We start from the raw sequence: 57,671 nt of genomic DNA, 5'->3' as shown, positions 1-57,671 counted from the left end.
GTAATCGCTGCAACTGTAGTGTTAATAGTTTATCCGTGGCTACGCTGCCTTTTTCAGGAGTGGCGGGAAGCTGCAGTTCATCCAGCAGGGGCGTATGATCGCCGCCGGATTGTGCGCCGTAGCCTATGCCGGCTTCCGCGTCGAGGGCGACACTGAGCGGCACTTCCTGTTCCTCGTAGCGGGCGGAGAAGGCGCTGGTGAATTGTTCCAGGTCGGGGCTGATACCGCTGCGGGCCAGCACGGCCAGGTCGTTGGTATGCGCAGCCAGTTCGCCCAAAATTTTTTCAGAGAGGTGATTGGTGGTGGTGTGGAGGTAGAGATCTGTTTGCAGCAGGTCTTTACTGCTGGTGTCGGGCAGCAGATTTTTCACGATGCGGTTTACTTCCTGATATGCTGCCATACCTGGCTGCTGCAGCAGTTGCACGATTTGTTGCAGCTGTGCGGTGATGTCCGCTGCTTCCGGAATGGTTTGTATGCGTGCGATGAGGGTGTGAAAAAATTCTGTTCCTGTCACCGTAGGTTCCAGCTCACTCACCAGCAGCTGGTTAGCGAGGAGTTCCTGCACAAATTCATCTGCATCATACCAGGTGATTTCATTTTCTTCGCTGATCAGGCATTGCCGTATTTGCTCCAGCGTGGCGCCGCTGGTGGCGGTGTGGAGTATCTGGCGCAGGTAGTCGGTATTATCTACTGCGGTGAGGTAGTAGTTACGGACTTTGTTGCGCAGCGTATAGGCCGCGTAGCGGAAGCGGCTGCCGGAAAGGTAGATGGAGTTGTTTGGAAAGTACAACAGCTGTTCACGTATAGCCGGCACCGTAGTAACAGCCGCGGTGAGTTCAGCTACATAGTTCATATCGAGGCGGCAGTATTTACGGTGCAGTTGATCCTCTCCCAAAAGTACCTGACTATGTATGTGACTACTGCCTGCTGTAATGCCGGCAAACAGTCCGTATGGTGTACAGCGGGTGCTCATACGCAGGAGGTAGCGATATAGGGAGAAGGTCAGTTTCTCCTCTTCTTTGGCTGCCAGTGGCTGGCCACTGCGCCATCGCTGCATTTCCTGGTAAAGGTCGATCGATGCTATATAAATGGCCTCCTGTAATCCCGGATCGGCAAATATTTCCCTGATAGCGGAAGGGAGCATTTGTAGGTCGAGGTGCTGCAGGCGTTGGAGGGTACTCACGGGCAGCATAGGTGTTCTCAAAGCAAAATAATTCTCAGCGGCAATCATGGTTATAATATCGTGTAGTCCATGAATTTAGAATGAATTGCGCTGACAGCCTATCCCGTAAAACCGGGATATTTCATGTTCCAACATCTACCCAAAAATCACGCTTTTCCGGGATTACGTTTATTGCAGTTTGTTCCTACTTTTAGGTAATGCCAATAAATTTTAAAGAAAACCTGTAATCAAAAAAAATCCTCAAAATAAAATCTCCTGTCAGCTATAATTTTTTTTTAACAACACAAATATTGGTTATGAGAAAAACATCAGAAAAAAAGCTCAGCCTGAGCAAAATCAAGGTTTCTAGTCTGAACGCTACTTCAAGAGAAAGAGATGCCAAAGCACCAACCTACACCGGTTGCAGCCTGTTTGCAAAATGTACGCCTCCTAGTACTAAAGCAACCTGCATCTAATTTTTCTTTTTAAAAAACAAAATCCTGTTTCATGAAAAAGACATCAGAAAAGAAATTGCAACTTGGCAAAATTAAGGTAGCAGACCTGGGAAAAAAAGCAGTTAACAACTCACCTGCTTTATTTTCCATCTCTGTAAAAATTACCTGCATCAGCCAAGGTGCTCCTATTTGCAGCGAGGATTCCTGCAGGTTCTGATTCCTGTAAATCCTAATCATCAAAATTGTTGATTATGAAAAAATCATCACAGAAAAAATTACATCTGGGTAAGATAAGGGTTTCTGTACTTCACAGTGCGTCTAATGCAGACGGCAATGCAGCTACGGGTACTACATGCCACGTACTGTGCTCTGCCAGGATCTGCGCTGTTAATACCAGCCAGGGCGCGCCTATTTGCAGTATTGATTCCTGCAGGTTCTAAACCTGCCAGTAGTACCGCTGCAGGGGCTGTGCTATTGTAATCCCTTTTCCCGCATACACCATCGTATGCACCCTTTGTATTCACAGGTACAACTGGCAAAACATGCAGCACATGCATGTTTTGCCTTTTTGACGTAATGAACTACCTATATGCCCGACAGAAAAGCAGCCACCTCCATACTGGAACAGATCAGTGCAGCATTAACCGAATTTGCTACGGAAGCCGAATACCCGGGACTCCTCGGCGGCTATACCGGCAGCGCGTTATTTTTCGCCTACTATTATCAGCTGACCGGTGACGAAAGTCACCTCGACAAAGCATACGCCGTCATCCAACGCAGTCTGGACGCAGTGGCCACCACCAGCGTCAACGGCTCCCATTGCAGCGGTCTCTCCGGCATTGCCTGGACCCTCCTGCATCTTTCCCAGATGGGCCTGATTGAAGAAGATGACCTCAACGAAACCTTCGAAGAAACGGACCAGCTCCTGGCCGAATGGATGGACCTGGAAACCGCACAGCATAGATTCGACTTCCTCCACCAGGGCCTCGGTGTAGCGCTCTATTTTCTCAACCGCCTCCCATCACCTGTGGCCAGAAAACAACTGGAAAAACTGGTAATGGAGCTGGACAGCCAGAAGTATAAGCTCGGCCAGGGCGTGGCCTGGAAAGACCTCTTCAGCTCACTCGGACTGGAAAAGGAAGACCGGCCCCTGTTTAACCTGGGCCTGGCCCATGGTAACCCCGCCATCATTTCCATACTGGCACGCATATACGAAAAAAACATTGCACAGGATATCGTAAGACCCATGGTACACCAGGCAGTTAACTGGCTGATCAGCACCCGTAAAACCAACCAGGAAGCCGGCAACAGCCTTTTCCCGGTACTGGTAGACGAGCATCATGTCATGACCGGTAGCATTCATAGCCGGCTGGGCTGGTGCTATGGCGACCTCGGTATCGCCTGCGCACTCTGGGATGCCGGCAGCCGCATGGATGTACCGGCCTGGAAAGAGTATGCCTTCGAAATATTTACGCATATCGCCACCTACCGCGATGCAGAGAACGGCACCGTACTGGACGCCTGCCTCTGCCACGGCAGCGCAGGCATTGCAGTAATCCTGCAGCAGGCAGGCATTAATGCCAACGACAGCATGCTGCTGCAAAATGCGGAGCATTGGTGGGAAACGGCCGTCACCCAAAATACCTTCGCCGACGGGCCGGCAGGATATAAATTTTATCATCATCCCCAATACGTTGACAGTCATAACATGCTGGAGGGCATCTGCGGCATCGGCCTGTCACTCATTACCTTTGTAGCCCCTGAAATCAAGCCTGCATGGGCCGAATCACTGCTGATCGTGTAATTTATTAAAATTATCTTGCAACGATTTTTTTGCTATCTTAGAGAACTACGAAATGAAAACTATATTCGAATAACCCGTCATGGCTATGCCAATAAACTGCAAGCCCAAGTACAGCAAATAAGAAAAACCATGGCCCGACTTTTTTTTGTGGACGATCATCCATTGATCCTGGAAGGACTGAGAGCATTATTTCACCTTGAACAAGATATAGATATAAAAGGCGAGGCAAGAACCGGAGCAGCATGCCTGCACCTGCTGGTAAACAACCCGGTGGACCTGCTACTGCTGGATACCGCATTACCGGATGTAAACTCAGCAGACCTCTGTACCACCATCCGCCAGCTTTATCCCGGCACCAGCATACTGGCACTGAGCTATAACCGCAATGATCCCAACATCCTACGTATGCTGGACAATGGCGCCAGCGGATGCCTGATAAAAAATGCCGACAAGCAGGAACTGATGACCGCCGTACATACCATACTCAGTGGTCACACCTTCCTCTCCCCTGCCCTGGAAGCCGATATCAGGGCAGTACGCCAACACCTGCACATCACCAAACGCGAAAAGGAAGTACTGTCGCTCATCGCCGACGGAAACACCAATCACGAGATTGCAGAAAAGCTGTTTATCAGCGCAGATACCGTGGATAGCCACCGGCGCAACCTCATGGGAAAGCTCAACGCCAGGAATACCGCCATGCTGATTAAATGCGCGTTCGCAAACCGGTTGCTCACCGATCTGACCTTTTAACGCGGTATTCCTCCAAACAGCCATTACATCTCCCTGAAAAAAAATAAAAAAACCGGCCCGCATAGCTGCAGGGCCGGTGGGTTGTAACAATGACAACCAGTTTATAAGGGACTATCTTTTATTTCATCCACCATACTTTCACGTTGGTAGAATTTCCTCCCATCGCATCCACCTGCGTTTTGAAATTCACGCTGTTATCGATGGACTCTTTTTCAGGATATTGCAGACGGTTGAAATCCTTGTACTGCACCGGATCACCATCACGAGGAGTACGGCCGGTACGGCGCCAGAGGTTATACGCCAGCCATGGCTGCCGGAAGTAGGACAACCATTCCTGGGCATAAATCTTATTCAGCAGCTGATCATCCGTGCCGGTAAATACCACCTTCGGATTGGCCAGGAAAGTATTCATTTCCCCAACAGTTGGCGAAGCCGGCGCTACTGCCGCCCAGTTGTCGTTCAGCACATTCGTATTGTGTGCAATCCTGAACCAGAAATTCACCGAAGCCCGGATACCTGCGTAGTAAGCCGCTTCCGCCAGTGCATTGTTCTTTGCCACACCCAGCCCCCTGGCATACGCTTCAGCCTTTAAGAACTGTACTTCTGCCGGTGTAATAAACAATTCCGGCTGATACCACACATCTCTCACCAAATAGAAATTGAAAGATGAGAACACGCTGTGATCTTTATTCAACGGATCTTTATCACGCTGATCGGAATATGGATTGGTGGCATCCGGCGCATTGGAACCTATCTGCAATGCCGCCCACTGGCCAGCCTGGTTAGTTTCGAAAAACAGGCGTGCACGCGGATCAAAGATGCCGGCTTCGCTGTTGGCATCCGCCATCAACTTCCAAACCGTTGAACTCAGGCGGAGGAATTTATGAGAAGAGAAGGACCAGTAACGGCTGTCTTTCAACTCCAGTCCACCCAGGTCCTTAGGCCACATACCCAGCTCCTCGCCTTCTTCCGGCAAGGGCACACCACTCAGGGCATATTGCAGGTAAGGCGTTGCTTTAGCAGCACTTTCTTCTACCATCTGCATAGCATGGCGCAGGATAAGGGCGTTGGCAAATTTCTGCCACTTGCTCATATCACCATGAAACAAGGTTTCGCTGGAACCCAGGGACTGATAAGGCCTGCCGGCAGCCGTAGTAGCATTGGCAGGTTTGATGTGCTCAGCAGCCCATTTCAGATCAGCGAGCAGGCTATCATAAATTCTTTCCTGGCTGTCGTATGCAGGACGGAACTCCCTGGAACTATTCGTATAGGCGAGACCGGCAGAGAAATAAGGAATATCTCCGAACTGGTCCGTCATGCGGAAAGTTTTGTAAGCCCGAAGAATGGAGGTGATCGCCTGCACATTGTTCATCTCCTCTTTATCCCCCTTGTAATTATCAATCTGGTCCTGCATCACGTTAAGGTTTTGCAGGGCATTGTAATAACTGGTCCATACATCGTTGGCGCCATTTTGCACGAGGTAGCCGGAGCTACCGCTTACCACCCCCAGTTGCGTTACGGGGTAATACCATTCATTGTGGATCGCCGCCTGCTCCTGGCCGCCCAGCAGCAGGGTTTTGATCACACCATTGGCCAGTGGGCCTATTTCAGCAGTAGTTGGTAATCCGGGTGTCTTATTTATTTCCTGGAAATCTTTAGTGCAGGCAGATAATAACATCGCAGCACCAGAAAAATATAACCAGACTTTATTTGAAATTTTCATGAGATCACATTTAAGAATGAACAACCGATGTTAGAATGAAACGCGTACCTGGAAACCGAGTGAGCGGAAACTAGGCAGTGACATATATTCCAGGCCCTGGGCATTGCCGGCACCATTTACCCCTTCCGGGTTGATGTTGAATGGCAGGTTGGTGTAGATATAGAACAAATCTCTACCTACGAGCGATAAATTAGCCGCCTGGAAGATGCGGGTACGTTTGATGATTCTTTCCGGTACCTGGTAGTTCACGGAAATTTCTCTCATTTTCACCCAGGTGTTTTCGAAGATGGAACCGCTGTTGATCCAGTCGCTGCCTTTGGTGGACTGACCAATATCCGTGCTGCTCCAAACCCCGTACTGCATGTATTTATAGTAATAGTGTACTACTTTATCATTCTCTTTACCATCGGCATACACCCCTGGTAAAATCACACCCCAGTTGGTTTGCGTACCATCAGGCGTAGTGTAAGGCAAGCCACCGCCATTTCTTTCCGTTAAGGTAGCAGGTGCCAGGCCACCCTGCATCATGGTGGCATAGGTACCGGACCAGATATCGCCGCCGATTTTGAAATCTACCAGTGTTCCGATAGACACACCGCCAGGCAGTGTGAAGGTATTGGTGATACCTCCGGTGAGCTTAGGAGTGGCGTTACCGATAGGTACGGGGCCGTCAGTAGCTTTGTACAGGGTGCCTTTCATATCGGCGCGACCAAAAGGAGCATCTGCCAGAATCGGGCGGCCCTGCGCATCACGCTGGTAATCGTAGCCATAGATGGTACCAAACTGGTCGCCTACTTTAGCGGAGATCATAGGTCCGTGCGCACCGTTATCATTCCAAACCGAGGCCATATCTACCCTTTCAGCACCTTCGGAGAGCGACAGCAGCTTGTTATTGCTATGTGCCAGGTTGAGGCCCAGGTCCCATTTAAAGTTTTTGTTGGTAACTACTTTCGCGTTCAGGATCATTTCGTAGCCGGAATTTTCCAGCACGCCGCTGTTAACCGTAATTTCCTTTACGCCGGAGCTCAGTGGCAGCGGGGAGTTCAGGATCTGGTTGCGGGATTTCCCTTTAAAGTAACGCAGGTCTACATTGATGCGGTTGTTGAGGAAACCCAGTACCACACCGATGTCGGTGGTATTATTGATCGCAGGTTTAAAGTTCATGGCAGGCAGGGAGTTAGGCAACATGAGTGCTGCCTGGCCTGCGAATGTTTCTGCGTTGTAGTTGTAGTTTACCTGGAAAGGCAGCGGATCTACGGCTGCCTGTGCCCAGGCTACACGCAGTTTACCAAAGCTCAGGATGGCAGGATCCGCATGCAGCAGGTCGGAGAACACAAAGCTACCAGCCACAGACGGGAAGAAGTAAGACCATTGGTTGGCAGGTAAAGCTGATGACCAGTCGTTACGGCCCGTTGCATCCAGGAACAGGTAATTTTTCCAGGAGAGGTTCACGAAACCATACACGGAGTTCATGCGTTTGCGCAACCAGCTTTCCTGTGTAGGTTTAGGATTACCGAGATAGGTACCGGAGTTGAGTGAATAGTTGAATGGGATAGCCCAGGTGTCGTTGTAGTTATAGGTACCATACATCTCGCGCTGGTAGAGGGTTCCACCAACAGAGAATTTACCGCTCAGGTTCCCGTTCATCATCTTTTCCTTATGAGCAGTGGCGATCAGTTCCAGGTTGCTGGCATTGTCGCGCTCCAGGCCATGGCCATAGTAGCCCAGCATACCGGCAGCATCCGTAGGAGGATTTTTAGTAGTAAGCTCGTTGGTATTATTATCCAAACCACCTCTGAAAACGATGTCGAGGAAGTCGGTAGCTTCATAGTTGAGCTGCACGCCGCCGAGGAGTTTTCGTTTATCCAGCGTCGATTTATTCTCCATGATATTCCAGATCACAAAGCCGCCGTTACCTCTCCATGGGAAACCTGCGTCTACGGTTTTGTTCTGGCTGCCGTCTTCATTTTTATACATGGCAATATCTTCTCCTTTATAGTTACGGCCGGTATTGTACACCAGTCGTTTCTGCCAGGAGGAGGCGTCGTTGTTACCCAGCTGCGGCGGGTTATCGTAGTTGTTGATGATATAGGAAGCGGTGATTTGCGCGGTCACGCGTTTGGTGAGGCGCATATTGGAACCGAGGTTGAAGTTGTTCCTGCCGTAGCCGCTGTTGGGCAGTACGGAGGTGTTATCCAGGTGGGAGAAGGAAGCGCGGATGGAGCCCCATTCGTTGCCACCAGAGAGTGATACGTTGTGGGTGGACTGCTGTCCGTTGCTGTACAGCAGTTTGATATTATCCGGCTGCGGGGTGTTAGCCTGCATGGTGCCGTCCCACCATTTGATCATGGTACCATCCATTTTTGGCCCCCAGGAAAGGCTGTTACCTGACCATCCTGCCTGCTGATAAATAGGGACACCGTAAGGGCCGGTACCATTTTTATCTACAAACAGGCCATTCCAGCTGTCCACCAGCATAGGGTTGCCATTTGCATCGCGTACATAGTCGGGCGCATTGAGCGACACCATACCGCCGGCGCCGTATTCGTTCTGCATTTTCAGGAAGCGGTAAGGGTCCACTGATTTGTAGCCATAGGAATAGTCTACGCCGAGGCCTGGTTTTTTCGCACCTTTTTTGGTGGTGATGAGGATAACTCCGTTAGCACCTTTACCACCGTACAATGCAGCTGCGGTGGGGCCTTTGAGCACGTTGATGGTCTCAATATCTTCCGGGTTGATCATGTTGATCGGGCTACCGAAATCTTTAGGAGAGCTGGCGCTGGAAGCATCTACGCTGGCGCCGGAGTACATAGCGCTACCGGTGGGCGATTTACGCGCATCATACCCGGTAGGGAGGTCGTTGGCCATGGGCATACCATCCACGATAATGAGCGGTTGGTTATCACCCTGGATGGTATTGTTACCACCAATTACGATGCGGGTGCTACCGCCATCTACCCCGTTGGGGGTGGTTACGTTTACGCCGGCCATTTTACCGGAGAGCGCGTTGATGACGTTAGGCGCATTAGAGCGGGCAATTTCAGCACCTTTCACTTCTTCCTGTGAGTAGCCGAGGGCACGTACACTTCTTTTGATACCCAGGGCAGTAACGGCAACACCATCGAGTGAGGTGGCCGAAGTGGCGAGGGTGATGGTGAGTGTGGTGCCAGCGCCAACGGTTACACGCTGTGTGGTAAAACCGATGGAGGTAAATACCAGTACATCGCCTTCGCTGGCATCCAGTTCAAAGTGGCCGTTGCCATCTGTTACCGCACCTTTGGTGGTACCGGCAATGACTACGTTTACACCTGGCAGCAGGCCACCATCTGTACCGTGTACTACCCCGCTGATTTTTTTCAGCTGCAGGTTGAAGTCGGACAGTTGTACGCCCATACCATTCTCCTTTTTGAGGACAATCTGCTCATTGATCACTTCATAGGAAATGTGCAATGGTGCCAGGATGCGCAGTAATACATCACCCAGCCGCTCCTCTTTCACGTTAACGGCTACACGTTGTTTGGCCGATAAGGTGGCATTGGAATAGGTGAAATTTACGGCAGTTTTTTCCGTGATTTTCTTCAGCACTCCTTTCAGTTCTGTCGGAGGCAAGTTGAGTGACAGCCGGGTATTCAGTATCTCCTGTGCGGTGGCGCCGTCGGCGAAAACGCAGGTGATAAAGCCCAACAGCAATGATATTTGTAACAAAGCAACCCTCATAAAAAATATGACATAGCGGTTGGAGTTTGCAAATTTGTGCATAACTTCAGAGTGGTTTTGTGGTGATTAATTAGCGTTAATGAAGCAAAACATATCCGTTGCAAAGTGGACGAGACTTTGCAGGGAACATTACTGGTGGCGGTGTTAGCGCACTGCCACCTTTTTCTTTTGTCGGAATTATCAGGTAAATGTCTGTGTCATCAGGTAAATCATTTTAGTTGATTTTGGTTAATTGTATAACGAGTAGCTGTTTATTGTCTGGTATTTCAGTTACAAGGCTTTCCGGTTATATATACTTGTCCGGCATGAATAGCATAACTGGCATTAATGGCTGCACAGATTATTTTCAGTTTGTCTTCCAGTGACTCCTTCAGGAGGTTTGTTGTAATGGTGCATCTGGCAAATATTTTTTCATCGGCGTGGATAGTGATACCGTATGTTTTACTGAGTATAGCGAAGATCTCGGTGACACGGGTATCTTCAAAAATAAATTGGGAATTATTATTAGCGGCAACGGGTGGCTGCTGGCCGGTGGCGGCAAGTTCGGCAACAAACCCGGTGGTAGCAGGGTCGTAGCTGAGCTGGTGGTTGGCTGATACGACGTAGCTGTTAGCTGTATCATTCTGACTGCACACGGCTACGCTACCCGAGTGTACGGTCACCACCAGGTTACCCTTTTTATTTTCACGGATAGAAAAGCTGGTGCCCAGTACTTTCACGGCCAGGTTGCCGGTATATACCAGGAATGGGTGATCCGCATCTTTTGCAACATCAAAGAAGGCTTCTCCTTTCAGGTACACTTCTCTCCTCGCAGCTTCCAGGAAGTTGCTGTGGCGGATGGAGGCGCCGGTGCCCAGTACTACCTTGGAACCATCGGTCAGGTAGGCCGTGGTGTTGTCAGGTGAATCGTTGGTGCGTGTAATCAGGTGTTGGGAAGATGCCTGTGCTGGCGTTGCGGCAGGGTCCTGCTTTTGGCGGAGTGCATACCAGGCAAGTGGTAGCGACAGTAGCAATATAGCTGCTGCAGCTGCCCTAAACGGAAATCTTCTTTTGTGGGAACGGAACATGGGGATGACAGGCCGTGTGTGACCGCTTTCAACAGATTGCGTGATTGCCGCGTGGAGGTCCTGTTCTATTTCAGGAGGCAGGGTCTGATGGTATTGGTGGTGCAAACTTTTCACAACGCCCACGGCCTCCAGCAGCTCCTGCTGTTGTTCCGGGTGTTCCTGCTGCCAGGCTTCCCAGTAGCGGCGACTGCTGTCATCCGGACAGATGACCCATTTAATAAAGCTGTCGTCCTGTATATACTTCCAGGTGGCGTCGTTAAAGTTCTTCATGCAACGTGAATTACAAACAGTGTATTACACCGTCTATATACCTAATGACAGCCACTGAATTTTTATACTCAGTTTTTTAAAACTTTTTTTGAAATATTTCTGAACTAGATAAAAAGATGGAAGGTTTCGAGGAGTCGCGCCGCAAAGCCGGTGGATTGCAGGGTATCTTTAATACGACTGAGGGAGCTGTAAAGCAGGTTGCTGACGGACTGATATTTCATTTGCATCAGATCCGCGATATCCGCATTAGAGAAGCCCATATAAAAGCGCAGCATAATGATTTCCTGCTGGCGCCGGGAGAGCTTACTGATAGCCTTTTGCAGCAGATCGGCCCGGGAGCCTGACATCTCCGCATCTATCAGTTTATCTTCTGCGGTCAGTTCAGTGCCGGCGTCCTGTAAGGTCTGGAGGTACTGATGTAGTTTACCTGCGGTATTTTTATAGTTATAATTGGCCCTGATGAGTTTATACTTAAGACTTTTAAACAGATACAAACGGATATTATCTGTTTCGGCAACGGTAGTGCGGCTATTCCATAGGTCGATAAACAGGTCGTGGATGATATCCTTGAGTTTCTCCCGATCCTCGCAGTAGCGGATACCATATTGCAGCAGTGGCGCAACAAAGCTGCGATAAATCTGCGTGAAGGCAGGTTTATCACCTGATTTGAATTTACTCCATAACTCCTGCTCATTATTAAATTCCACCATCATACCTGGCATGGCTTGCTTATGTTATAGGGAAATCGATCCTGGTTGCTTATTGGTCACTATACACTTCAAAGTAACATTAATTTTTTTTTAATGGCAAATAAAGCAAATGATTAAACATTGAATACCTGTAGAGCCGGGCTGCGCCCGGCTCTCAAAACATGATCTACGCGAGGAGCCGGGCGCAGCCCGGCTCTACAGGCGCTGGCTCGACTCCCTCACGATCAATTTCCCCGGCAGGGTCACCTGCTCCGGCTCAAATCTTTTCTTCTGTATATGCTTCAGCAATAATTCACAACTGCGCTTACCTATTTCAAAGGCAGGTTCGGCTATAGTGCTTAAAGCAGGCGAAACAATAGCTGATACAGGATCGTTCGTAAATCCGATCACACCAACGTCTTTGCCTATACGAATATTTTTGCGCTTCAATGCCAGGATAGCACCGATGGCCTTACGGTCGTTTACCGCAAAGATGGCATCAGGTCTCTCCCCACAAACCCATAGTTGCTCCAGATCCTGTTCCCCATGTTGCTGCGTAAAGCCGGAATGTACAATCCAGGATGGCTCCACCGGCAGCTTATGTTTGCGCAAGGCATCGAGGTAGCCATTGAGGCGGGCCTGGGTAAAGGTGAGTCCTTCCGGACCAGCGATATGTGCTATTTTGCGATAGCCATTTTTGATGAGATGAACAGTGGCTTCGAAGGCACCGTTGTAATCGTCCTGCATCACTTTCGAGGTATGAATATTTTCTGACACCCGGTCAAAAAACACGACGGGTACCCCATTATCAATCACCTCCTGAAAATGCTGATCAGAATCGGCCTGTGAAGATACCGATACCAGCAGCCCGTCCAGCCCACTAAGGGAGAGGTTTCGCACGATATCCACTTCCCGCTCCGCATCGTTGCCGGTTACAAATAACGTGAGATTAAAACCTGCTTTATAGGCTACATCCTGTATGCCGGTAAACAAAGTAGAAAAATAATAATTCGTGATTTCCGGCAGCAATATGCCCAGGTTGTGGGTACGGTTATGTACCAGTCCTATCGCGTTGAAGTTAGGTCTGTAATTAAGTTCTGTGGCTTTTTGCAGCACTGCCTGTCGCGTGCTGGCGTTCACATCGTAGGTATCTCTCAATGCCCGCGACACAGTTGACACAGAAATATTCAAAGCACTGGCTATATCTTTTATTGTGGCAAAACGGCGCATCCTCGGTACTCTTAGTTGGTAGGTACTCAATATAAGCAAAAACAGCCGTTCTGCCCAATTTCCGGTTGTTTTTTCGGTAACGTTCTCGGTGATTTATTTGATGAACGTTGCTGTTGATTGTACTTTGGAGAAGTAATGCAACCAAGAGTAGATCACCTGTAAACACAGCCTACGTATGAAAAGATGTATGAATCTAACCAGCTATTCCTTCTACCTTCTGATCTTTCTGATATGCTGCGGCAGCACCGCTTTTTCGCAACAGGCCGCTATAAAAGGTACCGTGCGCGATGCTGCAGCAAAATCACCACTTCCCGGCGTCACCATCAATGTAAAAGGCAGCAGCAGCGGCACCACCACTGATGCCAACGGACATTTCACGCTCAACGCAGCCAGTGATGCGGTGTTGATATTTTCGTTTATGGGATACGACAAACAGGAAATTCCCGTTGCCGGAAAAAGCACGCTGGACGTGGCTTTACAACAAACCACTGCCAACCTCGGAGAGGTAGTAGTAACGGCACTCGGCATTGAACGTAAAACCAGGTCACTCGGCTACGCCACGCAACAAATCAAAGGCGCCGACCTCTCCATGGTAAAAGACCCGAACGGTAACATCATGAACAGCCTCAGCGGAAAAGTGGCCGGCATCGTGACCACACCAGCGGCAACCGGCCCTGGTAGCGCCGTTCGCGTGGTGCTCAGGGGAAACCGCTCCCTCACCGGCAACAACAACGCGCTGGTAGTAGTGGATGGTGTGCCCATCGATAATACCATGTCCACCGAGGCTGGCGGCGGCGGCTCGGTAAACACCATCGCCACACAATCCAAAAGCACCGGCAGCAGCTACTCCGGCAGCGATGGCGCCAGCAGCATCAATCCGCAGGACATCGAATCCATCAACGTGCTCAAAGGCCCTGCCGCCGCTGCCCTCTACGGTAGCCGCGCTGCAAACGGCGCCCTGATCATCACCACAAAATCCGGTAAAGCAGGCAAAATGACGGTCAACTACAACGGCGGCATCGCCCTGGAACAACCGAACCTGCTCATGAAATTCCAGAATACTTATGGTCGCGGTAACGGCGGCACCTACAGCCCTGCCGCCGCTGAAAGCTGGGGAGCACCGCGCACCACCTACCCGGATAACGTGCGCAACTTCTACAACAACGGTACCTCTATCACCAATTCGGTAGACATCTCCGGAGGATCAGATAAACTCCGCGGGTATGCATCGTACACCAATAATTCCAATACAGGTATCATTGAAGGTAACTCTCTCCTCCGCCATACACTCAATCTGCGCCTCAATGCACAAATCACCTCCCGCCTCAGTGCAGATGTGAAAGTGACTTACCTGGACCAGAAAATAAAAAATAAACCACGCCTCGGCGATAACGGTGTTGCCAACGAAGCACTCATCATGCCACGTGATATGAGCTCCGACTCACTCAAAATCTACGAGCGCTACGATGCCACCGGCAAACCAATACCTGTATACTGGACCAATTCCTCCATCTATGTAAACCCATACTGGGATGTAAACAGGACTAGTCTCAACGAACAACGCAGCCGCGTTACCATCCTCGGTACCGCAAAATATAAACTGACCGACTGGCTCAATCTCCAGGGCCGCTACAGCCTGGACCGCTACGATGATAACATCGACGGCTCCTACTACGAAGGCACCCTGGCCATGACCGTGGCCCCCGGCGGCAGGTACCTGGAAGGCAATATCAGCGCCTGGGAGCGTAATATGGACCTGCTGTTGTCGGGTACCAATAAAATGGGCAGCGACTTCGGCGTGAGCTACAACATCGGCGCAGCACTCAATGACCGCCGCGGCAAAAACAAACAAACTATCGCCAACGGCCTCGTGGTGCCTAACCGCTTCCACCTCAACTTTGCCGCCACACCGCAGATAGCTGTACTGGATGCAGAAAGACAGATACAGTCGGTATACGGCAGCGCCTCGTTCGACTTCCGCCAATACCTCTACCTGGATGTAAGTGCGCGCAATGACTGGTCCTCCACCCTGCCGGCCCCACATAGCTATTTCTATCCTTCTGTAGCATTCTCCGCCATTATAACCGATATGGCTAAACTACCTTCCTGGATCAGCTATGGTAAGGTAAGAGCCACCTATTCCCAGGTGGGTAATGATGCAGACCCCTACCTGCTGCTGCAGGCCTATAGCTACACACAAGGCACCGGTAACGGTTTCATCTCCCGGGATAACCTGAAATATATTCCGAACCTGAAACCGGAGCAAACAAAGGCCTATGAGCTCGGGCTCGACTGGAAGTTCCTTAACGACCGCATCGGCATCGACCTCTCCCTGTATAAAACCAATACCATTAACCAGCTGATATTCGTAGGGGTGCCACAGGCCACCGGCTTTAACCAGCAGTATGTAAACATTGGCAATATCGAAAACCGCGGTATAGAAATTGTGCTGAACGGCAGCCCGGTAGTGGGTAAAAATTTCAACTGGAATTCCACCCTCAACTTTGCGCATAATAAAAACAAAGTGATTTCGCTTACAGATGATATACAGGAAACCAGCCTGTCGGCCTCGAATGTATTGGGCAGCTTGCTGATACGCCCTGGCGGCTCTTATGGCGACATCTACGACAAAGTATGGGCTACTGACGAAAAAACCGGGCAGCATATAGTAAACAGTGCGGGGCTGCCGGTAATGACTGCCGGCCTGCAAAAGATCGGCAACTTCAATCCGGACTTCACCCTGGGCTGGGGCAACCGCTTTTCCTACAAACAATTTGACCTGAATCTGCTGATTGATGGTCGTGTAGGCGGCATCCTGGTATCGGGTACCGATGCCTTCCTTGGCTACTATGGCATTGGCGATTACACAGCACAGTTCCGCGAAGGCGGCCTGGTACTGCCGGGTGTACACGAAGATGGCACTCCTAATACCACCGCTATCAACGCAGAAAAACTCTGGACGAACGTATCACAAAGTGGCCGTAACGGTTATGCACAGTTCTTTGCTTACAGCGCTACCAACTTCCGCCTGCGGGAGCTGGCTCTCAGCTACAACTTCCCGCTGCACAGCAGTGTGCTGAAACAGGCGCGGGTATCGCTCACCGGTCGTAATCTTTTCTTCCTGTATCGTGGTAAATCCATTTTGGATATACCGGGCATGGGTAAACGAAAACTGCCGGTTGATCCGGAATCTGCCATCGGTACCAGTAACTACCAGGGTATAGAATCCGGCCTGTTGCCCGCCACCCGCAGCTTTGGCGTGAATGTAAGTTTATCTTTCTAAGTCTATTAAAAAGATCTCCGTATGAAAAAGAATTTCCGATATATCGTGGTGCCCATGTTGCTTTCACTGGCAGCCTGCACAAAGAATTTTGAAGACATCAATACCAATCCCGGAAAAATCACTGATATCTCCTCCAGGGAGCTGCCTTACATGTTTTCGCGGGCACAGTCGGCCGCGCCTATGAACCAGTCGTACTATCAAACGGCGCAGAACCTCTATGCCGATTTATATGCGCAATACTTTGCGCTTACCACCACCAACTTCCAGACGGACCGTTATGTGATCAACGATGGCTGGCTGCCAAGGCCCGGTATAGTAGCCAATGTGCTCACGGCGCCGCAGCTGAAAACCATTCTGGAAAATACGGAACCTGCATCGGGTGAGTATTCGCTGGCCAGCATCCTATGGGTATATACGTTCCACCGGTTTACCGATTACTTTGGGCCGGTGCCTTACTTTAAAGTAGGTGAAGCACAGCTGAATATTCCATACGATGCGCAGGATAAAATTTATGACGATTTTTTCAAGCGCCTGGATACTTCCGTTACTAACTTAAAACAGTTAACGGCTACCAGCGTGTTCGGGTCTGCTGACCTGATGTATGGTGGCGATGTGCAGCAATGGATACGCTTTGCCAACACCCTGCGTTTGCGCCTGGCCATGCGTATTTCCATTGTAGATCCGGCGCGTGCAAAGCAGGAAGCCGAAGCGGCTATTGCCGGCGGCGTGATGACGGAAACCACGCATACTGCGTGGTTGAAAAGATCACTGCTAAACGATGGTAATGGTCTTTCCCAGATCGGCTCCTACAATGAGTTCAGCATGAGTTCTACCATGGCTTCCTACCTGAAAGGCTATAATGATCCCCGTCTGGCGGTATTCTTCCAGCCTTCGGTGGCGGGGAATGTTTACCGGGGCTTGCGTAACGGATCAAGCACCACGGCTATCAACCAGGCTATGAACAGGCCGGCGCAGACTTCCAACGTAGGCAAGCGCTGGGCCGTGTGGAACGGCGCTGCCTGGACGCCACAGCTGACTGCCTCGCAGGCAGTGATATACGCAGCAGAAGCCTACTTCCTCCGTGCGGAGGCGGCGCTCAACGGCTGGAATGCCGGCGGTACTGCACAGGAGCTGTATGAAAAAGGTATTGAAGTAAGTATGAAAGAATGGGGTATTGCAGATGCCACCGCTGTTGCCAATTATATTCAAGGTACCGCTACACCCGCAGCACCGGATGATGTAGAAAACTCACCGGCTGTAGCCAGCATTCCTGTTAAGTTCGGCGCATCTGCCGCTGTGCAGCGCCAGCAGATAGGCACGCAGAAGTGGCTGGCCATTTACCCGGATGGTATAGAAGCCTGGGCGGAGTTCCGCCGCAGCGGCTATCCGCAGATGTATCCGGTGGTGCAGTCGGACAATACCGACCTGCCGGCAGGTACATTTATTAACCGCCTCCCCTACCCGAGTACAGAGGCTACTACCAATGGTAAAGAACTGGAAAAAGGCCGCCAGCTATTGGGTGGGCCTGACAATGCCGCCACAAAACTCTGGTGGGATAAAAACTAAGTGAATGATCGTACGTGCTCTGATGATATCAATTTGTGTGATAAGTTCAACGGAAACCATGACTTACGCAAACGGCTATACGAAAGATACTGTGTTACCGAAAGTATACCAACAAACGCCGCCGGATGGTATTGACCAGCAGCTGAAAAGGGAAGCGGCGGCGGCATTTGCAGCGCACCAGCACACACAGCTGCCGGATAAGCAGGACATCCTCCGTAAATCAGGAGCGGTGATCAACCACGATCTGCCGCTGCTGATGAAGGAGACAGGCAAAACACAGCTGAAAGGGTACACGGTAAAAAATATTTACTTCCAGACGCGGCCCGGCGTGTTTGCCACCGCTAACCTGTACATACCGGATGGCAAGGGGCCCTTTCCTGCGGTAGTAAACAGTCATGGCCACTGGCCCGGCGCCCGTTGCAGCGATATGGTGCAGGACATGGCACATGAGCTGGCGCAGCAAGGATTTGTATGCCTCAACATCGACGCGTGGGGCTCCGGTGAAAGGACTACCACTCACGGAGAACTGGAGTACCACGGTGCCAACCTGGGGGCGGCACTGCTCAATACCGGCAATACATTGCTGGGCATGCAGCTCACAGACAACATCCGCGGGGTGGACCTGCTCTGCTCTCTTCCCATGGTGGATAAAAAACGTATAGCCGCCACCGGTGCCAGCGGCGGTGGTAACCAAACCATGTGGCTGGCCGCCATGGACGAGCGCATCAGTGCAGCCGCACCGGTAGTGAGCGTGGGCACTTTTGAATCCTACGTAATGCACAGCAACTGCGTGTGTGAACTGCTCCCGGATGGACTTACCCTTACCGAAGAAGCTGGCGTAGTGGGATTAATATCTCCCCGGTACCTGAAAATATGTAATGCCCTCCGTGATGCCAGTCCCACTTTCCAGCCGGCGGAAATGCTGCGTACCTGGGAAAAGCTGCAACCGATCTATGCCCATCACAAAGCCAGCTACCAGCTGTTTAACACCACGCATGGCTACTGGCCTGAAATCCGCACGGCGGTTATATCCTGGCTGCAACAGGTTTATCATACCACGCCACATAAGGCAGATAGTGCGCAACTGCTGACGGCGGAACAGCTGGCGGTATTCCCCAAAGGCAAACGGGATACGACCGTTATGACTACGGAAACTTTCTGCCGCCACACTGGCGCACAGCTGAAGCAGCAATATTTGTCTGCCCAAAAAATCAATAGCACACAAAAACGTACAGCGCTGGCCCAGCTGCTGCACATACCGCAAACGGCTGATTTTAGGGAGGTGCAGCAGGCAGGTACTTTAGGGAGATGGCAAAGGCTCCTGGTAAAAACCAGCGTGCATACCACCATTCCTGTACTGCTGCAAGCACCTGAAAAAAAGGAAAACGGATATGCGTTACTGTTAGACCCCCGCGGGAAAGACAGCATACCCGCCGCAGTAATTGCCCGCATCTTAGCCAGCGGCAAAGGTGTTATACTGGCGGACCTCTGGGGCACCGGCGAACATCGCTCCGATACTGCCGTAAAGGTGGACGGCAGCCTGCCCCCCTTCCATACCCTGTCGAGATCCGCTATGTGGCTGGGTCACACCGTGCAGGGACTATGGGTGCAGGAAATACAGGCACTGGCATCTCTCCTGAAAAAACAGGAACACAGCAGCTACATCAGCCTGTATGCCACCAGGGAAGCCAGTATTGCCGCACTCGCCTTTGCGGCACTCGACACAACTGTGAGCGAAATACAACTGGAAGAATGCCCGGTGAGCTATGTGTTTGATGACCGCAAAAACATTGATCATTACAACATGGCTATTCATATTCCCGGCATCCTGCAATGGGGCGATGTATCCCTGCTGGCAGCACTGAGCAGCACCAACGTCCGCATCGCAGCACCGGTAAGTATTTCAGGGCGGCCACTCACAAAAGCGGAGGCTATCAACGTTGAAAAAGAATTCCACGACATAGCTAAAAGAACAGGAACAAACGGGACCATCACCATCAACACTGAAAACATTGCATATGAAAAATAACCGCAGAGATTTTCTGAAACTCGCCAGCCTCGCAGGCCTGGGGCTTACAGGCACCACATTGCTGCCAGCCGGCACGCTGGCACAGGTAGCCCCCGCCGGCAGCAAAAACCGGCTGGAGCAAATTCGCCGGCAGTCGGCACGCAAGTACACCCAACGCTTTAACATGTGCGGCTATGCCGCTCCTAAGATAGATACGGTGCGCATTGGCTACATCGGCCTCGGTAACCGCGGCGGCGCCGCAGTAGAAAGAATTTCCTACCTCGACGGCATCGAAATCAAAGGCCTCTGCGATATCCGTCCGGAAAAAGCCAGCGAAGCAAAAGCACGCATCAAGCGCCCGGGCCATAACCCACAGCTATACTCCGGTACCACCGATGCATGGAAACAACTATGCGACCGTAAAGACATTGACCTCATCTACATCTGCACTCCCTGGAGCCTGCACACGCCCATGGCGCTGTATGCCATGAAGCAGGGTAAGCACGTGGCCATGGAAATTCCCGCCGCCACCACCGTAGAGGAATGCTGGCAACTGGTGGAAACATCTGAAACTACCCGTAAACACTGTGTAATGCTGGAAAACTGCTGCTACGATTTCTTTGAACTGCTCACGCTCAACATGGCGCGACAAGGGTTCTTCGGAGAAATTGTGCATGGAGAAGGCGCGTACATACACGATATCGGCGACAGCCTGTTTGATAAAACCAAACGCTATGACCTGTGGCGACTCAAAGAAAACGCTAAACGCAACGGGAACCTCTACCCTACGCATGGACTGGGGCCTATCTGCCAGGTGATGAACATCAACCGCGGCGATAGCATGGAATACCTGACTTCTGTATCCAGCAACGACTTTATGCTGGAGCAACTGGCGGAGGAAACCGCGGCTAAGGACCCATCGATGAAAGAATGGGTGGGCAAGCCTTTCCGGGGAAATATGAATACAACGACCATCCGTACACGAAAAGGTCGCACCATCATGGTGCAGCATGACGTAACCTCTCACCGCCCGTATTCACGCATACACCTCGTGAGTGGCACCAGGGCCGTGGCACAGAAATATCCGCTGGAACCACGCATTGCCGTGAGTCACGAAGGATGGGTAACACCAGAGGAGTTTAAAAAGCTCGAAGAAAAATATACTCCGCCTATCATTCACAAGCTGGGAGAAATGGCGAAGCAGATCGGCGGCCATGGTGGAATGGATTTCCTGATGGACTGGCGCCTGATCGATTGCCTCCGCAACGGTTTGCCGATGGACATGGACGTGTATGACGCCGCCAGCTGGACTTCCGTAGGCCTGCTGAGTGAGTGGTCCGTAGCCAACCGCTCCAATTCTATTGACATGCCGGATTTTACTGCCGGCGCCTGGAAAACCAATCAGCCGGTCGACATTTCACTTACCACCGGTGGTACCACCACCGCACGCAACGCATCGTAAACTTTAACCTTAGCATATAATCTTTTTGTCCAATGAAAGTAATCCGATCACAAGATCCGAAAGCACTGGGAGCCATTGCAGGAAAAGCGGCAGCTGATTTAATCAGGGACACCATCCGCGAAAAAGGTACCGCCAACATTATTCTGGCCACCGGTACCAGTCAGTTCGACACCATCAACCAGCTGATTCAGGAAGATATCGACTGGAGCAAAGTGAACATGTTCCACCTCGACGAATACATTGCGCTGCCGGAAACACATCCGGCCAGTTTCCGCAAATACCTGAAAGAACGGTTTTTAGAAAAAGTAGCGCCACTGAAAAATGCTTACCTTGTTAATGGCGAAACAGATCCTGAAACAGAGTGTAGCCGTTTGGGTAAGCTCATCCAGGACCACCCAATAGATGTAGCACTGGTGGGCATTGGCGAAAACGGCCACCTCGCCTTTAACGATCCTCCGGCTGATTTTGATACCACGCAACCATACCTGGTAGTAGCGTTGGATGCCGCCTGCAGGCGCCAGCAGATGAACGAGGGCTGGTTTGCTTCAGAGGAAGAAGTACCCGGGAAAGCCATCAGCATGAGCGTACACCAGATTATGCTGTCCAAACACATCATTTGTTCTGTACCCGGTATACGTAAGGCCACCGCCGTTAAAAACAGCCTGGAGCAACCGGTGAGTAACCTGTATCCGGCCAGCATATTGCAGCAGCATACCGACTGCGTATTTTATCTGGATGAGGAATCAGCGTCTGCGCTGTCCTGAAATTAATTTTACCAAACAACCTGTTAATGCAGCAAAAATCAGCGGTGTTAGATGCCAGCGCCTTTAGTAAAAAAGATACCACCATATCCCTCCTGATCATAGGTATGCTCTTTTTTGTATTCGGATTTGTATCGTGGGTAAATGCGATCCTGATCCCCTACTTCAAGGTGGCGTGTGAGCTGAATCATTTCCAGTCATACCTGGTGGCTTTTGCCTTTTACATTGCCTACTTTGTAATGTCGGTACCATCGGGGTACCTGTTGAAAGCAATTGGCTTTAAAAACGGCATCATGTGTGGTTTCCTGGTGATGGCATTGGGGGCATTTATTTTTATTCCGGCGGCACTCTTTCGCACATACGAAATTTTTCTGCTGGGGTTGTTTACCATAGGACTCGGATTGGCGGTACTGCAAACGGCCGCCAATCCATACATTACGATTTTGGGCCCTAAGGAAAGGGCGGCACAGCGCATTAGTGTAATGGGCATCTGCAACAAGGGAGCCGGCATCCTGGCGCCTTTGCTGCTGGCGGCAGTGATACTGAAAGCAACAGATAATGATTTGTTTGCCAGTCTGGATACGATGGGGCTGGAAGAAAAAAATGCCGCCCTGGATGCGCTGATCCGCCGGGTAATACTTCCCTATTCAGTACTGGGAACGGTGTTGGTGGGTCTGGGGCTTATCGTACGCCTGTCCCCGTTACCTGAAATCAATACCGAGCAGGAAACGGCGGAAGTGGCTACTGCCAATGCCGGCAGAACCAGCATCTTTCAGTTTCCCCACCTGATACTGGGCGCCCTGGCCATTTTCCTGCATGTGGGCACGCAGGTGATAGCGGTGGATACCATCATTGGCTATGCGCGTTCCAATGGCATGCCCTTGCTGGAAGCCAAAGTATTTCCTTCCTATACCCTCACCGCCACTATCTGCGGCTACCTGGGGGGCATAGTACTCATCCCTAAGTACATTACCCAGTTAAAAGCATTGCAGGCATGCACTATTTTAGGGGCTTGTCTCACTTTACTTATTATTTTTACTAAGGGAGATGTAAATCTTTTGGGGCATCATGCGGACGTATCTATCTGGTTCATCGTATTGCTGGGGCTGGCCAACTCCTTGGTATGGGCCGGCATCTGGCCGCTGGCACTGGATGGACTGGGGCGCTTTACCAAGCTGGGTGCTTCGGTGATGATTATGGGACTGTGTGGCAACGCGATTATGCCATTGCTGTATGGTTACTTTGCTGATCACTATCATGTACGTGAGGCTTACTGGGTATTGTTTCCCTGCTACCTATATCTTGTTTTTTATGCCTTCAGGGGTTACAAAGTAAGAGGATGGCTTTAATTTTAATGTAGTGTTATGACGCAGCTGACGAAAATTATCAATGGAAATATTATTACGCCGCAACGGGTGATCGCCAATGGAACAGTGATTCTGCGGGACGACAAGATTCTGGACGTAACAACAGGGAATCCTGAAACACCGGGTGCCACTGTGATTGACGCCGGTGGCAGGTATGTGTCGCCCGGCTTTATAGACCTGCATATCCACGGTGGCGGCGGTGCCGACTTCATGGATGCCACGCCGGAAGCCTTTCTGACGGTCGCTAATCTCCATGCCCGCTATGGTACCACTGCCATGGTACCTACCACCCTCACCGCCGAAAAAGCGGACCTGCTGCGTACGCTGGACAGCTATGCCGCCGCCTTGCCGTTAAATACCCGTGGTGCGGCATTCCTGGGCATTCATATGGAAGGCCCTTATTTTGCCATGAGTCAGCGCGGCGCGCAACATCCCAAATACATCCGGAACCCCGATGCCGCGGAATACCGCGAAATCCTCGATTACAGCCCACATATCGTCCGTTGGAGCATTGCCCCGGAATTGCCCGGCGCACCGGAAATGGGCCGCCATTTACGCAGCAAAGGCATATTACCGGCCATTGCCCATACCGATGCTATTTATGACGAAGTAGTGGAAGCTTATGAGAGTGGTTATACATTGGCTACGCATTTTTACTCGGCCATGTCAGGCGTTACCCGCCGCAACCTGTTTCGCCACGCCGGCGTGATTGAAAGCGTGTACCTGACGGATGAAATGGACGTGGAAATTATTGCAGATGGCGTACACCTGCCACCAGCACTGCTCAAACTGATTTACAAAATCAAAGGGCCCGACCGCATCGCCCTCATCACCGATGCCATGCGTGCCGCCGGTATGCCGCCAGGCCCCAGCATCCTGGGACCACTGAACGGAGGCCTGGACGTTATCATCGAAGATGATGTGGCCAAGCTACCCGACTACAGCGCCTTTGCAGGCAGCGTAGCCACCACTGACCGGCTGGTACGGAACATGATACAGCTGGCGGATATCCCGCTGCCAGAAGCCGTACGGATGATGAGTCTCACCCCGGCACGCATCATGGGTGTAGCCCCCCAAAAAGGTTCCTTATCGCCCGGCAAGGATGCAGATATCGTGATCATGGATGAAAACATCCGGGTTCATTGGACGATGGTAGACGGCCGCGTAGTTTTTGACGAATTGTAAGCCGCAATTTTTTCCGCCTGTTTAATATGGCGGAGGTTATGATAGATCACCACCCTTAACGTATCCCCCAGGCGCAATTTCAGCAATGGTGTAATACTGATGGCCGTACGGACTTTAGTGAGGTTGGTATGGCGGCAACGTTGCAGGATTTCCAGCAATTGCTGTTGCTGCTGCAAAAAGGTATCCAGCGTATCCTTCCCTAGCAAAGCATGCTGCGGATTCATTGCTTTGAACGTTTTCATGTTGTTGGGCTTTGCTTTAGGCAGCATCATCTCCGCGAAGTAATTACCTATCTTCCCACTTTTAAAAAGCAATGCAGGTGCGTGTGTTGACGCTTGTATGCGACGGTTAATTTCAGGAATATAAAAATTGCCATAACGGTTCAGGTGTTCTATGCATTCCAGCATTGTCCAGCCGCCATTTGTAGGACGTTGCTGCCACAGTGTTTCAGGTTGCTGCCGGATATGCTGCACAAAGCTTATATTTTGCTTCGTCATATTTTCCAGTTCGGAGAGCAGTTGTTCAACAGGGATCGTCATATCTTTCTTTTTTACAAAGGTCCCGGATAAACGAATGCCTGTTCTTGATTGAGATCAAGATTTTTTGAGGCGCGATAAGGTCTCCGGCGTCATGCGTAAATAGTTGGCGATGTACTTATGCGGAATTTCCTGGAATAGCTGCGGGCTTCGCTTTAGTACGCGCTCATATCGTTCCGCCGGTGCATTTACCAGCAGGTCTTTTTCCCGTTCTACCTGTTGCAGTACCAGATCTTCCAGGATGGTGACCCATAGTTGCAGACAATGCTCACTGCTACGGATAAACGCCATAAATTTTTCTTTGGGAATCACGCTGATGGTGGCCTTGCGGATCACCTGCATATAGAACTCAGAGGGTTTTCCGGAGAGAAAACTATCCAATGAAACAATGATATTTCCCTGGTAGCCGAAGCGGATGATCCGTTCTTCTTCTCCATCCACAATAAAAATTCTCACGCTGCCTTCTTCTATCAGGTAGATGTTGGTGTCGGCAGTACCGGCATGTTTCAGGTATTCATTGCGGCCGAGGGTGATGGTGCGGTCAAACAGGTGCTGGGCGCGAAAGGTTTGTAGGATTTCTCCGGCGGTCATATGGGTATATCAGTTGAAAGACTGCCGGAATTCCAAAGGAGAAACAGCAGTTTTTGCTTTAAACAATTTACTGAAGGTCTGCGGATAATCAAACCCCAGCTCATAGGCAATTTCACTTACCGACATATCCGTGGTACTCAGTTTTTCTTTAGCCACGGCAATCACTTTATCCTGTATATGTTGCAGTGTACTTTTGCCGGTAATGCTTTTCAGTACGCCGCTGAGGTAGTTAGGGGATACATGCAGCGCGGCCGATATTTCTTTTACAGAAGGCAGTCCTTTCTGTGCCATAAACCAGTTATTCAGTTGTTCCTCCAGGCGGGTAAGCAGCTGATGGCTACTTACTTTGCGGGTAACGAACTGGCGCTGGTAAAAGCGTTCTGCATAGGTAAGCAGGACTTCCAGCTGCGCCACAATGATATCCTGGCTGAAGCGGTCGATGGGGTTATTGTATTCCTGGGCAATATGTTCAATAATGCTCCCTATCGTTGCTTCCTCCTTTTCTGAGAGAAAAAGTGCTTCATTGACGGCATAATCAAAAAACTCATATTGCTTGATTTTATTGGCCAGGGGGGTGTTCCAAAGGAAGTCCGGATGGATATAGATCATCCATCCGGACTGCTTCATTTCCCCATTTTTGGGACCTATGCTAAACACCTGCCCCGGCGCCATAAACGCCATGATGCCTTCATCGAAATCATATACCTGCTGACCGTATTTCATTTTAGCCGTGAAGCCCCTTTTAAGGGCTATCAGGTAAAAGTCCTGCACAATAAGTTCCTCATCGGGGAAGTCGCCCGGAGGCATTTCCCCTACGTTGATCATGCTAAACAGTGGATGCGCGGGCTTAGGAAAGTTCCTGAACTCGTGAAAGGCGCTGATCGTTTTAAATCGGTGTACGGTGGGCATAATACAAGGTCGTTAATTTTCAGCATATGCCGCGGCAAATTCCCTGGCAAAATCTTTCAGCTTTACCTGTCCCAATTGTTTGGGTTTATGGAGATGGTAATCTTCCGCCAGCAAACCGCTGTGTAACGCGGCATACATTTCTACCAGTCCGGCCGCAATTTCCGGATTCATACCGATGCCGGTAAGTGCGGCTATAACCGCTTCGTCGGACACCAGCTCCCAGCGCAGGTCCGGCAGGCCAATAGCAGCGCCCAGCGTGGCGGCAGTATCATCACAGGTCACCTCTTCACTGGCCACATAGCGTATATCCCTGCCGCTGAACGGTTTTACCAGTTCTTCCGCAATGGCAGCGGCAATATCGTTTGGCGACACCCAGGGAACCAGGTCGGTACCGGCATAGTTGGCGGTGATCCGTCCGTCCCTTTTGATCATATGGATATAAGGAAACAGGTTATAGTAAAAAGAGGTAGGGCGCATGTGCGTAATCGCTACTTCTTTTGGTAGTGCATTCAGGAGCTGCTCTACATTGTTGGCTCCTACGAGGATACCATTACCTTTTTCCAGGTGAGCGCCTATGCTGCTGAGGTTCACCACCCGCTTAACGCCACTGGCAGCAATGGCGGCAGCATAATTACGCCCCAGCCGGCGGTAGTATTCCAGCAGATTCAGGCTGTGATCAAAATAATTGTTGGGAGGCACCATGGTGTACACGGCAGCTGCGCCACTGAATACTTTCGTGAGGAAATCAACGTCTTCCACCGATCCGATGACTGCTGTAGCGCCTAACTGTTCAATGGCCGCCTGGTTGTCAGGGTTGCGGGAAATAACGGTTACCTGGTGTCCGTCTGCGACCAGGGAGCCAACGAGGGGCTTGCTGATATGGCCCAGCGCGCCTGTAACTACGATCTTCATACTTTGTGAGTTTTGTAAAGCAAAGGTGAAAATTGTTACAAGCGCGTGTGTAATGAAATCTATGGTTGTTGTGTTGAAATCTAAGGGTGGGACTTTATCAGTTGTGAGGTACCATGGTTCCTAAAGGGCTAAAAATGCAGAAAGGCATACGATCGTGTATGCCTTTCCGTTATAATATGGTTGGTTAAGATTAGATTTCTACTACGAAGTCTGCTTTAGCTGTTCTTACTTTCTTCATGGGTGCCAGCCAGTCTTTTTCTTTATCACCGTAACCTACATACATGAGGGTAACGGATTTCAGTCCTTGCGCGCGCAGGTCTAAAACCTGGTCTACCACTTCGTTGCTGAAGCCTTCGGCAGGAGTGCTGTCGATACGCAGCTCTGCGGCCTGTGCCAGTGCGAGGCCCAGTGCAATGTACGTTTGGCGGGCAGTATGTTCAAAATGCTGTTCGGCGGTTTGGGCGCCGTACATTTGTTTGAGCTTATCGGTGTAAGCGTTGAATCTGCCGGCAGGCAGTCCCCTTTCTTCCGTCGTTTTGTCGTATACGTTATCGATGCGCTCCGGGGTGTATTCATCCCAGGCGGCAAATACCAGTACGTGGGAGCAATCGCGCATCACGTCAGGGTTGAGGGCGCCGGGCACCATTTTTTCCTTGATGGCCTGACTCTCTACCACAAATACTTTAAAGGGCTGTAACCCGGAAGATGTAGGGGCGAGCCTTGCTGCCTCTACTATCTTATCTATATTTTCTTTACTTACTTTTTTTGTCGGATCGTAGGCTTTTGTTGCGTGCCTCCACTGTAAATCTCCTAATAATGCCATGTTATTTCAATTTAGTTAATTGCTGATGCCAGCAACACTGCTATGAGTGCGAGTATTGCAGGTAACGCCTGTACGAAGAAAATCTTCTTTGAGGCGGTTAGTGCACCAAATATACCGGCCACGATCACGCAGGTCAGGAAGAAAATGCGCACATTTTCAGCCCACTGGGCATCACTGATCAGGAATGACCAGATGAGTCCTGCGGCCAGGAAACCGTTATACAGTCCCTGGTTGGCGGCTAGTCCTTTGGTAGGTTTGAAGAGTTCCGGCGGAAAGTTTTTAAATGTTTTCTTTCCGGCCGTTTCCCAGGCAAACATTTCCATCCAAAGGATGTACAGGTGCTCTATTGCAACGAGAGCAGTCAGAATTTGTGCAAGTATGAACATGGTAAATTGTATTTAACATTTGCTCTACACATAGAAAGGTGAATTGTTTGCTCATCCTTTCTGCTCCCGCGCGTTATATTGTAAGATCTTATGGGCAATGCTTTTCAGCGTTTCCATCTCTTCCAGACTAATCCCCAGCAGATCAAACATTTCTCTGGGGATGCAGCTGGCTTGCTCTTTTAGCTTTGCTCCTGCGACTGTCAGGGATATTTCTACTACCCTTTCATCCGCTTTGCTCCTGTTACGATTCACCAGTGCTTTCTGTTCCAGTCGTTTCAGCAGCGGGGTGAGTGTGCCGCTGTCGAGCAGCAGTTTATCTCCCAGCTGATTTACCGTTTGCTTGTCGTGCTGCCACAATACCATTAGTACGAGGTATTGCGGATAGGTGATGTCCAGCTGGTCAAGGAACTGCCGGTACAACTGGGTGATTTCCCGGGACAAGGCGTATATAGGAAAGCAGAATTGGCTATCGAGTTTCAGATAATGATCAGGAACCATAAAGCAAAGGTAATCAATTTCATGCAATTAAATTGTATACAATTTAATTGCAATCATCATAATGATATTAAACCATTTACATATTAACTATATTTTATACCGCTCTAGTAAACCTTCATCAAACCACACATCCTCATAACTATCATCAAATAAAAACCGCCAGCCTGCAGGCAGGCCAAGGTACTTTACTAATTTAGGGTGTATATCAGGGAGATGGTGAGCATGCATAGGTTTGAACCAATCGTCCGCGGTAGAAAACTCCGGTCCTGCCCATACGAACCAGCAAACTGTTTCCTCATTCGCTACTGGAATCCGGAGACCATTCACAGGCCAGTTGCCTGGTACAGAAAATGTATCCAGGGCTATTGCAATCAAGGTGGAAAATGGCGCAGGCTGAAAGGTGGCATTGTACTGGGTACATAGTTCTTGCTGGAGGAGAACAATACCCGATTCGGATAGCTTGGTCATAAAAAAAATAAGGTCCAAAGTTAGGCAGTTGAACCTTACCAATATCAATTATCTTTTGCCATACCTCAACCACACCACCTCCTGTTCCAGCTGCTCACAACTTCTTAATTGTAACAGCTGTGGCACATAGGTCACAAACGACTGATGCACATCGAAGGTAGTAGCGCGGTGCAGCCGGCCATCGGCCACTGGCACCAGGAGGAGACTAATTTCATCAATCAGGCCGGCATGCAGGAACGCTCCATTAATGGTACCGCCGCCTTCCAGCATAATGCTGTTGATACCAAAGACCGATTGTAGCTGTGACAATACTGCCGTTAAGTCTACCGTATCCTTACCAGCGAAAATATAAGATACCTTCCGTTGTTGCAGGTAGGCCAGGTAGCCATCGCTGACCTTTTCCGTCAGTACCTGTATGATATGATCGCCGCCGATTTCGTTGGTACTCCACCCGAGTTTACCATGTGCATCTATGGCAACTGCAAAGGAATCGGCGCTGGCATCTCCCTTAAAAAATACCCGCTCTATTTTTTCCTTTACCGGCGCCCACAAAGGTTCCTCCGCATTGTCAAATTCGGCCATGGTAACACGGCCACACAGCCAGGCATCACTGTCAAAAGTATTGTGGCATTGGTTGTAGATGTCGGAATATGCTTGTCGGGTGGCATCATTGCCCCAGCCGGACATGATAATCCTTCCGTCTATGGTCGACATCATATGACAAATTACTTTTGGCTTGCTCATATTTTTCTTTTTAACTTAATCATTACTTTCTAATTTTTGAGCGACTTCATATCAATCACAAAACGATAATGCACATCCCCTTTAAGCATACGTTCATATGCTTCATTAATCTGCTGAATATTGATCAGCTCAATATCTGCCGTAATGTTATGTTTGGCACAGAAATCCAGCATTTCCTGCGTTTCAGCAATGCTGCCGATAGTAGATCCGGAAAAACTGATACGCTGTGGAATGAGGCTGAAAGCCGCTACCGGCAATGGCAGTTCCGGCGCACCTACCAGCGCCAGGGTACCATCTACCCGTAAACATGCCAGGTAAGCATTAATATCATGTTGTGCAGATACTGCATCCACAATAAAATTCAGCTTTCTATGCTGCCTCGCCATCTGATCGGGATCTTTGGAAAGCACCACCTCGTCGGCACCAAGGCGTTTGGCATCATCAAATTTTGCAGTGGAAGTTGTAAACACGACCACATGCGCACCCAATGCCTTCGCGAGCTTAATAGCCATATGGCCTAGTCCGCCAATACCTACTACCCCTACCTTTGAACCGGGACCTACGTTCCAGTGCTTCAGCGGCGACCAGGTAGTAATGCCCGCACACAGCAAAGGAGCTGCCGCTGCGAGGTCCAGACCTTCCGGTACATGCAGCACATAATTCTCATCCACTACCACACTTTCTGAATAGCCGCCGTACGTAGGTGTCCCCAGGTATTTATCGGGAGAATTATAGGTCAGCGTATTACCAGGTTCGCAGTACTGCTCCAGCCCCTGTTTGCAATACTCGCATACCCGACAGGAATCTACCATGCAGCCCACTGCTGCCAGGTCCCCTACTTTAAACTGCTTTACATGATCGCCTACCTGCACTACCTTACCTACGATCTCATGGCCGGGCACTACGGGATATACCGTATTGTGCCACTCATTGCGGGCAGTGTGCAGGTCGGAGTGACAAACCCCGCAAAAGAGAATATCTATTTCCACATCATGCGGGCCAGGCACACGCCGGTTGATCTGTAATCCATCCAACGGGGCGGTAGCAGCAGCAGCGCCAAATGCTTTTACTGATTTCGTTTCCATAAGTGAGCTGATTAATAATTCAATACGGGCAGCAGCCCGGATCAACTACAACAGCTTGTCCGGAAAAAAGTTGCACACCCCTGCCCATCCCGGTATTGGATAGAATTATACGGAAGGAAATATCGATTTATTACTGTTTCTTTGCACTCCAAAACAATCAATACCAACAATCATATTATTAAAATAAATATCCAACCATTACCTGCTGTAACAGTCAGGGCAAACCATTTCAGAAGTGCCAATAACGGGCACAAAGCTTATTTCATATGGGAATTGAGAATTACTTTTTGTTTTTGATGACGGCATCCTTTTTCATCATGATGCCAGGGATTGATACGGTTTTTATCCTCAACAAAACAATTGGCGAAGGACGCAAGGCAGGCCTGTACTCAACGCTGGGCATTAACTCCGGTGTACTCGTACATACTACCTTCGCGGCACTGGGGTTGTCAGTGATCGTTGCTAAATCCGCACTGGCATTTTCCGTGATCAAATACCTGGGCGCCGGCTATCTGATTTACCTCGGCGTTATGAGCCTGATTCAAGGTAAAGGCCTCGACCTCAGCACACCTGACAATGAGGAAAAAAGCCCGCTAAAAAACTTTTCCACCGGACTGGTCACCAACATCCTCAACCCTAAGGTGGCACTGTTTTTCCTGTCGTTTTTCCCGCAGTTTATTGCCCGTGAAAACCTCACCAGTCCTACCCCGTTTATTTTATTGGGCGTGAGCTGTTGCCTGATCGGGATTATATGGTTTTCGATTGTAACATTGCTGGCGGCCACGTTTTCTGAAAAGCTAAGTGCCAATCCAAAGTTTGCCGGCAGAATGGGAAAGGTATCGGGAGTGGTGTATATTCTGATGGGATTGAAGATGGCTATGTCAAAGAAATAATTAAACCTTTATACTGCAAAAAGCGCCGTACATCAAGTGTACAGCGCTTTTTTTGTTAATGCTCAAGTGCCGGTTTACCCAGCCATTATCCAAATTTCACGGAGGTCATCGTCAGCGATCCAGCTACCGCTTTATCGTTAAAAAACGACACCGCATCTTTTTCTGACTTCAGGCCCAATGAATACATCAGCGGAAAATAGTGATCCGGCGTAGGTACTGCCAGCAGGGCTTCCTTCCCAAGCTGACTATAATTGATCAGCGCTTTATGATCTCCGCTAAGAATAAGTTCCTTGAATTTTTCATTGATGCTCAGTGCCCAGTCAAACCCATAATTCTCGTCGCTGAGCCGGTCCCAGGCCACCATACGGAGGTTATGCACCATATTACCACTACCGATGATCAGCACGCCTTTTTTGCGGAGTGCATATAATTCACGTGCCAGCTCATAGTGGTACTGTGCATCTTTGGTGAAGTCGATACTGAGTTGCAGCACCGGTATATCCGCTTTCGGATACATATGCCGGATGACCGTCCACGCACCATGATCCAGGCCCCAGTCGTGATCCAGCTCCGCGTGCACGGTTTGCAGCAGACCAGCCATTTCCCTCGCCAGTTCGGGCGATCCGGGTGCAGGATATTGTACATCAAACAGTTCCTGCGGAAAGCCGCCGAAATCGTGGATGGTACGCGGGAAATCCATGGCGGTAATTTTCGTACCACGGGTATACCAGTGAGCAGACACTACCAGCACTGCGCTGGGGCGTGGTATCTCCTCTCCCATTTTGGCCCACCTCCGGCTGAACTCCGTATCCTCGATACCGTTCATGGGCGAGCCATGGCCAATAAAGAGCACGGGCATCAGCTGGTCTGTTGCCTGCAGGTTATCTGTAAAATTTCTGAATGCTGAAAAAGTAGTCATACCTATAACTCCTGTAAATATTGTTCTGATAAAGTTTTTCCGTTCCATGATTATCGCCCGTCAGCTGTTATTGCTTAGAAAGGTTTCCGCCGCATGCCCATTTGTACTGGTCTGTAAGGGTCGCTGGTTGGCGTGCATGTTGCTAATATAAAAAATAAAAAGGACCCGCAGCATTGCTACAGGTCCCATCAGTATAAACAATGGATTTTATTTTAACTTTTGCCAGAGATCACCGTTACGTGTATGGAACTGCATTAGTCTGCCAGCTTGTTTCAACTGCTCCAGCGCTGCTTCTGCCTGCGCTATACTGGTTTCGCTCAGTTCTGCAAATTCGCGGGTGGTCAGTGTAGGAAACACGCCAAACAAGGCTTCCCAGGATTTATCGTAGCTCACTTTTGCTGCTTCCGGAAAAAGCTTGCCGATGGCTTTTGTATACACCTCATAGGGCTTTACGCCGTATACAAATTCAATCTGCCCGGATTTATCGGAAATAAAAATCGAAGGAAAGCCTCTCACGCCCATGCTTCGCGCCAGCTCGAGGTCTTTTTGGAACAGGGCTTCCGCTGTTTGTTCATAGTCTGCTTTCAGTCGGGCGGGATCAAGTCCTGCTGCCACTGCGGCATCAGAGAGATGTTCCCATCGGGTAATATTTTTCTTTTGCAGAAATAGCAGTTCCCTAGAGGTCCGCAGGAAAACGATTGCTTTCTGTTCATCCTGCAGTTGTGCTGCCTTGAAAGCAATAGAAGGCGGATAGGAAGAAGGCAATGGATCTTCCAGCCATACATCCCCTATAATGGGCATATTGTAATGCCTGCTCACCTCATCCCAGTGGTGTGCCACGTCCGATGGTTTGCTGATGCCGCCGCTGTTATAGCTCCAGTCGGGCAGCAAACCACCCATATGGTAATTAAACTTTATATAATTACCATATTCCAGCTTCAGCTTTCGGAGCTCTGGTTCAATCCCCCAGCAGGAAGAGCAGATAGGATCTGTGAAATACGTGATTGTCAGTGGTTTTGCTTCGGAACTTTGAATGTCTCCTCTTTGGGCGGGCTGCGTACCGGGCATTTCACATACTCCGGTCGTGGGATCACATATCAGCGGATTTTTATTACCTTCCATCTTAATTTGAGTTTGTGCTTCACATTAAAGATCGGCTGTGAGCGTAGTGCTGACAGCATAGAATAGATGGCTTAAAGCTGAAATATCTATTTGTGATCTGCACAAATGTCAGCAGTTCCATACATAAACACAATAAGTCAGATTTTTATGACTACTACCACAAATACTGAAAAGGAGTGTCCGGCCCAGGCCCTGTTGAAATTGCTGGCCGGCAAATGGAAGCCGGAACTCTTCAAGCTGGCAGTGGCTGGCCCTATGCGCTTTAACAGTCTGCTGCGCCAGATAAACGGCGCTAATAAGCAGTCCCTCTCCGTGGCATTAAAAGAGCTGGAAACGGCCGGATTACTGGATAAGATTACGGTTTCAGAAAAGCCGCTGCATATTGAGTACCACTTAAGTGAGAAAGGAAAGGCGCTGGTGCCTATCTTTCAGCAGCTGGAAGGCATGGCCTGATACAGGGCAGGCATAAAATTATTACCCGGTGGCTGGGAGGATCAGCCGCCGGGTTTGTTTTTTTTATTAATAAAGACTTTAGTAACGGATCACCAGCTTCCCAATAGATGTTCCAGATTCCAGCAATCGGTGTGCTTCTTTTAGGTTTTCAACGGTTAAGCCCTGCAGTGTGGTGTTTAAGGTAGACACCAGGGTACCCTCGTTCAGCAGGTCAGCCACCTTATTAAGAATGTGGTGCTGGGCAATCATATCCGGTGTTTTATACATCGGGCGGGTAAACATCAGCTCCCAATGAAAGCTCCCGCTTTTGCGCTTGAGTGGGCGCAGGTCTACCGGCTCTTTCGGATCACTGATGGAGCCGATCTGCCCCTGTGGTTTCAGTAGTTTTATGATGGTATCCCAGTATTGACTGAGATCTACAAAATCGAGTATAAAATCTATTTCCGTATAGCCGTTTGCGTTAAGCTCCTGCTCCAGCTGACGATGATTTACAACCAGGTCGGCTCCCAACTGTTGGCACCAGGCAATGGTATCCGGACGGGAAGCCGTGGCAATTACCTTAAGATTCAGCAGTTTTTTTGCCAGCTGGATGGCCACTGAGCCCACTCCACCGGCGCCACCTATAATCAGCACGGATTTACCAGCGTCTTTTTCTTTGGAGAGTCGCAGCCGGTCGAATAGGATTTCGTAGGCAGTAAGTGCAGTTAAAGGCATGGCTGCAGCCTGTTCCAGCGTGATCTTATTTGGAGCAAAGCCCACGATGCGCTCATCTACCAGCTGGTATTCCTGGTTAGCGCCACCGTCGCGGGTGAAATCCCCGGCGTAATACACGTAGTCTCCTTTTTTGAATAAGGTAACTTTTTCTCCCACTGCTTCCACTATCCCAGCGGCATCCCAGCCAATGACTTTGGGTACATCCACCGTTTTATCTTTCAGGCTGTTCTGGCGGATTTTATAATCCACCGGATTTACGGAGGCGGCCTGTACTTTCACGAGTATATCGTGGCCGGCAGGCGTAGGTGTAGGCGTTTCGAATAAAATAAAACTCTCTGCTTCGTTTATGGGTAATGATGTTTTAAATCCAATTGCTTTCATGACACAATTTTTAATGTACCTAAAGGTAATGGTGAAAAGATGGCCGGCACTTGTACAATCAGGTGAATAACTTGAACAATTGCGTATATGGATACAACTGTTCCCGTTAAATAGTTTAACGGAGGCTGATTGCCGGGAATCTTTACTAAAATGAAATTGCACGAAAGCGATTATAAAATTTATCCCCGTTGCTTTAGTGAGTTGTATACTGCCAGCCAGCTGCTAAAAAGATCTCGGGAACTACTTTTGTGTGCAAGGGAGGAACCATGTGTAGCATTTGCCAGAGGTCCATCAGTTATGCCGTTTTTCGAAAGATAATTTTCCCTGTCCCTATAAACCACAGCCGGCAAGGGTTTTCTCTTGCCGGCTTTTATATTTTAATTCACAGTTGCCCCCGTCGCACTAATCACCGTTCCGGGATTCCAGTTATCCGTAGTCACCGGATTGGTATAAGTCGTTTTCAGCACATTCAGCACCGTGTAATTGGCAGCTTCCGCTGTTGTGATACGATCTATCCATGCCGGCCTGTTATTAATATTAGAGCCATCTCCGTTATTGCGGTATTCCCCGTAACGCGCGGTAGCCTCATTTGCGGCATTTCCCCAGTTATTCCAGCCGGCGGCGTTGATAACGGAGGTCATGGCGGTATTGAGGTAGGCTACGGCAGCGTATGGGCGCCAGGGGCGCCCTAAATCGGTTTTAGCACCGGAGGCACCGCTGATATTACATTTCAGGAAAACGAAGCCATAGGGCACATAGCTTTCTGTGCTGGCGGCGGTAATGGCGGAGCCGCCATAGCTGTACAGCTTACAACTTTCAAAAACTGCGGTGGAGGGTCCGAAAATAAAATCGGTAGTGCCTTCCAGGTAGCAGTTTTTCAGGTATTGGCGGCAGTTACCGCCATAATAAGTGTCCTGCCTGCCAAGAAAGCGGCAGTTATTGAATACCGCTTTATCACCTGCGATGTATATAGCGAGTGCCTGCCCTACAGGTCCGGAAGAATTTTCAAAAGTAATATTTACCGCATAAAATCCTTCTGCCCGGATGAAGGTGCTGGATGAGCCGCTGGTGCCATACGCCGCGCCCGTAGCGGGATTTATTTTACTGGCGTAGTTATCATAGGTGAGCTTCACGCCATTCACACTTTCTCCTACAATAGTTACATTTTTTTTGGAAGATGCCAGGGTCAGCACTTCTTTATAGGTACCGTTTTTAATATAGATCACCGTACGGTTACTGCTATTATTAGGCACTGCATCAAAAGCCTGTTGTACAGTGCTGTAGTTGCCGGAGCCATCTTTGGCTACGGTGATATTAATGGGCACCAGCAGCTCCGTTTGTGCTTTTACGGCAGGTGCGGTGGTCACGGTTTTACCGCAGGACAGCAGCGTTGCCATACAAAGGAAAGCGAATACATAGTTACGCATAAAGTAATTTTTTAGTGGATTGTGAACAAGCCCCGACATCCATGATTTGGTTCTTAGAATGCAGGCGTAGCCTGTGGACCGGCGCCGCCGGATACTACAGATGGCACACTGGCTACCGCAGTGAGGGTATAGCTGTAGGTGGGTTGACTCACTACAGATGTGCCGCCAACGGTAATGCTGCCCGTACACTGGTCATAGATATTGCCGATGGTTCTGATCTTACCACCATCCTGCTCGTAGCAGGGATTTTTCACTTTATAGTAGTAGTTGTTTTCACACCACCACTTGGAACCTGCGCGGGCATTGCTGCAGTAAAAATTACCTTCTGAAGTAAAGTAGTTGTTAAAGATATGTGCATTGCCCAGCGTACCGGAAGGCATGCGCTGATCGCACTTAGGCCCCCACCAATTATGATGCAGGGTCACGTGCAGCTTACCTTCCACTTCCGCACCGGCGCTACCCAGGATCATGGTATAACGGTGATCAACCTGGTTTACGTAGTAAAATTTTGTCCAGGACACGGTGACATAATCCGCACCGTAGTTAATATCACACAGGCCATCCGAACAATCAAAGATGGCACAATGGTTCACCCACACATGATGGGCGCCGCGAATGGTGATGCCATCACCGGCAGGATTGGTGATGTTCAGGTTACTGACGATTACGTTATTGGCGCCGTTGGCAATGTAGATGTTACCTACAACTTTTGCCGAGGCATTAACCCCCTGGATGGTTTTATTGGAAGCCACTTCCACTCTGCTGCTGAGTGTGATCGTACCAGACACCCTGATCACATATGGCTGCGAAGCCGTAGCGTAGGTGTTCAGGTCCGTGGCGTTGTTAACGGTTACAGTAGGACCTGCGGTACCGCCAGTGGTGGTACCGTTTTCATTGCAGTAGCCTACCTGCCCCGGCAGTACGGCTTCCACAGCAGGCTTAGGCGTGGAGGGCACATCGGTGACGCTGCCCTTGGAACAGGACGATAAGGAAATGGCTGCGCTGCAACAAAGGCCGAGGATAACAATAACAGCACCTTTGCTGTGAAAGCGTTTTTTGAGGAATCTAAGTTTCATAACATGTTTTTGTAAATGATGAAAATGGGTATATGGATGTCGGGAATCTTACAAATAATTAATTGTCATAATTACATAGATACAAATGCCGTCTTTACTACAAAAACACACAAAGCACAATAATTAATAGTCATTATGACATTTATAATAATGTACACAGAAACACCTGCCTTACCAGTTCAGAAAATTCATAAATCATTGGAAAATACTACATACAGATACCCGGGTTGAGGTATAATCTTATTCGCTGCACTTTTACGTCGTTAGTCTTCGCTGCTAACCGACTATACAATATAATAAAAAATGAGAAAGTTTCAGTTTTTTTTCGCGGCAGCCAGGCAGGCTGCCGCCGGAAATCCCCTCACTACCGCATCAGGTGCGCCGCCGTGCTAATGGAAAAACCGCTGAAACTGCCCACCACATTATCTCCCTGGATATTACTTTTTAAACTCACCGGCGTAGTAAAAGGCCCGCCGTTTATACGCGCTTTATTAAAACTATTCCAAAAATCATATACAGGCCGCTCCACGCTCACCAGGAAATACTGCATGGTATCTCCTACAGGCAACCGGGAAGAATGTGTAATATGTACTGCCTGCCCATTGATCAGATCATCCGTACTCGGAATATAACGATCATTATACATAGCCCCCCAGCCAAATGTACTTTTAGCCTCCAGGTTCTTCCAATAGTACAACTGCGCATTCCCCAAGGTATCCGGATCTTTGTAATGCACCATCAGTCGCGCCCGCACCGTACCGGAATCATCTTTAAACGAGGCAGTATTGGTCAAACTATCAATCCGCACCGGCTGCGGCAGGCTAGTAATAGCAGTATACTTTTTACCTGCTGCCTCTATTTCCAACAGGTACGATTTACCAGGCACTCCCATCAGCGCATGCGCGGAATCGGTTACAATACGCGGATCAAAATATACACCCGGTACTCTTACCGATCCTAACTCCGGAATTTTCACTTCCTGCATTCTTACTTTGCTGGACTGATCCCAGGTATAACCACTACCGGCAGCATAAGTCCCGGCAGTAATGGTTACACTCGCCCCTTCTATCGGGGTGTTGGCAAAGTCGGCCGCATCGTAGCGGAGCGACTTCCCTAATATCACGTAATTATACGAACGTAAACTGTTATTAATATAACCCTCCACCACCACTAACGGCGGGCCTGCATCCACACTGATATCGATATCCTTTTCACAGGCAGCCAGTGCAAGTATGATTCCCATCAATCCAATTATTCTCTTTCTCATACATCAGAAATTAAAGTTCCAGGTAACGGATGGCAAAATCGGGAACAGGGTTACCTGTTTCCCTTGAATAGTTTCTTTCTCTTCATTTACATCCAGGTAAATGAAATATGGATTCATACGATTGTAGACGTTATAAACGCCAAAAATCCAATTACTCTTAAATCGCTTTTTACTGTCCGGATTAGGCGTAAAACTGAACGACAAATCCAACCGGTGATAGGCCGGCATACGATAGTCGTTTACCTTTCCATATTGATCAATATTGGTAAATACGGGTTCATCCGTCTTGGTATTATATCCCAGGTTATATACGAACCTGCCGCCGGGCATAGTCAGCGCATTCCCGGTGCCGTATACAAATACGCCGGAAAAGAGCCACTTCTTCGATAACTGGTAATTGGCAGTCACACTGAGGTCGTGCGTACGATCGTAACGATAAGGATACGGCATGCCATTGTTGAGCGCCGGAAAAGTTCTTTCCGTTTTACTTAAAGTATAACCAATCCAACCGGTGAGCGCACCTGTTTTCTTCTGTAATAATAACTCAATACCATAGGCTCTTCCGGTGCCAAAAACCATTTCTCCTTCCAGGTTTTGATTGAGCAGCAGCTGTGCGCCCGGCTTAAATTCCACCTGGTTTTGTAGGCGTTTGTAATAGGTTTCCACACTGAACTCATAGCCTTTGTCAGGAAACTCCTGGTAAAAGCCAGCTGCTACCTGATCGGCAATGCCTGGCTTTATCAGTTTGCTCACCGGCACCCATAAATCGCTTGGGAAGGTAGCCGCACTGGTAGTAGCCAGTTGCAGGTACTGCACCGTACGGGTATACGATAATTTCAGGCTGGCATCTTTGGCCAGCAAATAACGCATGCCCAGCCGGGGCTCCGGATAGTAGTAGCGGGCAATAACAACCCCTTTATTATACTTTTCCTTCTGACCTGTAGGTACACCATCTTCTCCATACAAAACCCTTTCTGTAGGCCCTACCTGGTCAAAATAACTTACGCGCAAGCCACCCGTGATATGAAACTGCCTGGTAACATCGAGTCCTGCACTGAGGTAACCTGCCGCCTCTCTCCCATATTGTTTGGTAATTTTAGACGCAAACTCCTGCTGCCCGGCATTGGTTTCGCCCGCCCCTGGCTTGAATTCATGCCGGATCAACTGCCAGCCAGCCTTCACAAACAATTTATCATTTACATGATACAGCCAGTCATTTTTCACCTGATAGTCGTTCAACCCGGAAGAAAATATGATCCCATCCGTATCATAGGTAACGTTACTCCCCAGGTTAAAATAGCTGTACACCAGCGATAATTCCTGGTGCAGTTTCTTACTGATCTGCTGTTTCCAGGTCAGGCCGGCTATGGCATTGCCCCAATCCGCTTTGAAGTTGCGTTTGCGGCCGCTGGATTCCGCTTCGCGGTAATAGGCGAACTTGTCCTTCCCGTTGTAAACCGTGAATGACAAGCTGTTTGCGGCATTGATATCATAGGTCAGCTTAGCATTGATATCATAAAAATGATATCCGCTGTTATGAAATGAATCTGGTGCAATCAACTTTGCCAACTGATCAATATAAGTTCTTCTTGCGCTGATTAAGAAAGATGATTTACCTTTTACCAGCGGGCCCTCGGCCGTTAACCGGGAAGATATTAATCCTATTCCGCCACTTACTTTCAGGGAATCTTTATTGCCATCGCGGGAAGTGACAGCAATCACACTGCTTAGCCTGCCGCCATATTCAGCAGGCATTCCACCTTTGATCACTTCGATATTGCTGACTGCATCCCCGTTAAAAATGCTGAATGCCCCCAGCAGGTGATTGGGGTTGTATACCGTAATACCATCGAGCAAAACGAGATTCTGGTCAGGCCCGCCGCCACGTACATAAATGCCCGCGCCGGCATCTCCCCCATTCTTTATCCCTGGTAAAAGTGTAATCGTTTTCAATGGGTCTACTTCCCCAAAAAGTACCGGCATCCGCTTCAGCTGATCGATACCAATAATATGTGTACTCATCTGCCCCAGCGTTACCTGCCGCTCTCCATACACGGTGATGGTTTTCAACTGCGTTTGTGCGGGTTTTAACTCCAGGGGTACACTGGTATCTCCCTGTATCGTCATTATTTTTTCGGCAGGTTCATATCCCACGGCCGTAATCACTACCTGGTGCTTACCAGGCGCCACGGCCACGTTCGCATTACCGGACATATCCGTCACCGTTATGGCGCTGTCCACTTTTATCCCCGCATTGGCAACAGGTTGTTGTTGCGCATCAGAGATAAAAAGCTTTAACGACCTCACCTGTCCGTACCCCTTCAGGGTAGCGAACAATAAAATAATAAAGTGCCAGAATCCGATCAGAAAGGGTTTCCGCCTGTTTGCCATTTGCTCAAAACTTGTACTTGTTTACAGATAGTATACATTCATTGAACACACATCCCCGCCTGCCTCACAAAACATGAACCGGTGGAAAGAGTTTCCTCATTAATAAAAGTTATTGGGAACTTAACACGCTACAACGATACAATGGAATCTTCCCAACTTTTACAAACAGAACCATATAAAACGGCCTGCAGCAAGGCTGACAAATGAAGGTGATAGAAATCAGGACGATGTTCGACAGATACAAGACTGCTGCTACAAATGAATGGAGGTTGCACATTTCATGCGCATTGGTTTTTCAAATAAAGACATTCTTTGCAGAGTCAGACGTTTGGGTTTTACACAAGAATTACGCCAGAATGCATTCATGCAAAAAAGAAGGTGCCTCCAGTATCCTGGAAGCACCTCTCAAAACGGCCCGCTAACAGATTAAATATTCCCAAAAATGGACGCCAGTTTTTTATCCATTGCTTCATCATTTTCCCCACCACCACCATAACGGCCAATGATCATCCCATTAGGGTCAATTAGGATTTTAGTAGGGAGAGAATGAATGCCATAGTAATCACTGATGTCATCGGGATTGGGCTGGTTAGCCATACGCTTTTCCATGTCAAGGCCACGCAGCACATGCTTCCAGATACCAATACCATCTGCATTCACCGCCTTTTTCCAGGCGGCATCATTACGGTCATCGTCAGATATACCGATAATTTCAAAGCCTTTTTCTTTATACTTTGCATATAATGATTTCAGATGTGGATTCCCTTTTCTGCAAGGTACACACCAGCTGGCCCAGAAATCAACGAGTACGTATTTTCCTTTGAAGTCGGCCAGACTCAACGGTTCCCCGTTGATATCCTTTTTGGCAAATACATGCGCTACACTGCCCGGAGATCCCATCTTCAACCCGTCCAGCTCTTTGCGTATATCCCTGCCATCCGCGCTTGCCTGGATGTTCGCCGGCATAGCTGCATACAGCGCTTCGCCCTCCTCCAATGGAATACTGCTTACCCTCCAGCGAAGTAGCTGCGCACTTACATAGGAGGCAGGATGTTTTTTCACATAATCGATATCGATCTTTTCCAGCTGCTCATAAAATGGGTCCATCTTATCTTTCACGACCGTCATCTTAGATTTAAATGCTTCCAATTCTACCTCACCGGCCTTGGCCTTATGCATCGCGATGTATTGACTGTTGAGTTTATTGTACTCATCAGAAACAGGCTTCAATCCTCCCATTACAGGCGCCTTTTGTGCCTCCAGCTGCTCCTGCTCCTTTTGTGTAGCTGAACCGGTTACCTTCAGCTTACTGAAGGCAGTCTTGTTACCGGAAACAGTCATAGTACCCGGTTCCATAAAAAATCCAAGTGCCGCTTCCTGCTGCATCATGGCCGCCTGCTTGTCTGCATACATACGTGCCATTGTTGGCTCCGCCAGCTGCCCCTTGAAAGTAAAGCTGCCGTTTTTTGCCAGCGCACTGTCGGTCTGGTATTTACCGTCTAAGGCGTAACTCAAATATACATATGCATTATTGAGGCCCTGGATCTTCCCGTTCAGGGTGTAAGGCTTTTGTGCCATGGCTGCGCCGGCAAATAGTGTAGCCGTTACCGTTATCAATTGAAATTTCATATAGCTGGTTTTTGATTGTTAAGGAGAGATGCAAGGGTATTGTGCAGCTTAGTGCCGCGTAATTCTTTGGCCACTATTTTGCCATCAGGATCTATCAGCAGGGAAAATGGAATCCCCTGGATACCGTATTGCTGGGCCACTTCATTGCGCCAGCCTTTCAGGTCCGACAACTGAATCCATGGCATACCGTCCTGCTTGATGGCGGCTTTCCATTTTTCCTCGTTGTCATCCAGCGATACGCCTACTACGGTAAAGTTTTTGTCCTTGAAAGCGTTGTAGGCTTTCAGCACGTTCGGGTTTTCTGCGCGACAAGGACCGCACCAGCTGGCCCAAAAATCGACCAGCACGTATTTACCTTTCAGATCAGAGAGGGTTACTGGTTTACCATTGGTATCATTCTGCGTGAAATCCATCATTTGTGCACCAATGGCGCTGCGCTTAAGTATGGCCAGGCGCTTAGCTAAGCGCGTACCGGTGCTGCCCTGTTGCACAGCCGGGTCCAGCGTTTTATACAAACTATCCAATGGCGCATACTCTCCCATCACTGCCATATCCGCCAGCATATTTACGCTGATGGCACTGGCGGGGTGTGAGCGGATATAGGCAACAGTACGATCGTGACGCTGGCTGCGTAATGTCTCCAGTTTATTTTCGATTGCGGCGGTACCACTGTCCGTTTTATGCGCTTCTTCCCAACTGCCGTAAAGGGCATGTTCCTGATCCGTAACATCTTTAATAGAGGCTGTGAATGCCTTGTACTCATCCTGCGCCGGGGAACCGGTAATCACCAGGTTTTCGATGGAATCAATGTTCCCTTTAATCTCCACTGCGTCATTACCCATGTACAGGTCTATATAACGGGTGGAGGTACCTATGTAGATCTTCTGAGCTTCACCAACGTCACCACTCCAGGTAAAGCGACCATTGGTGACCACCGCCGAATCAGTACGGGCGGAGTCGGCCACCGGCACCATAATATGCACAATGGAGTCTGTAATTCCTTTGATATCAGCCGTGATACTGGCATGTTTGGGCGCAACGGGCTTGCATGCCGCCGCGGCCAGCAGGGCACATACGATGAGTTGTTTTTTCATTCGTGTCAGGTTTTATGATAGTTGTTTATTTCTGGTATCCTTTATTTTGATCTCCGAAACTTGGGTTTTGTTGAAATTCGGCGCGTGGCACCGGAAAGATGTATTGCAGTTTATCTGTGATCTCCGGGCGTAGTTGCTGCACCGTGGCAAAGGGAAGGCGCAGCAATGCCTGCCACTCCTGTCCGTCTTCGCCGGTAAGGCTTCTGGCGATTTCATAATACACCTGCAACAACTGCTCATTGGTGGTAGCGGCGTTGTCGATCGCTGAAAAGTCAGTAACACCGGCATGCTTCATCACCTCCTTCACGAGATTTTTTGCAGTAGCTACGCTGCCACCGCTGCGGAGCAGCGCCTCTGCACCCAACAGGTACACCTCCGTAAGCCGGAAGGCATAGGCTGTTTCTGAAATAGCCGTGGCCTTGGTGTTTGCTGCTATATACTTCAGGAAATAGTAAGTGCCCGGCACATAACTGTTGGCAGGGCCTATCAGCCAGCTTTGGCGCGGATCGTTGTTCAGCAAGTCCTTTAGTGCTTGTTTGGCCACATACAAAGAAGAAGCACCGGGGTAATACTGTGAGCTCAGGTTGTAATAGTAGCTGGCCTGGTTTTGCTGTGGCTGCACGCCTAAGAGCACTTCCGTGCTGGCCATCCCTTTGAGGTAAAATATATCCTTTACGTTCGTTTCCAGTTTATACGGACTATTGCTGATGATATCCTGTGCGAGTGTGGCGGCGGCCGCATAATCGCCGTAGCTCAGGAGAATGCGCAGCTTCAGCGCCTTCGCTACCCACTGATTTACGTAGTAGTTAGGCCTGGACGCAGCAGCGTTTTCAATTGCGTAGTTAACATCTCCCAATATTAAATCATAACTCTCCTGCACGGTATTGCGCTTTTTGGGAATATTACCCAACGTTACAAACTCCGTGCGCAGCAAGGCACCATAGGCGCTGCTTTTATCATACCACTCCCCATATAAGCTCAGGAGGCGGAAATGCCCGTACGCACGCATGAAGCGCGATTCCGCCAGTATTTCCTTTTTGCGGTTTTCGGTAAATGCGTTGTCGGGCAAGGCGGTTACCCCTTCAATGACCCCATTGGCAGCATTCACCAGTGTATAAGACGAGGACCATGGACCAGTGGTAAAGCCTGAATTGGTATAGGCATTTTCTTCCATCGGATCGGCGCCATAACCACTACCCATATAGCCTGCACAGGCGGCAGGGATGAATTCATTATCCCGCCACCTGGTGGTATTCGTACCTGCGTCTACGTTAGCAAAACGGTAATACACTCCGTTGAGTGCAATTTCAGATGTACGCTGATCAAGAATAGTATTGCCCTCTACCCTGGCGTTTTCCGGCAGCTTACCCAGCTCTTTGTTGCAGGCAGCGGTGGTAAGCAGTAGTATGTATAAAAAGACTGTTTTTTTCATGTGCTGACGAGTTTAAATTAGAAACCAAAACGCAGACCAACTGTGTACTGCCGTACTGTAGGATAAGTACCCACATCACTGCTGCCGTTGATGAGACTATATGGATTATTACTCACCTCCGGATCCGGCCCCGGATATTTGGTGATACAAAACAGATTGGTGCCGGAAACATAAGCGGAGGCATGACTCAGGTGCATACGTTTAGCAACAGATACCGGCAGTGAATAGGTTAGCGTTACTGATTTCAATTTCAGGTAAGAGGCATCATATACATTATTACTGGCTGTGTAGTAGTAGCCGTTTTCACCCTGAATCACGCGGGGGCGGTCGCTGCCAGGATTCTCCGGCGTCCAGCGGTCCAGAATGCGCACCCCTTTGTTGGTACGACCACCAACATACGAGTTCTGCACATCCGCCAGGTATAATATCTCCCCACCATAAGAGAAAGTAAGCAGGGTAATCAAACTGAAATTTTTATAGCTGAAGGTGTTGGTAAAGCCGCCAAAAAATTTTGGCTGCGCGTGCCCGATCACATCTTCCTTATAGTAGCCCGTGCTATCCAGCTCATACATCGGATCACCAATGTTGAGGAAGCGTGCAAAATAGGGTGCGAGTACAAAGTCGCGTTTATAGTCCTCCAGTTCTTTTTGCGTGCGAATGATGCCTGCAAACTCTTTACCATAGATCAGTCCCAGCGGTTCATTTTTGCGAACGATGCTGTTTCCTAGGTAATATTGTGCCGTTTCCGGATCACCGTTAGGATCGGTAAAGTCGGTGCTGATATCCTTTACCAGCGAGCGGTTACCGGAAATATTGATGGCACTGGTCCACTGAAAGTTTTTGTGGCGGATGATATCACCGCGGAGGTCCAGCTCCAGCCCTCTGTTTCGGATCGTAGCCAGGTTGGTGATCACGGTGGCGTAGGAAGAGCTGGGCGGCAGGCTGGTACTGAGTAACAGCCCCGTCGTCAGTTTTTCGTAGTAGCCAAACACACCTTTGAGGCGGTTATGGAATAAGCCGAAATCGAGCCCAAGATCTTTTTGCAGGGTGGACTCCCAGCGGATTTTTTCATTGCCTAACTGCGTAGGTACGAGCGCGTTACTACCGGCGTACGACTGCGGCGTATACAGGGTATAAAACATGTAATCGCCAAAATTCTGCGTACCTGTATAACCTGCGCTGGCTCGCAGTTTCAGCTCACTAACCCAGCTGGCACGTTTCATAAAGTTTTCATCCGAAATACGCCAGGCCACACCGCCGGAAGGGAAATAACCTACACGGTTATTTTCCGGAAACTTGGAGCTGGCATCCGAGCGCCCTGTAAAGGTGAAGAGGTATTTATCGAATAATGCGTAGTTGGCACGCACGTAAAAGCTCAGTAAGGAATTTTGTCCGGACAGGCCGGTAGCAGGCAGGGTAACTGCTGCGGAGGAAAGGTTATTCAAATACTTGTCATCCGGGAAACCCTGGCCACTGGCGGAGAAGGAATTGAACCGGTATTTTTGCCAGGAGGTACCACCCACCACGGTAAGGCGGTGATGGTCGTTGAATTGTTTTTCCCAGGTGAGGGTATTTTCGTAAAAGAGGTTTACATCATCCGACTGGCTCTGCGACGCCGTACCACCGTTGGAACTGCCAACGCCGTTGGGAGATGCTATTACTGCCGTGCTGGGCACGTAGTTAAGCTGATGATAGTTATTATAGTTTACAGAGAGAATGCTTCTGAATTTCAATGCCGGCAGAATTTCATATTCAGCAGAAAGAGAGCCGAGTAACACCGCTGTTTTAGCTTCGTTGATACCATCCAGTAATACCAGCGGGTTTTGGTATCCCTGGTAATTGGAAGCACCGATATTGGAACCAAGGAACTGGTAGACCGAACCATCCTGATTATAGGCCGGCAATGTTGGCGGGGCGTAGAGTGCCTGCGCATACATACCGTTAGTAATATTATTTTTAGTGAAGCCGAAGTCGAGGTTGGTGAGCACTCTGAATTTGCGGGTGATATCATTATCGAGGCTGATTTTTCCGGCGATGCGATTGAAGGAGGTTCCTTTCACGGTACCATCCTGTTTCGTATAGGCGAGAGAGGTATAGTAGCGGGAGTTGCTGCCACCGCCTCTTACAGCTATATCAGCACTGTGCATGATGCCTGTTTGCAGCACTTCATCCAGCCAGTCGGTATTGGCAGTACCTAAAAAAGCGGGATCATTGAGAATACTGAGGGCGGCTGCATCCGGGGCCAAGCCAGCGGCAGCGCGTTCCGTATTGAGGTTTTTCGCGGCTTCCTTCATGATCATGCGGTACTGATCAGCGTCCAGTAATTTCTCTTTTACCGGTTTACTCAAGCCGGTGTAATAATTTACATCCAGCACAGGCTTTTGATCCAGCTTACCTTTTTTGGTGGTGATGATGATCACCCCGTTGGCTGCTTTGGAGCCGTAGATAGCAGTGGCGGAGGCATCTTTGAGGATGTCGATGGATTCGATGTCGCTGATGTTGAGGCCTGCCAGGCTGTTGAGGCCACGTGCAAATGAACCGCCTACGGAGGAGTTGGGATCATCGCTGCCGAAGCGTTCTACCGGGTTCACTACTTCTGCCTGATTTTGGATATACCGGTTTTGGATGGTCACCTGCACGCCATCGATGATATATAGCGGATCGTTACCACCGATGAGGGAGGTACCGCCGCGGATGCGGATTTTTGCTACACCGCCTGGTGAGCCATCGGCCTGTGTAACCTGTACCCCTGCGGCCTTTCCGGCCAGTGCCTGATCGAGGCTGGCGAAAGGGACATCTTTCACTTCGTTTACATCTACGGAAGCTACGGAGCCGGTAAGGTCTTTACGTTTTGTGCTGCCGTAGCCTACTACTACGTATTGATCCAGTTCTCCCGCTTTTGGTTTGAGTACTATCTGGATATTGCTGTTGCCGGTAACGTTAAAGGTTTGTGTTTCGTAGCCGATGCAGGAAACAATGAGCACGGCGCCGGTGCCGGCTTCCTTTACCGTGAATTTCCCTTCTTTATCCGTGATGGCTGCTTTGCGGCTGCCTTTCACCTGGATGGAAATACCGGGCAGTGGTTGTCCTTTGTCGTCCGTCACTTTTCCCGTCACATCCGGCAACGGGGCAACCGGAGCGGGTACGGGGGCGGGTTCCGGCGGTTTGCTTTGCATCTCCCTGGAAATAACAATGGTATTACCCTGCATGGCAAAATGCAGCGGTTTGGGGAGCACCTGCTGTAAAGCGCTTTTAAGCGGCACACCTGAAAGCTGTACTGATACAGGCGCTATGCCCTGCAGGTCCTGCGTGCGGTAAAAAAATACGTAACCGGTTTGTTCTTTGATCAGGGTGAGCACCTGTGGCACCGGCAAGTTTTTACAGGAAATGGTTACCTGCTGCGACACGCCCGTGGCACTGAGGTGCATGGCAAAAACCGTTAGCAGGATGGTTGTGAGTTTCATGATTCTTTGGATTTTGGTTGCCTGCGCACGAACCTGGTGGCTGGTTTGGCAACGGGCAATCAGCGATGGCTGGGTGCGCAAAGGCCCGTTGCAATGAGCGATTAATTGCATACATTTGTATGGTTTGGTTGACGATTCTCCTTTTCCCGGTTCGCCGGGAAAGGACTTTGCTAAAAAGGGTTAACCGAACTAAACCTGGTGTGGACGGCAAATCTTAACGCCAGGTTTTTTTTATGGATAAATGACATGCCCATTCCGGCTGATAGGGTATCAGTCAGTCCGATAGCTGGTAGCGTTCTGTAAGCTTAAATGAATCTTTTTACTCCGGTGTTACGGTAATGCTTTTACCTCCATTTGTTATACTCATATGAATGCGCGTTGTTCTCATCAGTTCTGCCACCTGTGGCAGTGTGAGTGTTCTTGACATTTCCCCGGTAAAGGAACCATCCGGTATCCCTCCGCTATAAATGATATCTACATTGTACCATCTGGCCAGCTCCCGCATTACGGCTGGCACATCGGCATCTTTAAAGGAAAAGAATCCATTTTTCCATGCGATGGCCGCGGATACGTCGGCTTGTTTAACCAGTTGCAGGTCGGTTGCTGTTACAAGTGCCTGCTGGCCGGGCAACAAGTGTTGGGCCTGGGTTTTTCCTCTGACCAGTACCGCACCCTGCACGAGGGTGGTGCTGGTAAATTTCTCCTCTTCATAAGCGTTCACGTTAAATCGCGTTCCTAGTACCAATATATCTGTATTATTTGCGGTTACGGTAAATGTATGTTCGGCAGATGCGGCTACTTCAAAGTAGGCTTCTCCGGTAATGCTCACTTTTCTTTCCTTGCCGGTAAAGGCGGTAGGGTAAGTGATGGAGGATGCGGCGTTGAGCCATACGCTTGTACCATCCGGGAGGACTAGCCTGAACTGTCCGCCACGCGGGGTTTTGAGTGTATTGTACCTTACGGCCGTTTCCTTATTATTTTGTTGCTGGTACGACAAAGTACTGGCGGATTTTGACACCACTGTATTCCCCTGTTGCGAAACCACGCCGTGCTGGCTGCTGTCCAGCTGCACTTCTGTACCATCATCCAGAACAAGCACCGCATTGGTACCGGTTTGTACTTTTGCGATTGCTGGCGTTGCAGTCCGGCTATTCTTCCAGAGCAGCCACGCTCCTGCCATGGCGCCGATAATAACGGCAGCGGCAGCAACTTTAGTAATAGTCCGGCGCATGGTATGAATTCGTGTAGTCGTTCCCGTGCCGGTGACAGCATGTAGTCGCTGCAGCATGCGGGCTTCCAGGGAAGCCTCATCTTCATGCGGCGCGACAGTCAGGATGGCGGTGAGTTCTTCTTCGCTATAGGCGTTATACCATTGCAGCAAAGCGTTCTTCTCTCCATCACTGGCTGTACCGTTCAGGTACTTCCTGGACAGGATCACTAATTCATTTGTTTCCATACGTGCGGATAACTTTTACAGGTGATTAATAATATAGTACGGGAAAAAGGGGCTACCCCTACCTCAGGGATAAAAAAAATTTCAGGGAAGAACAGAAAACAGGTGCAGGTAGTGTTTCAATTGCAGGCGGAGGCGCTGCAGGGCTTTGGTGATATGCTTTTCAACGGCTTTCTCGGATATTTGCAGTTGCCGGGAAATTTCTTTGTTGGACAGTCCCTTATTGCGACTGTAATCGAATACGAGGCGGCACTTTTCAGGCAGCAGTTGCAACTGCTCCTGCATGGACTGCTGGAGGAATCGTACGGACGCCGCATCATCTCCCTGCTGCAGCAGATTTTCAGGAATTTCAGCTGCATCAATGGTTTGCCGCGACTTTGCCAGCTGCCGGATGGCGGCGTATCGGGTGGCTACGGCCAGATAGGGTGCAAGGTTGTCGATGATGGTGTGATGGCGGCGCTGCCATAACCCTGAAAATACGTCCTGTACTACATCTTCGGCCATTGCGCGGGAAGATAGGCGGTGCAGTGCGAGGGTAAACATGCGTTTCCAGTAACGGTAATAGATTTCCGTAAAGGCGGCGTGTTCATCCTGTTTTAGCAACAACACCAGTTCACTATCGCTGTATTGATTATAGTCGGACATCAGGCACAATCTGAGTTTATCAGTCAATCAAGTGAAAGCATACACGCTGGTTGGCACGTGACAGCTGTTAGTGGAACTAATATACAAACTTTATAAATGCTGTTTTGTTTTTTTGTTGGGTATGGGGAGATACCATGGCTGCGCCGCGGGATCTCCTCATTATATCACCTCGATGTAATCGGCAAGAATAGTCATCCAACAAAACACGGGGGTTATACGTTGAAACAATATTATCTCCTTAAAAAAAATTACCATGGCACAAGATGAAATTTGCCAGCACATCCGGGACATTAAAGAACTGAAAACCGCGGATAAATATGAATGTGCGGAATGCGTAAAGATCGGCAGCGACTGGGTACACCTCAGAACCTGCCAAACCTGCGGTGTAACCCTGTGCTGTGATCAGTCGCCCAACAAGCATATGACTGCTCACTTTCATGCGACCGATCATCCGGTGGTGATTTCTTCGGAACCCGGGGAACAATGGCTGTATTGCTACAAAGACGATACTTTTGCAGAATATGGCTGATCACACCTGGTGCACCCTGCTGTCCTGATCCTGTAAGTTCAGGCTGAGCCGCACCATACTTTCCTCCAGTGCTATCAGGTCGTGTGGCACATTGCTGTCGAGCACAATCATCATTCCTTTTTTGAGCACATACCGCTCTCCTTCCACGCCAAAATCGATGGCGCCCTCCATCACCTGCACCACAATCGGATGTGGCGCTTTGTGCGCATGCATGACCTGCCCGTCCCGAAACAGCAGGCGTATTTCTTTTGCCAGCGGGCTTTTGATCATGGTTTTCACTGCCGGCTTTTCTCCATCTTCATAATGCAGGTTGTCGTAGAAAGATGCTAACTCAATCATGAAAAGTGGTTTTGAATTGGTTAACACGTGTGTTTTGAAAAGGGTTCATGCTTTCCGTTTCATTTCCACAATACTCGTCAGGTCAGTGGCCAGGCGGGTCACATACTATTTACCCTCCTTTCAAAAAAATAAAAAAATCACTGCTACATGAAAAAGGAATCAATAAAAATCATTAATTTCACTTTTAATAGAACTTTTATCTTTAACTTTATTAAATGTTACTTTAAAAGTGAAAGCAAGACTTGTTTACTTAACCCAAATTTCAGGCGAGATGGCTTCTTTTTACACGATTGCCACAAATGAGAAGGAAGGGACTTTTTTTGAACATTTTTTAAAGGAACATATTAGCGAATTTGAATGCGAACTGTTGGATATTATTGCGAGACTTAAAAGTATGGGTACTAAACATGGTGCGGCCTATAGTTTTTTTAAAGTCGATGAAGGGCTGGAGATAGATGACCGCGTTTGTGCCATTTACGACAAACCTAATGTAAACCTTAGGCTATACTGCATAAGGCTTAGTAAACAAATAGTAATTCTAGGGAATGGAGGATATAAAGCAAAAAATACAAGGGCATGGCAAGACAATATACGTTTGAGCCGTGAGGTACACGAAATGATGCGATACTCCGCTATCATCAGAGAAAAAATAAAAACGAACAAGCTCTTTATAAGCACAAACAAGCTTACACTAGAAGTGTAACCTTACTCTAATATCTAATTAATTTCATTTTCTATGAAAAAATTTGAAGACATCGGAAAAAAACACCACAGTGAATTACTGGAGGACCTGGTTGGCAAGATTACTCCTGCTGAACAGGAAAAAGTAGATTACAAAATGGGAATCGCCGCAAAGATTGGCTTCGCAATGAAAAAAAAAGGATGGAAACAGATCGACCTGATGAAGGCGCTGGATATAAACAGCCCATCAATTATATCCAAATATTTAAGCGGCACTCATAATTTCACGGTCGACACCCTGATAGAAATTGGACAGGCACTTGATATTGATCTCCTGAATATTTCTCTGGAAGAAAAATTACGTGGAAAAAAAGCAAGTAAACTAACATTTACTTATGATATCGTTGTAAACCTGAACTCAGCTTCATTAAAAGAAGAATTAACACAACCCTTGCAAACAGTAGTAGACGAGCATCACTCTTATAAATCCACTTCCTATAAATAATCAACTGCCCTTTGTATGACAAAACATCTCAATTTCCATTTACAGGGAATAGAAATACTGGCATTTTCTTTTACTGAATATAATATTGCTGCGGACGTTGACAGCATTAGATTTGATATTGAGCAGGAACAAAAGGCCAGGCAGGAAAAAAGCCTGATAATAAACATCGTCTCCATTCAACTGCTCAACATCAAGTCTTCCGCTAAATTAGCTCACCTAAAAATTGCCTGTGGCTTTGAGGTCCCATCTTTTGACAAGGCTGTAAAGCAGGGAAAACAAGGAGAGGCCATCATTGACCATCATCTGAACGCATCCCTTAACAGAATTTCTATTGCTACCGCCAGGGGCATCTTATTCAGTCAATTAAAAGGTACCACTTTACATCACGCCATCATGCCAATCCTTGCGCTGGAATCCAACCCAACCCCATAAACCCCCAAATTTTTCCGCTTACGATCATTACTTTTCCCTATTTCAAAAACAACTTCCCTATATATATAACATCTTTGCGCCCTGAAAACTACGCGCATGCCTATAACCGGGGATACTGTTGTACAGCAGGAAACCACCACCAGTAAGGGAAAATCCAATATTAAAAAAGCAAAGAAGCCGTCATTTCTTCGCCGGCTCGCCGCAGTATTGCATCTGTGGCTCGGACTAGCCTCCGGACTGGTGATCATGATCGTAGCCCTTACCGGCGCCATCTACGCCTTCCAGCCGGAACTAAGTGACGCCTTCCAGCCCTACCTCTTTGTGGAAAAAGCCTCCACCCCGGTGCTGCCGGTATCCAAACTGAAAACTATTGCCGAAAGCCAGCTGCCTGGTAAGCGCGTGAGTCGCATTACGCTCGCCGGCGCCGACCGCTCCGCGGCTATCAGCTTCAATGATAAAAAGAAAGGTTACTACTATATCGTGTATATCAACCAGTATACTGGACAGGTAATACGGGTGAAGGACATGGACCGGGATTTTTTCCGCCAGGTACTGAACGGACATATGCACCTCTGGCTGCCTGACCCGGTAGGACATTACATCGTCGTGTATGCGGCACTGATATTCGGTATTATCATCCTCTCCGGACTCATACTGTGGTGGCCTAAGAAGTGGAGCAAAGCTACCCGCAAACAAAGTCTGGCCATAAAACTGGATGCCTCCCCTAAACGCCTCAACTACGACCTGCACAATGTGCTGGGCTTTTACGCCAGCTGGATCATGATTTTTGTAGTGGCCACCGGCCTGGTGTGGGGTTTCGATGCGGTACGCAATGCTGAATACTTCATTTTCAGCGGTGGTAAGCAATACCCGGAGCAGCAAGAAAAAGCAGCCAGCAGCCTGCCGGCGGTAGCGAGCCCGCTGGACAGCATAGACGTGCAGATACGCCGCCAGTACAACATCTACACCGGCAGAACACAGTTTCTGCTGCCTGCCAACCCAAAAGCGGTAGTTACGGTTCGTTACTTCCCGGAGGAAAAAAGGAACTTCAATGCCGACTACCTCAGCTTTGACCAGCAAACTGGAACCGCCTTACCAGACGGCCCTCGGGGGAAATACAAGGATGTAAATGGCGGCGAACTAGCCAACAGGCTCACCTACGACGTGCATACCGGCGGCATTGGCGGTTTGCCACTGCGCACCGTGATATTCCTGGCAGCACTCATCACCGCCTCCCTGCCCGTAACCGGGTTCTATATCTGGTGGGGCAAAAGGAAGAAGAAAAAATAATTACCACCTATAACTTTTGTACGATTCAACGATGACCAGATTCTTAATCGCAACCGTATTTTTTATATCTAGTTCCCTGCTAACGTGATGCCGTTTTCATTTTACTGCGCTTTTTGTTGATAGTCTTTCAACGCCTGCTCATATTCCTTTACAGTATAGTCCATGATGGATCCTACCATCTCTCCTTTCTCCAGTGCAGTACGCGCTTCTTCCACCGCCTGTTTCTCTAACGAAACCGCTTTCGTAAAATCGCCACCTTTCGCATAGCAGGATGCCAGGGCGTGATACACTACCGGGTTGCCGCCGCCAGGATTTTGGGCTTGATAATTTTTAGCAGCCCAGATGTAAATGGCTTTATCAAACCCATCTTTATTGTAGATCGCACCTAAGGCAACTGATGCCAGTGAATGGTTAGTTTTTTGGATTTCTTCTGCATATGCGATTCCCTTTTGCTGATCTATGTGGTTTAACAGTACGTCAAACTTCATCATTTCCATCATTATTTTTCGCTGCGCATTTTCGGCTATCGACTTTTCAATTAATTGCAGGGCGGTGGTATAATCTTTTGCGCCAATAGCGTCCTGAATTGGTTTCAACAGCGCCTGCACAGCAACCATTGCATTTCTGCCAGTTTCTGCACTTTTATCAAAGGAAGCCTTGAACGCAGTCATATCATAAGTTCCGTTTAAAATCGCCGGCAAGATGGAATCCAGTGAGTTAGGATGACCAATCCAAAGTATCTGGTTATTTTTTACAAGAAACGTGGAAGGAATACCATTTTCACCGGCAGCCTTGAGCCAGTTGTTTCCCATAAATTGCTCATTGTTATCAGCTATAACGGAGTATTTCATGTTAGCATCATTTCCTTTCACAAATTTCTCTACCATGGGCAAGGAGGAGGCATATGGCTTATCTACCGGTACCTTCTCCCACACATTCACACCAATGAAGGTAACTTTGCCTTTATAATCCCCTTGTAACTTAGTCAGGTGCGGCATAGCAGCCTTACATGGGCCACACCAGGTAGCCCAGAATTCAAGCACATACAGTTGATCACCGGTAAAGGATTTCACCGGTTTCCCTTTGATCCATTTGGAGTATTTAAGTGCTGGTGCAGCATCGCCGATTGAAAGTTTTCCATTGGTTTGGCCTGCGGTAATACCTATACAAAAAAACACAGAGAGCAGTAGTAATCCGGCTATTTTCGACTTTTGCATAATAGTCAGTTTTTGTTGGTTAATAGTTTTGTGTGAGTGAAGCATTAAACTGTGTAGCGCTCTGCGGGAAAGGGAATATCCACAACTTAGAATCCGGTGTAAGCTGATAGGTAACACCGTTAAGCGTCCTGGTAATGACTGCTGCATATTTTCCTTCTCGGTTCCATCTTTTCAGGTTGATGAAATTGCGCATGGTATAGAGGAATTCAATCCGAGACGTTTGCTGCAAGTATTTCATTCCCTGGGCTTCATCCGTGGCGCTCAGCGGAATATATGGAGATATCCGGCGGATGCGTATACTGTTTACCTCCGCCATTCCTTCGGCTACCTGATTGGTACGGATCAGGCATTCTGCTTTCATCAGTACCAGGTCGGAAGTAGTCATGCCAGCCATATTACTCTCATAAGCAGGTGCAATCCAGCCGGGAATATTGGCTAAGCCCACGTATAGATACCCGATGTCGTAATTATATACAAGGGAAGAATCTTTGATGATATTACCCGGTTCATACCAGTCCCGCAGGATCTCATAAGTAGGGGTAAACGTAGTAGGTGAAAAGCTGTTATCCGTTGCATAAAATAAATTATCAGCGGCGCTGATACCACTGCGAACCGGTACCCTAGCGGCTTTAGGCATTGCCAGCAATGTGCGGTGATCTTCCAATGTACTGTTATATTTCAGCGCTTCCTTCACTGCTTCCAGCGCTGCCGGATAGTTACGCATGGATAGCAGTACTTTTGCTTTCACCGCGTAGGCAAATGCTTTTCCAATGCGCATCCCATTTTTGGGCTGGTCCGGCAATGCGTCCATTGCCAACGCAGCATCTACATCTCCCAATAAATTATCATATACTTCTTTGACGG

General features: G+C 49.0%; 50 protein-coding genes (2 of these 50 running past the window's edge). 18 read left to right on the top strand and 32 right to left on the bottom strand.

Translation table 11 applies throughout. The features are described from left to right. Positions 1 to 1,204 carry the 5' end (the start) of a lantibiotic dehydratase gene (locus KW844_RS11445; protein WP_218376864.1) on the bottom strand. 1,838 nt of this gene lie to the left of the window's left edge, so only the first 1,204 of its 3,042 coding nucleotides appear in the window; the start codon lies at positions 1,202 to 1,204; the stop codon falls past the left edge of the window. Positions 1,205 to 1,479: 275 nt separating this feature from the next. On the opposite strand from KW844_RS11445, the gene KW844_RS11440 reads away from it, so the two are divergent. The 4 genes from KW844_RS11440 to KW844_RS11425 all read left to right on the top strand — a co-directional run bounded on the left by KW844_RS11440 (position 1,480) and on the right by KW844_RS11425 (position 4,174). Continuing rightward, entirely contained in the window at positions 1,480 to 1,638 is a 159-nt protein-coding gene (locus KW844_RS11440; protein ID WP_218376863.1) for a hypothetical protein, read from the top strand. Positions 1,639 to 1,669: 31 nt separating this feature from the next. Continuing rightward, a complete protein-coding gene (locus tag KW844_RS11435; RefSeq protein ID WP_218376862.1) occupies positions 1,670 to 1,834 on the top strand; it encodes a hypothetical protein in 165 nt (54 codons plus the stop codon). A gap of 372 nt (positions 1,835 to 2,206) precedes the next feature. Then, on the top strand, positions 2,207 to 3,421 hold the full coding sequence (locus KW844_RS11430) for a lanthionine synthetase C family protein (RefSeq protein WP_218376861.1): 1,215 nt from the start codon (positions 2,207 to 2,209) through the stop codon (positions 3,419 to 3,421). 129 nt (positions 3,422 to 3,550) lie between these two features. Then, positions 3,551 to 4,174, top strand: coding sequence for a response regulator transcription factor (locus KW844_RS11425; RefSeq protein ID WP_218376860.1), 624 nt, complete (start codon positions 3,551 to 3,553; stop codon positions 4,172 to 4,174). A 118-nt stretch (positions 4,175 to 4,292) separates the two neighbouring features. Here KW844_RS11425 and KW844_RS11420 read toward each other — a convergent pair whose 3' ends face one another. The 5 genes from KW844_RS11420 to KW844_RS11400 all read right to left on the bottom strand — a co-directional run bounded on the left by KW844_RS11420 (position 4,293) and on the right by KW844_RS11400 (position 12,870). Continuing rightward, positions 4,293 to 5,897, bottom strand: coding sequence for a SusD/RagB family nutrient-binding outer membrane lipoprotein (locus KW844_RS11420; RefSeq protein WP_218376859.1), 1,605 nt, complete (start codon positions 5,895 to 5,897; stop codon positions 4,293 to 4,295). A gap of 30 nt (positions 5,898 to 5,927) precedes the next feature. Continuing rightward, on the bottom strand, positions 5,928 to 9,656 hold the full coding sequence (locus KW844_RS11415) for a SusC/RagA family TonB-linked outer membrane protein (RefSeq protein ID WP_218376858.1): 3,729 nt from the start codon (positions 9,654 to 9,656) through the stop codon (positions 5,928 to 5,930). Positions 9,657 to 9,880: 224 nt separating this feature from the next. Beyond that, positions 9,881 to 10,951 (bottom strand): FecR family protein, encoded by a 1,071-nt coding sequence (locus tag KW844_RS11410; protein ID WP_218376857.1) that lies wholly within the window; start codon positions 10,949 to 10,951, stop codon positions 9,881 to 9,883. A 104-nt stretch (positions 10,952 to 11,055) separates the two neighbouring features. Next, positions 11,056 to 11,664: an RNA polymerase sigma factor gene (locus tag KW844_RS11405; RefSeq protein ID WP_218376856.1), complete on the bottom strand. Its 609-nt coding sequence runs from the start codon at positions 11,662 to 11,664 to the stop codon at positions 11,056 to 11,058. A 192-nt stretch (positions 11,665 to 11,856) separates the two neighbouring features. Next, the gene (locus KW844_RS11400; RefSeq protein ID WP_218376855.1) at positions 11,857 to 12,870 is read right to left on the bottom strand and encodes a LacI family DNA-binding transcriptional regulator; all 1,014 of its coding nucleotides are present in this window, start codon (positions 12,868 to 12,870) and stop codon (positions 11,857 to 11,859) included. A 175-nt stretch (positions 12,871 to 13,045) separates the two neighbouring features. Between KW844_RS11400 and KW844_RS11395 the strand changes: the two genes are divergently transcribed. The 7 genes from KW844_RS11395 to nagA are packed head-to-tail and all read left to right on the top strand — an operon-like array spanning position 13,046 to position 24,502. After that, positions 13,046 to 16,153 carry a SusC/RagA family TonB-linked outer membrane protein gene (locus KW844_RS11395; RefSeq protein WP_218376854.1) on the top strand — a complete coding sequence of 1,036 codons (3,108 nt, stop codon included), beginning with the start codon at positions 13,046 to 13,048 and terminating at the stop codon, positions 16,151 to 16,153. 21 nt (positions 16,154 to 16,174) lie between these two features. Next, on the top strand, positions 16,175 to 17,719 hold the full coding sequence (locus KW844_RS11390) for a SusD/RagB family nutrient-binding outer membrane lipoprotein (protein ID WP_218376853.1): 1,545 nt from the start codon (positions 16,175 to 16,177) through the stop codon (positions 17,717 to 17,719). Between the two features lie 4 nt (positions 17,720 to 17,723). Then, a complete protein-coding gene (locus tag KW844_RS11385; protein WP_218376852.1) occupies positions 17,724 to 19,748 on the top strand; it encodes a S9 family peptidase in 2,025 nt (674 codons plus the stop codon). Then, the gene (locus tag KW844_RS11380) at positions 19,738 to 21,189 is read left to right on the top strand and encodes a Gfo/Idh/MocA family protein (RefSeq protein WP_218376851.1); all 1,452 of its coding nucleotides are present in this window, start codon (positions 19,738 to 19,740) and stop codon (positions 21,187 to 21,189) included. Before KW844_RS11385 ends, KW844_RS11380 begins: the two co-directional genes overlap by 11 nt. A 32-nt stretch (positions 21,190 to 21,221) precedes the next feature. Beyond that, complete coding sequence (locus KW844_RS11375; RefSeq protein WP_218376850.1) at positions 21,222 to 21,953, top strand: glucosamine-6-phosphate deaminase; 732 nt, start codon at positions 21,222 to 21,224, stop codon at positions 21,951 to 21,953. Positions 21,954 to 21,979: 26 nt separating this feature from the next. Next, positions 21,980 to 23,299 carry a sugar MFS transporter gene (locus KW844_RS11370; RefSeq protein WP_218376849.1) on the top strand — a complete coding sequence of 440 codons (1,320 nt, stop codon included), beginning with the start codon at positions 21,980 to 21,982 and terminating at the stop codon, positions 23,297 to 23,299. A gap of 15 nt (positions 23,300 to 23,314) precedes the next feature. Beyond that, a complete protein-coding gene (gene nagA / locus KW844_RS11365) occupies positions 23,315 to 24,502 on the top strand; it encodes an N-acetylglucosamine-6-phosphate deacetylase (protein ID WP_218376848.1) in 1,188 nt (395 codons plus the stop codon). Here the strand turns inward: nagA and KW844_RS11360 are convergent. The 10 genes from KW844_RS11360 to KW844_RS11315 all read right to left on the bottom strand — a co-directional run bounded on the left by KW844_RS11360 (position 24,457) and on the right by KW844_RS11315 (position 31,454). Next, positions 24,457 to 25,041, bottom strand: a complete 585-nt coding sequence (locus KW844_RS11360; RefSeq protein ID WP_218376847.1) for a DinB family protein — start codon at positions 25,039 to 25,041, stop codon at positions 24,457 to 24,459. The two genes, nagA and KW844_RS11360, sit on opposite strands and share 46 nt — an antisense overlap. A 54-nt stretch (positions 25,042 to 25,095) precedes the next feature. Beyond that, positions 25,096 to 25,629 (bottom strand): Crp/Fnr family transcriptional regulator, encoded by a 534-nt coding sequence (locus KW844_RS11355; RefSeq protein WP_218376846.1) that lies wholly within the window; start codon positions 25,627 to 25,629, stop codon positions 25,096 to 25,098. A 9-nt stretch (positions 25,630 to 25,638) separates the two neighbouring features. Next, positions 25,639 to 26,538: an AraC family transcriptional regulator gene (locus KW844_RS11350; RefSeq protein ID WP_218376845.1), complete on the bottom strand. Its 900-nt coding sequence runs from the start codon at positions 26,536 to 26,538 to the stop codon at positions 25,639 to 25,641. A 12-nt stretch (positions 26,539 to 26,550) separates the two neighbouring features. After that, a complete protein-coding gene (locus KW844_RS11345; protein ID WP_218376844.1) occupies positions 26,551 to 27,450 on the bottom strand; it encodes an NAD(P)H-binding protein in 900 nt (299 codons plus the stop codon). Positions 27,451 to 27,640: 190 nt separating this feature from the next. Next, positions 27,641 to 28,273, bottom strand: coding sequence for a nitroreductase family protein (locus KW844_RS11340; RefSeq protein WP_218376843.1), 633 nt, complete (start codon positions 28,271 to 28,273; stop codon positions 27,641 to 27,643). A gap of 11 nt (positions 28,274 to 28,284) precedes the next feature. Beyond that, a complete protein-coding gene (locus tag KW844_RS11335; RefSeq protein ID WP_218376842.1) occupies positions 28,285 to 28,659 on the bottom strand; it encodes a DUF1304 domain-containing protein in 375 nt (124 codons plus the stop codon). 51 nt (positions 28,660 to 28,710) lie between these two features. Then, positions 28,711 to 29,157 (bottom strand): MarR family winged helix-turn-helix transcriptional regulator, encoded by a 447-nt coding sequence (locus KW844_RS11330; protein WP_218376841.1) that lies wholly within the window; start codon positions 29,155 to 29,157, stop codon positions 28,711 to 28,713. An 87-nt stretch (positions 29,158 to 29,244) separates the two neighbouring features. After that, positions 29,245 to 29,625 (bottom strand): hypothetical protein, encoded by a 381-nt coding sequence (locus KW844_RS11325; RefSeq protein ID WP_218376840.1) that lies wholly within the window; start codon positions 29,623 to 29,625, stop codon positions 29,245 to 29,247. Positions 29,626 to 29,673: 48 nt separating this feature from the next. Continuing rightward, positions 29,674 to 30,369, bottom strand: coding sequence for a dihydrofolate reductase family protein (locus KW844_RS11320; RefSeq protein WP_218376839.1), 696 nt, complete (start codon positions 30,367 to 30,369; stop codon positions 29,674 to 29,676). A gap of 29 nt (positions 30,370 to 30,398) precedes the next feature. Beyond that, the gene (locus KW844_RS11315) at positions 30,399 to 31,454 is read right to left on the bottom strand and encodes an NAD(P)-dependent alcohol dehydrogenase (protein WP_218376838.1); all 1,056 of its coding nucleotides are present in this window, start codon (positions 31,452 to 31,454) and stop codon (positions 30,399 to 30,401) included. 266 nt (positions 31,455 to 31,720) lie between these two features. On the opposite strand from KW844_RS11315, the gene KW844_RS11310 reads away from it, so the two are divergent. After that, positions 31,721 to 32,347 carry a LysE family translocator gene (locus KW844_RS11310; RefSeq protein WP_218376837.1) on the top strand — a complete coding sequence of 209 codons (627 nt, stop codon included), beginning with the start codon at positions 31,721 to 31,723 and terminating at the stop codon, positions 32,345 to 32,347. An 85-nt stretch (positions 32,348 to 32,432) separates the two neighbouring features. On the opposite strand, the gene ygiD is transcribed toward KW844_RS11310, so the two are convergent. Together ygiD and KW844_RS11300 are read right to left on the bottom strand one after the other, a co-directional pair. Beyond that, positions 32,433 to 33,266: a 4,5-DOPA dioxygenase extradiol gene (gene ygiD, locus KW844_RS11305; protein ID WP_255578353.1), complete on the bottom strand. Its 834-nt coding sequence runs from the start codon at positions 33,264 to 33,266 to the stop codon at positions 32,433 to 32,435. 207 nt (positions 33,267 to 33,473) lie between these two features. Next, entirely contained in the window at positions 33,474 to 34,388 is a 915-nt protein-coding gene (locus KW844_RS11300; RefSeq protein ID WP_218376835.1) for a ClpXP adapter SpxH family protein, read from the bottom strand. A gap of 147 nt (positions 34,389 to 34,535) precedes the next feature. Between KW844_RS11300 and KW844_RS11295 the strand changes: the two genes are divergently transcribed. Next, positions 34,536 to 34,841, top strand: coding sequence for a helix-turn-helix domain-containing protein (locus KW844_RS11295; RefSeq protein ID WP_073085653.1), 306 nt, complete (start codon positions 34,536 to 34,538; stop codon positions 34,839 to 34,841). Between the two features lie 78 nt (positions 34,842 to 34,919). Here the strand turns inward: KW844_RS11295 and KW844_RS11290 are convergent, their stop codons facing one another. The 11 genes from KW844_RS11290 to KW844_RS11240 form a co-directional block, all read right to left on the bottom strand. After that, positions 34,920 to 35,936 (bottom strand): zinc-binding alcohol dehydrogenase family protein, encoded by a 1,017-nt coding sequence (locus KW844_RS11290; protein WP_218376834.1) that lies wholly within the window; start codon positions 35,934 to 35,936, stop codon positions 34,920 to 34,922. 377 nt (positions 35,937 to 36,313) lie between these two features. Further along, positions 36,314 to 37,363, bottom strand: a complete 1,050-nt coding sequence (locus KW844_RS11285; protein ID WP_218376833.1) for a pectinesterase family protein — start codon at positions 37,361 to 37,363, stop codon at positions 36,314 to 36,316. Between the two features lie 53 nt (positions 37,364 to 37,416). Continuing rightward, on the bottom strand, positions 37,417 to 38,439 hold the full coding sequence (locus KW844_RS11280) for a polysaccharide lyase family 1 protein (protein ID WP_218376832.1): 1,023 nt from the start codon (positions 38,437 to 38,439) through the stop codon (positions 37,417 to 37,419). Between the two features lie 364 nt (positions 38,440 to 38,803). Beyond that, a complete protein-coding gene (locus tag KW844_RS11275) occupies positions 38,804 to 39,706 on the bottom strand; it encodes a DUF4249 domain-containing protein (protein WP_218376831.1) in 903 nt (300 codons plus the stop codon). A 3-nt stretch (positions 39,707 to 39,709) separates the two neighbouring features. Further along, on the bottom strand, positions 39,710 to 42,097 hold the full coding sequence (locus KW844_RS11270) for a TonB-dependent receptor plug domain-containing protein (RefSeq protein ID WP_218376830.1): 2,388 nt from the start codon (positions 42,095 to 42,097) through the stop codon (positions 39,710 to 39,712). 426 nt (positions 42,098 to 42,523) lie between these two features. Continuing rightward, a complete protein-coding gene (locus tag KW844_RS11265; RefSeq protein ID WP_218376829.1) occupies positions 42,524 to 43,726 on the bottom strand; it encodes a TlpA disulfide reductase family protein in 1,203 nt (400 codons plus the stop codon). Then, entirely contained in the window at positions 43,723 to 44,820 is a 1,098-nt protein-coding gene (locus KW844_RS11260) for a TlpA disulfide reductase family protein (protein ID WP_218376828.1), read from the bottom strand. Before KW844_RS11260 ends, KW844_RS11265 begins: the two co-directional genes overlap by 4 nt. A gap of 25 nt (positions 44,821 to 44,845) precedes the next feature. Continuing rightward, a complete protein-coding gene (locus tag KW844_RS11255) occupies positions 44,846 to 46,252 on the bottom strand; it encodes a RagB/SusD family nutrient uptake outer membrane protein (protein ID WP_218376827.1) in 1,407 nt (468 codons plus the stop codon). Positions 46,253 to 46,269: 17 nt separating this feature from the next. Next, a complete protein-coding gene (locus KW844_RS11250; RefSeq protein ID WP_255578351.1) occupies positions 46,270 to 49,827 on the bottom strand; it encodes a TonB-dependent receptor in 3,558 nt (1,185 codons plus the stop codon). 208 nt (positions 49,828 to 50,035) lie between these two features. Beyond that, positions 50,036 to 51,172: a FecR family protein gene (locus tag KW844_RS11245; RefSeq protein WP_218376826.1), complete on the bottom strand. Its 1,137-nt coding sequence runs from the start codon at positions 51,170 to 51,172 to the stop codon at positions 50,036 to 50,038. Positions 51,173 to 51,253: 81 nt separating this feature from the next. Further along, complete coding sequence (locus KW844_RS11240) at positions 51,254 to 51,814, bottom strand: RNA polymerase sigma factor (RefSeq protein ID WP_218376825.1); 561 nt, start codon at positions 51,812 to 51,814, stop codon at positions 51,254 to 51,256. Positions 51,815 to 52,067: 253 nt separating this feature from the next. On the opposite strand from KW844_RS11240, the gene KW844_RS11235 reads away from it, so the two are divergent. Next, positions 52,068 to 52,343, top strand: coding sequence for a UBP-type zinc finger domain-containing protein (locus tag KW844_RS11235; protein ID WP_218376824.1), 276 nt, complete (start codon positions 52,068 to 52,070; stop codon positions 52,341 to 52,343). Here the strand turns inward: KW844_RS11235 and KW844_RS11230 are convergent, their stop codons facing one another. Then, the gene (locus KW844_RS11230) at positions 52,344 to 52,682 is read right to left on the bottom strand and encodes a cupin domain-containing protein (RefSeq protein WP_218376823.1); all 339 of its coding nucleotides are present in this window, start codon (positions 52,680 to 52,682) and stop codon (positions 52,344 to 52,346) included. It lies immediately after the preceding gene. 229 nt (positions 52,683 to 52,911) lie between these two features. On the opposite strand from KW844_RS11230, the gene KW844_RS11225 reads away from it, so the two are divergent. The 4 genes from KW844_RS11225 (at position 52,912) to KW844_RS11210 (ending at position 55,590) form a co-directional block, all read left to right on the top strand. Then, positions 52,912 to 53,385: a hypothetical protein gene (locus tag KW844_RS11225; protein WP_218376822.1), complete on the top strand. Its 474-nt coding sequence runs from the start codon at positions 52,912 to 52,914 to the stop codon at positions 53,383 to 53,385. Between the two features lie 33 nt (positions 53,386 to 53,418). Next, on the top strand, positions 53,419 to 53,868 hold the full coding sequence (locus KW844_RS11220) for a helix-turn-helix domain-containing protein (RefSeq protein WP_218376821.1): 450 nt from the start codon (positions 53,419 to 53,421) through the stop codon (positions 53,866 to 53,868). 15 nt (positions 53,869 to 53,883) lie between these two features. Beyond that, a complete protein-coding gene (locus tag KW844_RS11215) occupies positions 53,884 to 54,300 on the top strand; it encodes a hypothetical protein (RefSeq protein ID WP_218376820.1) in 417 nt (138 codons plus the stop codon). Positions 54,301 to 54,396: 96 nt separating this feature from the next. Continuing rightward, complete coding sequence (locus KW844_RS11210) at positions 54,397 to 55,590, top strand: PepSY domain-containing protein (RefSeq protein WP_218376819.1); 1,194 nt, start codon at positions 54,397 to 54,399, stop codon at positions 55,588 to 55,590. Positions 55,591 to 55,691: 101 nt separating this feature from the next. On the opposite strand, the gene KW844_RS11205 is transcribed toward KW844_RS11210, so the two are convergent. Further along, positions 55,692 to 56,807 (bottom strand): TlpA disulfide reductase family protein, encoded by a 1,116-nt coding sequence (locus KW844_RS11205; protein WP_218376818.1) that lies wholly within the window; start codon positions 56,805 to 56,807, stop codon positions 55,692 to 55,694. Between the two features lie 19 nt (positions 56,808 to 56,826). After that, positions 56,827 to 57,671 carry the 3' portion of a RagB/SusD family nutrient uptake outer membrane protein gene (locus KW844_RS11200; protein WP_218376817.1) on the bottom strand. It continues 559 nt past the right edge of the window, so the window shows 845 of its 1,404 coding nt (coding positions 560-1,404); its start codon lies off the right edge, out of view; it ends in the stop codon at positions 56,827 to 56,829.

The organism is Chitinophaga sp. sic0106 (genome assembly GCF_019219075.1).
Lineage (GTDB): Bacteria > Bacteroidota > Bacteroidia > Chitinophagales > Chitinophagaceae > Chitinophaga.
This window is presented reverse-complemented; position numbering and strand designations above follow the sequence as displayed.

Excerpts from the sequence above, each read along its gene's own strand:
- KW844_RS11270 (WP_218376830.1), bottom strand. The coding sequence starts at position 42,097 with ATGGCAAACAGGCGGAAACCCTTTCTGATCGGATTCTGGCACTTTATT.
- KW844_RS11250 (WP_255578351.1), bottom strand. The coding sequence starts at position 49,827 with ATGCAATTAATCGCTCATTGCAACGGGCCTTTGCGCACCCAGCCATCG.
- KW844_RS11410 (WP_218376857.1), bottom strand. The coding sequence starts at position 10,951 with ATGAAGAACTTTAACGACGCCACCTGGAAGTATATACAGGACGACAGC.
- KW844_RS11385 (WP_218376852.1), top strand. The coding sequence starts at position 17,724 with ATGATCGTACGTGCTCTGATGATATCAATTTGTGTGATAAGTTCAACG.
- KW844_RS11315 (WP_218376838.1), bottom strand. The coding sequence starts at position 31,454 with ATGGAAACGAAATCAGTAAAAGCATTTGGCGCTGCTGCTGCTACCGCC.
- KW844_RS11400 (WP_218376855.1), bottom strand. The coding sequence starts at position 12,870 with ATGCGCCGTTTTGCCACAATAAAAGATATAGCCAGTGCTTTGAATATT.
- KW844_RS11335 (WP_218376842.1), bottom strand. The coding sequence starts at position 28,659 with ATGTTCATACTTGCACAAATTCTGACTGCTCTCGTTGCAATAGAGCAC.
- KW844_RS11340 (WP_218376843.1), bottom strand. The coding sequence starts at position 28,273 with ATGGCATTATTAGGAGATTTACAGTGGAGGCACGCAACAAAAGCCTAC.
- KW844_RS11245 (WP_218376826.1), bottom strand. The coding sequence starts at position 51,172 with ATGGAAACAAATGAATTAGTGATCCTGTCCAGGAAGTACCTGAACGGT.
- KW844_RS11210 (WP_218376819.1), top strand. The coding sequence starts at position 54,397 with ATGCCTATAACCGGGGATACTGTTGTACAGCAGGAAACCACCACCAGT.
- KW844_RS11275 (WP_218376831.1), bottom strand. The coding sequence starts at position 39,706 with ATGAGAAAGAGAATAATTGGATTGATGGGAATCATACTTGCACTGGCT.
- KW844_RS11205 (WP_218376818.1), bottom strand. The coding sequence starts at position 56,807 with ATGCAAAAGTCGAAAATAGCCGGATTACTACTGCTCTCTGTGTTTTTT.
- KW844_RS11255 (WP_218376827.1), bottom strand. The coding sequence starts at position 46,252 with ATGAAAAAAACAGTCTTTTTATACATACTACTGCTTACCACCGCTGCC.
- KW844_RS11260 (WP_218376828.1), bottom strand. The coding sequence starts at position 44,820 with ATGAAAAAACAACTCATCGTATGTGCCCTGCTGGCCGCGGCGGCATGC.
- KW844_RS11390 (WP_218376853.1), top strand. The coding sequence starts at position 16,175 with ATGAAAAAGAATTTCCGATATATCGTGGTGCCCATGTTGCTTTCACTG.
- nagA (WP_218376848.1), top strand. The coding sequence starts at position 23,315 with ATGACGCAGCTGACGAAAATTATCAATGGAAATATTATTACGCCGCAA.
- KW844_RS11300 (WP_218376835.1), bottom strand. The coding sequence starts at position 34,388 with ATGGAAGGTAATAAAAATCCGCTGATATGTGATCCCACGACCGGAGTA.
- KW844_RS11240 (WP_218376825.1), bottom strand. The coding sequence starts at position 51,814 with ATGTCCGACTATAATCAATACAGCGATAGTGAACTGGTGTTGTTGCTA.
- KW844_RS11215 (WP_218376820.1), top strand. The coding sequence starts at position 53,884 with ATGACAAAACATCTCAATTTCCATTTACAGGGAATAGAAATACTGGCA.
- KW844_RS11370 (WP_218376849.1), top strand. The coding sequence starts at position 21,980 with ATGCAGCAAAAATCAGCGGTGTTAGATGCCAGCGCCTTTAGTAAAAAA.
- KW844_RS11360 (WP_218376847.1), bottom strand. The coding sequence starts at position 25,041 with ATGACGATCCCTGTTGAACAACTGCTCTCCGAACTGGAAAATATGACG.
- KW844_RS11285 (WP_218376833.1), bottom strand. The coding sequence starts at position 37,363 with ATGCGTAACTATGTATTCGCTTTCCTTTGTATGGCAACGCTGCTGTCC.
- KW844_RS11375 (WP_218376850.1), top strand. The coding sequence starts at position 21,222 with ATGAAAGTAATCCGATCACAAGATCCGAAAGCACTGGGAGCCATTGCA.
- KW844_RS11380 (WP_218376851.1), top strand. The coding sequence starts at position 19,738 with ATGAAAAATAACCGCAGAGATTTTCTGAAACTCGCCAGCCTCGCAGGC.
- KW844_RS11220 (WP_218376821.1), top strand. The coding sequence starts at position 53,419 with ATGAAAAAATTTGAAGACATCGGAAAAAAACACCACAGTGAATTACTG.
- KW844_RS11430 (WP_218376861.1), top strand. The coding sequence starts at position 2,207 with ATGCCCGACAGAAAAGCAGCCACCTCCATACTGGAACAGATCAGTGCA.
- KW844_RS11320 (WP_218376839.1), bottom strand. The coding sequence starts at position 30,369 with ATGAGCAAGCCAAAAGTAATTTGTCATATGATGTCGACCATAGACGGA.
- KW844_RS11295 (WP_073085653.1), top strand. The coding sequence starts at position 34,536 with ATGACTACTACCACAAATACTGAAAAGGAGTGTCCGGCCCAGGCCCTG.
- KW844_RS11415 (WP_218376858.1), bottom strand. The coding sequence starts at position 9,656 with ATGCACAAATTTGCAAACTCCAACCGCTATGTCATATTTTTTATGAGG.
- KW844_RS11420 (WP_218376859.1), bottom strand. The coding sequence starts at position 5,897 with ATGAAAATTTCAAATAAAGTCTGGTTATATTTTTCTGGTGCTGCGATG.
- KW844_RS11235 (WP_218376824.1), top strand. The coding sequence starts at position 52,068 with ATGGCACAAGATGAAATTTGCCAGCACATCCGGGACATTAAAGAACTG.
- KW844_RS11325 (WP_218376840.1), bottom strand. The coding sequence starts at position 29,625 with ATGACCAAGCTATCCGAATCGGGTATTGTTCTCCTCCAGCAAGAACTA.
- KW844_RS11290 (WP_218376834.1), bottom strand. The coding sequence starts at position 35,936 with ATGAAAGCAATTGGATTTAAAACATCATTACCCATAAACGAAGCAGAG.
- KW844_RS11280 (WP_218376832.1), bottom strand. The coding sequence starts at position 38,439 with ATGAAACTTAGATTCCTCAAAAAACGCTTTCACAGCAAAGGTGCTGTT.
- KW844_RS11310 (WP_218376837.1), top strand. The coding sequence starts at position 31,721 with ATGGGAATTGAGAATTACTTTTTGTTTTTGATGACGGCATCCTTTTTC.
- KW844_RS11425 (WP_218376860.1), top strand. The coding sequence starts at position 3,551 with ATGGCCCGACTTTTTTTTGTGGACGATCATCCATTGATCCTGGAAGGA.
- KW844_RS11345 (WP_218376844.1), bottom strand. The coding sequence starts at position 27,450 with ATGAAGATCGTAGTTACAGGCGCGCTGGGCCATATCAGCAAGCCCCTC.
- KW844_RS11230 (WP_218376823.1), bottom strand. The coding sequence starts at position 52,682 with ATGATTGAGTTAGCATCTTTCTACGACAACCTGCATTATGAAGATGGA.
- KW844_RS11355 (WP_218376846.1), bottom strand. The coding sequence starts at position 25,629 with ATGACCGCCGGAGAAATCCTACAAACCTTTCGCGCCCAGCACCTGTTT.
- KW844_RS11440 (WP_218376863.1), top strand. The coding sequence starts at position 1,480 with ATGAGAAAAACATCAGAAAAAAAGCTCAGCCTGAGCAAAATCAAGGTT.
- KW844_RS11435 (WP_218376862.1), top strand. The coding sequence starts at position 1,670 with ATGAAAAAGACATCAGAAAAGAAATTGCAACTTGGCAAAATTAAGGTA.
- KW844_RS11395 (WP_218376854.1), top strand. The coding sequence starts at position 13,046 with ATGAAAAGATGTATGAATCTAACCAGCTATTCCTTCTACCTTCTGATC.
- KW844_RS11265 (WP_218376829.1), bottom strand. The coding sequence starts at position 43,726 with ATGAAATTTCAATTGATAACGGTAACGGCTACACTATTTGCCGGCGCA.
- KW844_RS11330 (WP_218376841.1), bottom strand. The coding sequence starts at position 29,157 with ATGGTTCCTGATCATTATCTGAAACTCGATAGCCAATTCTGCTTTCCT.
- ygiD (WP_255578353.1), bottom strand. The coding sequence starts at position 33,266 with ATGACTACTTTTTCAGCATTCAGAAATTTTACAGATAACCTGCAGGCA.
- KW844_RS11405 (WP_218376856.1), bottom strand. The coding sequence starts at position 11,664 with ATGATGGTGGAATTTAATAATGAGCAGGAGTTATGGAGTAAATTCAAA.
- KW844_RS11350 (WP_218376845.1), bottom strand. The coding sequence starts at position 26,538 with ATGCCCACCGTACACCGATTTAAAACGATCAGCGCCTTTCACGAGTTC.